The organism is Novosphingobium sp. KCTC 2891, from assembly GCF_025938155.1.
GTDB lineage: Bacteria > Pseudomonadota > Alphaproteobacteria > Sphingomonadales > Sphingomonadaceae > Novosphingobium.
Genome location: NZ_JAPCZG010000010.1, coordinates 1 through 55472, shown reverse-complemented (window position 1 = coordinate 55472; position 55472 = coordinate 1). Strand labels below are relative to the sequence as shown.

Genomic DNA, 55472 nt, shown 5'->3' with positions numbered 1-55472 from the left:
ACTGCGGCTTGGCCTTGGAAAAGGAAGAAGGCGGACACTGGCGCCGCCGCCACATCGGCCCCGCCGACGCCATGGCCTGACCACGCCGGCGCCGGATGGCGCCTGGCGTGGGCAGTGCCTCCCAAGTGAGCGGGAAGGGTGGTTCAGCCGCGCGCCCGGATCATGTCAGCCACATCGACGAACTTTTCACGCGGGGCGCCTTCGCGGGCGCGCGCCGCTTCGGCTTCCTCGATCTTCTTCCAGTCGCGGAACGTGACGACGTCCAGCCCGCGTGCGGTTGCCAGCGCGTCGAAGCCTTCGCGACCCTGCTTGCCGCCGGTGGCCGTCGCCAGGTCGCCCGCGATCTTCTCGATCACGCCGAAACCGTCGGGCCGGTTGGTGCCGATCGTGCCCGATGGCCCACGCCGCGCCCAGCCAACGCAATAGAGGCCGGGCAGGATGCGCCCTTCATCGTTGGCAAAGCGGCCCGCCCGCTCATCGAACGGCACGCCGGGGATGGGCGATGTGCGATATCCGATGCACGCGACCACAAGCGCCGCGGGGATCTCGTAGAACTCGCCGGTGCCCACCGCGCGGCCACCCTCGATCCGGGTGCGCTCCACCTCGATCGCTTCCACCTGTCCTTCGCCCAGGAAGGCGCGGGGCGAAGCGAAGAAGTCGAACTCCACATCTATGTCCGCGCCAGGGCGGGCACCTTCGGGAGCGGCGGCAAAGCTGCGCAAGTGGTTGACCGACTTGCGCAAACCGGGTTCCAGCAGCGCGTCCTCATCCACGTCGGGCAGGTCCGCCGGATCGACGCGCGGCACCGCGCGTGTCAGGTGGCCCAACTCGCCCAGTTCCTTGGGCGTCATCATGATCTGGTGCGGCCCGCGCCGCCCCAGCACCACAATGCGGCGGATGCCCGAACTGGTCAGCGAGTCTAGCGCGTGGCCCACGATGTCGCTGCCGCCGAATTCCTCACGCGTCTTGGACAGGATACGCGCCACGTCGAGCGCCACGTTGCCCATGCCGATGACCACGGCGGTGTCGCCCGAAAGATCGGGGGCCAGCCCCGCAAACTCGGGGTGGCCGTTGTACCAGCCGACGAAGGCCGCACTGCCGAACACGTTGCGAAGGTGATCGCCCGGCAGGTCCAGCGCGCGGTCGCGCGGGGCACCCGTCGCCAGCACCACCGCGTCGTAGAGGCCCATCAGTTCCTCGACAGAGACGTCCTCGCCCAGTGTCACGTTGCCCACAAACCGGACATTGTCTGAAAGAGCGGTCTGCTCGTAGCGGCGCGAGACACCCTTGATCGACTGGTGATCGGGCGCGACGCCCGTGCGGATCAGGCCATAAGGCACGGGCAACCGATCGAAGATGTCGACCCTGACCTCGTCCCCCCACTGCTTCTGTGCCGCTTCCGCGGTGTAGTATCCGGCCGGTCCCGAACCGATGATCGCGATATGCCTCATGCGCTCTCCCGCGCTTGTTGATGCGCTTTATGTGATTCTGGGGGAGATGCTAATGAACGGGGGGGAAAAGGAAAGCGCGGGTTGCTTCAGGCCGCGACGCGGCCCTCGTCAAGGAAGCCGGTCAGCTTTTCGGCGAACTCGCCCGGTTTTGACAGCATGAACAGGTGCCCGCCGCCCTCGAACATCTCGATACGGCTGCCCCGGATGGCATTGTGCAGGAAATGCGCGTTGGCGGGGGGGATCAACTGGTCCTCCTCGTCGGCCATGACCACCGTCGGCACCGACAGCAGCGGCAGGAAGGGCACACTCGTCCAGGTGGAGAACGCGGCCATCTGGCAGGCCCAGCCGAGCGGCGAGGGGGCCTTGGCCGCGTTGAGCGAGACCCGCGCGGAACCGCCGCCGTTGTAGAGCATGGCCAGGTTGCGGCGCAGCGTCTTCTCGACCGTGTATTCCCGCGGATCGGCGATCTTGCTCAGCAGGGAGAAATTGCCCGGCACCATCGCCGCGCCCGCTGCGGTGGCGGCCAGCACCAGCCCGCCCAGCCGCGCGCGGTGCTGGAACGCGAACTGCTGCGCCACCGCGCCGCCCCAGCTGATGCCCACCAGATCGATCTGATCGATATGCATCCGGTCCAGCAGCGCGGCCAGCGTCAGCGCCATGCAGGGGATGGTATAGGGAAACACCGGGTCGGGCGATCCGCCGATGCCCGGTATGTCGAAACTGATGATGCGGCGGTCGGTCACGGCGCGCGCCACCGGCTCCAGCATTTCGACGTTCATGCCGATGCCGTTAAGGATGACGAGCGGCCTGTGCGCAGGTGCGGCATCGGTGTGCCACTGGCCCACCCGCAGGCGCCGTCCGGCCACACCGATCATTGAAAAACTCGCCGTCGTTGCCACGCTTGTCCTCGTGCAGAACCCCTGTCTGCCCGCGCGCCTAGCATCTTCCGGGCACCCGCAAAAGCGTGGGGGCGCAAACGTTGATCTCGCCGGCCCTTAACCCTTTCTAAAAGCAAATCCGGCAATCGAAGAACCATGTCCGAAAAACCGGCTCTTCAGGTCGTCGAAACCCGTGATGCACCCCGTGTGGGGCGTGATTTCGCGCGCACCCAGCGTCGGCGGGAGCGCGCTCCGGCGGGCACACCGACGGAAGCGGGCGCCGCGTTCCTCTTCGGCGAGGCCGGCCACCGCCGCCTCATCGCTCCGGAATGGCCGCAGATGGTCGTGCCCATGGCGGGCGGCATTATCGGCATCCTCGTCGCCAACGCGGCCTTCACGTCGTGGACCGCGCCTGCGCTCGCGCTCGTGGCCGCGCTGCTGGTCTATGCCACCCGTTTCGCGGTGCGCGCCGAATCGACCACACCGCTTTCCACCGGCCAGCGCATGAGCCTGATGGGCACCGCCGTCGCGCTGCCGATGTTCGTTTTCGGCTGCGCTGTCGGGCTGTGGGCGCAGGGCGGGCACGTGCCGTGGCTGCAGTGCCTCGCGCTGCTGGTAACCATATCCCTGCTGGCCACGGTCACCCAGTCGGGCCGTCTGGCCGGCGTGCTCGCGGCGCAAGTCGCGCTGTGGTCGGGCGTAAGCTGCGTGGTCAGCACGGTCGGCGGCGCGCTGTCGCTGTTGATCGGATCGGTCATCGCCGCCGCCGCCTTCCTCCGCCAGCGCGAGATCGACCTGAAAGCGTGCGAAAAGGTGCAGGAAGACGTCCGCGTCCAGACCCGCGCGCAGGAAATCCTCGCCGACTACGAAGAGACCGGGCAGGGCTGGTTCTGGGAAACCGACCGCCGCGGCCTCATCACCTATCTGTCCACCCCGGTCGCCGAAGCGCTGGGTCGCGAGGTCGAGGAAATGCTCGGCCGCCCCTTCGCCGAACTGTTCAACCTTGCCGAGCAATCGGGCGAGGGCGAGCGTACGCTCGCGTTCCACCTCTCCGCACGGTCCAGCTTTTCCGAACTGGCGGTGCGCGCCGCCACGCACGAGGAAGAGCGCTGGTGGTCGGTCACCGGCCGCCCGACGTATGACACGTTCAACAATTTCCAGGGCTTCCGCGGCTCGGGCACGGACCTGACCGAGAAGCGTCGCTCGCAGGAGCACGCCAGCCGGCTGGCCCATTTCGATTCGCTCACCGGGCTCTCCAACCGCTTCCGCATGTCGCAGTCGCTGGAGAAGATCCTCAACGCGCCGCAGCTCACGCACCGTGCCTGCGCGGTTCTCCTGCTCGATCTCGACCGCTTCAAGCAGGTCAACGATACGCTGGGACATCCTGCCGGCGATGCTCTGCTCAAGCAGGTGGCGCAGCGGCTGGAGCGCGTGGTGGGCAAGGTCGGCCGCGTCGGCCGGCTTGGCGGCGACGAATTCCAGGTGCTGCTTCCCGGCAAGATCGAGCGCGAAGCGCTCGGCCAGCTGGCCGGCCAGGTCATCGAGAGCCTGTCGCAGCCCTATTCGATCGAGGGCAGCCGCGTGATGATCGGCGCATCGGTGGGCATCGCGCTCGCACCCGACGATGGCGTGACCAGCGAAGCGCTGATCCGCAACGCCGACCTCGCGCTCTATGCGGCCAAGGACGGCGGACGCGGCCGCTTCCACTTCTACGCGCCCGACCTCCACAGCGATGCGGAAGAACGCCGCCAGCTTGAGGAAGAGCTGCGCGATGCCGTCGCCAACGGGGGGCTGGAACTGTATTACCAGCCGGTGGTGCAGACCGCGACCGAGAAGATCACCGGGTTCGAGGCGTTGCTGCGCTGGCACCACCCCGAGCAGGGCTTCATCTCGCCCACCAAGTTCATTCCCATCGCCGAGGATGCAGGCCTGATCGCCACGATCGGCGAATGGGCGCTGCGCACCGCGTGCCAGGATCTCGCCAAGTGGCCGAGCAACGTGCGCGTGGCGGTGAACGTCTCGCCGCTGCAGTTCTCGAACCCGTCGCTTCCGTTGATCGTCACCAATGCGCTGGCCCACGCGCAGGTCGATCCGCAGCGGCTGGAACTGGAAATCACCGAGAGCGTGTTCCTCAACGACGATTCCGACACCGAGGCCATGTTCCGTTCGCTGAAGTCGGTCGGCGTGCGGCTCGCGCTCGACGATTTCGGCACGGGCTACTCGTCGCTCGGCTATCTGAAGAAGGCGCCGTTCGACAAGATCAAGATCGACCAGTCGTTCGTGCGCGGCGCGACCCAGCCGGGCAGCCGCAACGGCGCGATCATCGCCTCGATCGTCAGCCTTGCCGAAGCGCTGGGCATGGAAACCACCGCCGAAGGCGTCGAGACGCTCGACGAGCTCGATCTGGTGCGGATGCTCGGGTGCAGCCACGTCCAGGGCTATATCTACGAACGCCCGCTGTCGGCGCAGGCTGCCGGCGCACGCCTTTCGACCGGGCTGGTGGCGATTGCGCAAGGCCCGCGCTCGGCCCGCGCCAGCCGTCAGTCGATGCTGCGCAAGGTCGTGCTCGACCATGCCGGTCACCGATACCACGGCACCATCCGTAACATCAGCCGCACCGGCGCGCTGATCGAAGGGCTTTGGAACGTGCCGCCGGGCACGATCTTCCGGGTGCTGCTGTCGGAAAGCTATCCGGTCACCGCCACCTGCCGCTGGTCGAACGACGACCGGCTCGGCGTCGAATTCTCGATGCCGCTGGAACTCGACGAGGAAGGCCGCATCGCCGCGGTCGCAGTGCGGCCGCTGATGGCGGTGGTCCACCCTGAACCGCCGGTTGCCCAGCGCAAGGTCAGCTGATCAGGAGCGCGGCTCCAGCCCCGCATCGGCCAGTCGGCCGCGCGCCCGCAGCGCCAGGAACAGCCGGTTGACGACCGGGTTGGACCACCCGCAGTTGGTCGCGAAATCCCGCTTCAGCGTATCGTGGTGCACCTGGTGCGCCGCCGGCGTCATCAGCAGTCCCGCCCGGCGCAGAGCACGGATCACCCACGGATTCTCGCGCCGGTGCAGCGTGCCGTGGAAGTATTGTGCGAAGCCGCCACCCAGCAGCAGCGCGGCATAGCCCGCCATGATCCAGCCCGGCACCGGCCACAGCCATACCGCGACGTTGCCCGCCAGCGACAATGGCAGCGCACCCGCGATCACGGTGGAGCCGATCAGCCGCCACACGGAGCGCCGCCCCAGTGCATCGGGCCGCGGGTGGTGGTTCTTGAAATCATACGAAATGCGCTCGAAGGCATTGATCCCCTGCATCTTCTCCCGGAACAGCGCCTGGTATTCGGGCGATCCGCGCTTGCCGGGATAGAAGAACAGCTGGTCCAGCCCCTTGCCTGGCGGGCAGGGGCGATAGTCCATCATCATGTGAATCAGGCCCGACAGCAGGTCCGCGACATACCATCCCGCCAGCGCGGCCGGGATCGCCCACAGCTGCGGATCGCGCACGGCGCCCCACAGGTTCACCCCCACAGACAGCAGGAACACCGCGAGCACCAGTCGCTGCCAGATCATCGCTTGCCCCGATCCTTGTGCATTCGGCGATCCTTAGGCCCGGCGCGCCGCCGGTTCAACGCGCGAAGCGGCCGGTTCCGGCGCTACCCGTCCTTGTTCGCCATGTGCCACGCCAGCGACACCACGCGTTCCATCACCTGATCGGCCACCGGCGAGGGCGGCACGATCTCGTCCCACGCCTGCCGGAAGCACAGCAGCCAGCCTTCGATCTCCGGGCTACCGATCTCGGCGACAAAATGGCGCATCCGCAGGCGGGGGTGGCCATACTGGTCCGTGTAGAGCGGCGGGCCGCCGAGCCAGCCGGTCAGGTATTCGAACAGCTTTTCCTCCGCGCGCGCCAGCGACGGTGGATGCGCCGCGCGCACAGCCTTCGCTTCGGGCAGCGTGTCCATCAATGCATAGAACCGGGCACAAAGCGCGCGCACCGCCGGCTCGCCGCCAAACAGCTCGTAGGGAGTTTCGGTCATGGCCGCGCCTTGCACCGGGCACGGCCGCTCCGGCAAGCCCGCTCATCCGCAACCCTGACGCAAAAGGGGCGCCACAAGGGCGCCCCTTCCGAACTCGCTTGCGCTCAGTGCGGTCAGCCGGCGGCGACCTTCTTGCGTCCGCTGGTCGGGATGTCCTTGAACGCCACATCCTTGTCGACGCGGATATCACCGGGCAGGCCAAGCACGCGCTCGCCGATGATGTTGCGCAGGATCTCGTCCGAGCCGCCCTCGATACGGGTGGCGGGCGAGCGCATCAGGATCGCCTGGAAGCGGCCGTCATGCGGGCCGTCCTTTTCCCAGATCACCCCCGACTGGCCCTGCAGGTCGAGCGCGAACATCGCGAGGTCCTGCATCGTTGCGCCGGCGACCAGCTTGCCGATCGAGTTCTCCGGCCCCGGCGTTTCGCCCTTCGACAGCGCGGTGATGGCGCGCATCCCGGTGTACTTCAGGCCCATCTCGCGCACAGCGAACTGCGCCAGCTTGGAGCGGACATTGGCGTCCTCGACGGCCGGCTTGCCGTCGATCTCCACGTCCATGCACAGCGACAGCAGCGACGGGAAGCCGGTCGACATGCCCGAGCCGATCGACAGGCGCTCGTTCATCAGCGTGGTGAGCGAGACTTCCCAGCCCTGACCCACCGCGCCAAGGCGCTGCGCGTCGGGAATGCGGACGTCGGTGAAGTAGACTTCGTTGAAAGAAGACTGACCGTTCGCCTGCTTGATCGGACGCACTTCTACGCCTGGGGTGTGCATCGAAAGGTAGAACATGGTCAGGCCCTTGTGCTTGGGCACATCGGGGTCGGTGCGGGCAATCAGCAGGCCCCAGTCGGAGTTCTGCGCGCCGCTGGTCCAGATCTTCTGGCCGTTGATGATCCAGTCGCCCGAACCGTCATCGGCCTTCACCGCGCGGGTGCGCAGGCCGGCAAGGTCCGATCCGCTGGCGGGTTCGGAGAACAGCTGGCACCATACTTCCTCGCCAGAAGAAAGCGGCGGCAGCAGGCGGCGCTTGGCCCCCTCGTCGGCCCAGGCCATCACCGTCGGGCCGCACATGCCCTGTCCGATGGTGAACAGGCCGCCGAGCGCGCGGTAGAGCCCTTCTTCCTGGTTCCAGATCACGCGTTCCATCGGCGTGCGGTTGCCGCCGCCGTATTCCTTCGGCCAGTGCAGGCATGCCCAGCCGGCTTCGGCCTTCTTCTTCTGCCATGATTTGCAGGCCTGGATCGGGTCTTCGCTGGTGATGCCGATGTCGCCGAAATTGGCGCGCTTCAGCTGGTCTTCCAGATGCTTGGGGGCATTGGCTTCGATCCACGCGCGCACTTCACTGCGGAACGCGGCTTCTTCTGGGGTATCTTCGAAGTCCATGATGGTTCTCCGTAAATCTTGGGATCAGGCCGCAGCGGCGGCGTTGCCGGCGGTCATGCGCTCGACCAGCAGGTCTTCCCAGGTCGAAACCGACCCGAGCGCGAGTGCGAGTGCGTTGGCGCGGCGATAGAACAGGTGGCAGTCGTACTCGAACGTGAAGCCCATGCCGCCGTGCACCTGGATGTTGTTCTTGGCGCAGTGCTGGAAGGCCTGCGTGGCCGAGACGCGAGCCGTGGCGGCGGCGACGGGCAGCTCCGATGCGCCCGAGGCGAGTGCCCACGCGCCGTAATAGCAGTTCGAACGGGCGAGCGTGGCCGAGACATACATATCGGCCAGCATGTGCTTGATCGCCTGGAACGAGCCGATCTGCCGGCCGAAGGCCATGCGCTCCAGCGCATAGTCGCGCGCCATTTCCAGCGCGCGGTCGGCACCGCCCAGCTGTTCGTAGGCGATCAGGATCGCGGCGCGGTCCATGACCTGCGTGGCGATGTGCCAGCCATCGCCTTCGCCGCCCAGAAGCTCTGCCGGGGCGCCAGAGAAGGTGAGGCGGGCCTGGCCTCGGCTGGGGTCGATGGAGTTGAGCGTCGTGCGCTCCACGCCGGGACCGCTGAGGTCGACGAGGTAGAGCGAGACTGCGCCGCTTTCCGACTTCGCCGCGACGACAGCGACATCGGCGCAATCACCGTCTGCCACCGGAACCTTGGTGCCGGTCAGCTTGCCGCCGGAAACGGTGGCCTTGATCTTCTCCGGCGCCATGCGGCCTTCGCCTTCCACCAGCGCGAAGGCGCCGATGGCCTCGCCGGCGGCCAGCTTGGGCAGCCACGCCTGCTTCTGCGCCTGCGATCCGGCCTGCAGCAGGAACTCGGCGACAAGGTAGATGCTCGATGCCACCGGCACCGGCGCGATCACGCGGCCCAGTTCCTCTGCCACCACGCACAGGTCGAGGTGCGACAGGCCGACGCCGCCGAATTCCTCGGGGATCGCCGCGCCGAGCACGCCCAGATCGGCAAGGCCTTGGTACAGTTCCTTGTCGTAGGAGGCATCGCTGGTCAGCACGCCGCGCATCCGCGCCGCGCCGCCCCGGTCCTCAAGGAACCGCCGCACCTGTTCCTTGAGCGCTTTCTGCTCGTCGGAGAAATCCAGATTCATCCACCACTCCCATGGGTCGTCGTTTTCGGCGCACCCGGATTCGGCCGCCGTTGTCCCAAGGCTGCGATGTTTCGGTTAATTGATCAATTAAAAAATGTGCGACGCATTTTCCTGCACCGCGCCGAACTGTTGGGGCGTCGCCGTTCGTTGATGTCGCGGGCGGGGGATTTGGGCGCGTAATTCGGGGGCTGGCGCTTTCGGCTGAGGAGAGTGTGCGCTGTGTCAAGCTGCGGGCTGCAAGGGGTGGATGACAGTTTGCGCGGTCGCTGCTAACGGCGCTGGCATGACTGACCTTTCGCAGATCCGCAATTTTTCGATTATCGCGCATATCGACCATGGCAAGTCGACGCTGGCTGACCGGCTGATCCAGTTCACCGGGGGGCTGACCGACCGCGAGATGAGCGCGCAAGTCCTTGATAACATGGATATCGAGAAAGAGCGCGGGATCACCATCAAGGCGCAGACCGTCCGCCTGAACTACAAGGCCAAGGACGGGCTGACCTATGAGCTGAACCTGATGGACACGCCGGGCCACGTCGACTTCGCCTATGAAGTCAGCCGCAGCCTGGCCGCGTGCGAGGGCGCGCTGCTGGTGGTGGACGCGGCGCAGGGCGTGGAAGCGCAGACGCTGGCGAACGTGTACCAGTCGATCGAGCACGACCACGAGATCGTGCCGGTGATCAACAAGATCGACCTGCCCGCGGCCGAGCCGGAGAAGGTCAAGGCCGAGATCGAGGAAGTGATCGGCCTGGACGCGAGCCAGGCGGTGCTGACCAGCGCCAAGAGCGGCATCGGCATCGAGGACGTGCTCGACGCAGTCGTCGCGCGCATCCCGCCGCCCAAGGGCGACCGCGACGCGCCGCTGAAGGCCATGCTGGTCGACAGCTGGTACGACCCCTACCTGGGCGTGGTGATCCTTGTCCGCGTGGTGGACGGGGTGATCAAGAAGGGCCTGAACGTGAAGTTCATGCAGGGCGGCACCGAACACCTGATCGACCGGGTGGGCTGCTTCACGCCCAAGCGCGAGGAACTGCCCGAACTGGGGCCGGGCGAGATCGGCTTCATCACCGCGCAGATCAAGGAAGTGGAACAGGCCAAGGTCGGCGACACGATCACCACGGTGAAGGGCGGCGCGACGCAGGCCCTGCCGGGGTACAAGGAAGTGCAACCGGTGGTGTTCTGCGGGCTGTTCCCGGTGGACGCGGCGGACTTCGAGAAGCTGCGCGAAAGCATCGGCAAGCTGCGCCTGAACGACGCCAGCTTCAGCTTCGAGATGGAAAGCAGCGCCGCGCTGGGCTTCGGCTTCCGCGCCGGTTTCCTGGGGCTGCTGCACCTGGAAATCATCCAGGAGCGGCTGACGCGCGAATACGACCTGGACCTGATCACCACCGCGCCGTCGGTGGTCTATCGCATCCAGCTGCGCAAATCGAAGACCGACGACGCGCGCGAGATCCTGCTGCACAACCCGGCCGACTATCCCGATCCCAGCCGGATCGAGCAGATCGACGAGCCGTGGATCAAGGCGACGATCTATACCCCCGACGAATACCTGGGCAGCATCCTGAAGCTGTGCCAGGACCGGCGCGGCATCCAGACCGGCCTGACTTACGTGGGCGGGCGCGCGCAGGTGAATTACGAACTGCCGCTCAACGAAGTGGTGTTCGACTTCTATGACCGGCTGAAGTCGATCAGCCGCGGCTATGCCAGCTTCGACTACGAGCAGATCGGCCTGCGCGAGGGCGATCTTGTGAAGATGAGCATCCTTGTCAACAACGAGCCGGTCGACGCGCTGAGCATGATCGTGCACCGGGGCGTGGCCGAGGAACGCGGCCGCCACATGTGCGAGCGGCTGAAGGACCTGATCCCGCGCCACCTGTTCAAGATCCCGATCCAGGCGGCCATCGGCGGCAAGGTGATCGCGCGCGAGACGATCGCCGCGATGCGCAAGGACGTGACCGCCAAGTGTTATGGCGGCGACATCACCCGCAAGAAGAAGCTTCTGGAAAAGCAGAAGAAGGGCAAGGCCAAGATGCGGGAATACGGCAACGTGCAAATCCCGCAGGAAGCCTTCATCGCCGCACTGCGGATGGGCGAGGAGTGAAGGCGCCCAAGCGACGTTTGCGCAGCAAACGGTAGCCTGGAAGCCGGTGCGCCATGCCATGGCGCATCACCCGACCCGGCCGACCTCGCCGCGCCAGCAGCGAGGATCGACGGCGTGGGCCAGCGGAGCATTTGCCGTCAGGCGAATGCGGAGCCGGGCCATGACGGCGAAGGCTGCGCGCGACGACTGGGTGAACCGCCGCAAAAGCCGACGTCGGGCCGATCGTTCGTCCGCTTCGGAACCTGACATCCGCTCGCAATTGCCCGAATTTAGCCAAGCCAGACCCCGCCGGTTTGACGCTGGAGGTGCGGTTCCCTATTTCGGGGCTGATAGTCCGGGCGCCAGAGTTTGCCGCAACAATAGGGATTGCCGGTGTTACACAAAAATCCGCAAACGTGGGCTCGGGTAACTCGTTTCGATCTGATCCATTTGAGCAATCAAATTGGTAATGCGGCGATGGCTACATTGAAGCACTGGCCGCAGACTGGTGAAGGGCGACAAGTTAAGGCGTTGACCGAGCAGATCACGCGGCTGATGGACAGCACGTTTGACCGGCGAGATATACATCACACGTTTGACAACCTCGAACACGCCATCGAGCTATTCAAACAGGTGCGGGATAATACCTTTTTCGAGGGGTTTATCTCGCAAGTTCGATATAAGGATCGGCACGGGCGCGAAGAGATATTCTCCAATGCGCTGGACTCCACGATCAACAAGTCGCGCAACTACATCGCGGCCAATCGCCCTCCGAAGGTTGCACCCTCGCGGGCTTCGGAAACGGTGCAATCCTTCGGTTCGGCATCTCTTCCGGCGACGAATGATGATCCGTGGCAGCGGCTCGACGAGATTACGCCCGCGCAGCAAAGCGGGCCACTTCAATTCGAGTTCCGCTCGGGCGTCCTCTACGTCAAACCTCAGACATCGCAGGCTCGACAGCTAGACCTCGACAGCATCTTGAAAGCCAGGGCTTCGTTAGGCCGTGATGCAAGTGAACTTGTCGCCACGTTGCAGGAAACTAATGTGGATCGACGCCTTATCGAAGTTGTTTCCGAGGTCGAACAAGTGATCACTTCGGGGGCTGATGTCATTCGACTGGGCCTGATAAACTTCACCTGCGAACAACTCTTTTCGAAGTTCGCTGATCAGTTGCCGGACGTTGCAGCCGCGCGGTTCCTCGGGTTCAGTACGGGCATCGGTTTGTACGTCGGACAGTTTCCGGAATGGCATCGTTTCATCGAGAACGCGGCTAGCGCCAATTTCGAGAAGTCCGATATGGAAGTTGCGTATGACGTCGGGAGATCGCTTTTGCCCGCATTGCGCGATGCCAAAGGGCTGGTCGATCCTGAGGTTCCGAAATCTATCGAGCTGATCCTAGAGGCACTTAGGAATCCGAAACTGTCTGCGAAGCGCGTTCTGTATGGAGCGGTGAAGACCCTAGAGAACCTGCTGGCAACCGTGTTCAAGGAAGTCTCCGGCCTGCTGCGAGCAACGTCGGATGGCGTGCAGGGAGGCATTAAGAAGGCAGCGACTGCCCTCGTAGCGACCGGCCTGCTGTATGCAGCTGCACACACCGCTGTTCAGCTATCTCCCACAGCCGAACGGGTCGCGAATGCAAATTGGCTAAAAATGGCAGGCGACATTGTGAAAAGCGCCCTGAGCGAATGAGCTTCACGGAGACGCCCCACCTTCCGCCGGGCTTTTCTTGTCTTTGATTGCCGATCCTACCAAGCCACGATCTTCATGACTTTCACCACTTTGGTCGGCTGATCCGACCGGGGATGTGCATCCAGGTCTTCAAGGCCAGATTGGCATCGACGAAAGGGTGGTTCCACAGCAGCTGTACCCAGCTTCGCGCCGAAGTTACCCTTCTCTGACGCCGCATTGACCGCAGGGCTCCTCGACGTGATGCTCGCTTCCTCGCTGACGGGCCCTGAACGAAGGTCGGCTTCAACTAGTTACCTTGGGCTTCCGGACAGTCCTCTTCGTCCGCCGTAAACGTCAGCCTGCGCGGCTGGCAGGAAACTCGCTCTCGGATCAAGTCCGGATTGACGCTGTAGTGGCGGGACCGCGCGCATCGGTCACTTCCTGCCGCTGCGCCTAGGCTGTGCGCCATTCCCACCCCATACCCCGCACCATCGCCGGAAGACGTCATGGGAGCGCGAGGGGCTGTGCCCCTCGCACCTTTCCTTCCCTTCAAACCAACCGGAGTCCTCAGCCCTCCGCCGCCGGGTCGGGCGCGGGCAGGGCGGGGCGACTGTCCTCCTCCTCCTCCGCGGCCTTTTGCGCTTTTTGCGCTTCGAGGCGGGCGCGGAAGGCGGCGAGTTTGCGGTCTATGCCGGCGCGGATTTCGGCGGGGTCGGTGAAGCGCATCTCGGCTTCCCATTCGGCGCGCCATTGCTTCTTGAGGCGGGCGAGTTCGGCCTTGGTGACGGCATCGTGGCGGCCGTCTGCGCGGAAGCGTTTGCCGGCGCGATTGCGCAGGAGGAACATCAGCAGGCGATCGTTGTAGATGCGCCGCGCGCCGACGACGGCGCCGTAGTGATAGACGGGCACTTCGACGCCGTGGAGCGCGCGTTCCATGGCCACATCCTCCAGCCGCTGCACGCCGAGGGCGAGGGCGGCTTCCCAGGCCTTGCGGAATTCTTCGGCCTGGGGGTGGCGGCGCAGGAGGTAGGCGCCTTCGGGAGTCATGTTCACGGCGTGAGCGGCGCGCTTGACGCTGCCGGTATCGGCCAGCGCCTCGATGAAGCCGCGCTGGCGGTCTGGCGTCCAGCCATCGTGGCGCTCGCACTGGCGGGGGACGGGGGTGAACGCGGGGAGGGTGCCCCTGGCGCGGCGGGGGGCGCGCTTGCCGGTGGCTTTCGGGGGGCGGGACTTGTCGATCATGGGGGCGCCTTTCGGGGGAAAAGGGCGCGCGGCATGGCATGGAACGGGGTTTGTAGGACAGAACGAAATGAGAACCCGGGCGCGGGGGGGCGCCGGGGCCTTTGGCGGGGCGACGGGCGGATCGTCTCGACTCGCTTGACCTGCGGCGCGAACGGGTTTCTTGTTTGACCAACTAAAAGCAAATGGGAGAGAGCGATGGCCGCGCAGTTCGATTGCGTGATCCGGGGCGGGACGCTGGCGGATGGAACGGGTGCACCGCTGCGCGAGGCGGACGTGGGCATCGCCGGCGGCAGAATTGCGGCGGTGGGCACGGGGCTGGGCGCGGGCGCGGAGGAGATCGACGCGCGCGGGCTGCTGGTGACGCCGGGCTTCGTGGACATCCACACCCATTATGACGGGCAGGCGACGTGGGACAGCCGGCTCCAGCCTTCGAGCTGGCACGGCGTGACGACCGCGGTGATGGGCAATTGCGGCGTGGGCTTCGCGCCGGTGAAAGTGCAGGACCGCGACCGCCTGATCGAGCTGATGGAAGGGGTGGAGGACATCCCCGGCACCGCGCTGCACGAAGGGCTTTCGTGGAACTGGGAGAGCTTTGGCGGCTATCTCGATGCGCTGGAGGCGCGGCCGCGCGACATGGACCTGTGCGCGCAGATCCCGCACGGATCGCTGCGGCTTTACGTGATGGGCGAGCGCGGCGCGCGGCTGGAGCCGGCGACCGACGAGGATATCGCGCAGATGCGGCGGCTGGCGGCGGAAGCGGTGCGCGCGGGGGCGATCGGGTTCTCCACTTCGCGCACGCTCAACCACCGCACAGTGAAGGGCGATCCCACGCCTTCGCTGCGCGCGAGCGAGGCGGAGCTGATGGCGATCGCCATGGGGCTGGCCGATGCGGGCGCGGGGGTGCTGGAGCTGATCTCGGACTTCGACACGCCCGATCCGGTGAGCGAGTTCGAGATGGTGAAGCGGATCGTGCGCGCGAGCGGGCGGCCGCTGACGCTGTCGCTGGGGCAGCGGCACAGCGATCCCGATGGATGGCGCGCGCTGCTCGCCATGATCGATGACGCCAATGCCGAGGCGCTGGACATTTCGGCGCAGGTGGCGCCGCGCGCCATCGGGATGCTGCTGGGCCTGCAGGCGAGCGCCTGTCCGTTCAGCCACCTGCCGGCGTGGAAGGCGATTGCCGGGCTGCCCTTTGCCGAGCGGCTGGCGGCGGCGCGCGATCCGCAGGTGCGCGCGGCGGTGCTGGCCGAGGCAGACGCGATCCCGGCGCAGGGGCCGGCGCGGCTCACCACCAATTACCGGATGATGTTCCCGCTCGGCAGCCCGCCGAACTATGAGCCGGACGAGCAGGATTCGCTGTTCCACCGCGCGGGGCGGGCAGGGATCAGCCCGCACGAGCTGGCCTATGACCTGATGGTGGCGGGCGACGGGACGGAGTTCTTCCTCACCCCGTTCTCGAACTATGGCCGCTTCAACCTGGACGATTGCGGCGACATGATCGCGGGCGAGAACACGCTGATGGGGCTGGGCGACGGTGGCGCGCACGTGGGGCTGATCAGCGACGGATCGTACCCCACTTACCTGCTGTCGCACTGGGGGCGCGACCGCAAGGCGCGGCGCTTCGACGTGGAATGGCTGGTGAAGCGGCAGAGCGCGGACAATGCGCGCGCGATGGGGCTGCTGGACCGGGGCGTGATCGCGCCGGGGATGCGCGCGGACATCAACGTGATCGACTTTGCCAAGCTGCGCTGCGAGCGGCCCGAGATGCATTACGACCTGCCCGGCGGCGGCAAGCGGCTGCTCCAGCGTGCGAGCGGCTACGTGGCGACGATGGTGGCGGGCGAGGTGACCTATCGCAACGGCGAGCCGACGGCGGCGCTGCCGGGCCGGCTGGTGCGCGGGCACCGCGCGGCGCCGGCGGAGGTGCTGGCGGAGGCGGTGTGATGCAGCCGCAGCCGCTCGACACGCACGTGAACTGGCGCGCGGCCGACGTCGCCGATCCGGAGGCGTGGACCGTCCGCCTGACGCAGCAGGATCACGACGAACTGGACGCGGCGCTGCGCCATGCCCGGCGCAAGTCGCGCAACCTGATGGAGATCGGGCGCGACGACTTTCCGCTGGAGGGGCTGGCGCGCAAGATCGGGGGCATCGAGCGCGAACTGATCGCGGGGCGCGGTTTCGTGCGGATCAGCGCGCTCGACACCACGCGCTACGACGACGAGGAACTGACGATGCTCTATTGGGGCATCGGCACGCACCTTGGCCATCCGTGGCCGCAGAACAAGCATGGCCACGTGATGGGCGACGTGACCGACCAGGGGCGGCGGATCGACGATCCGACCACGCGCGGCAACGAACTGGGGCGTATCGCGCTGTCCTGGCACACCGACGGGTCGGATCTCGTCGGGCTGATGTGCCTGCGCCCGGCGCTGAGCGGCGGGCTTTCGTGCGTGGCCAACGTGGTGGCGATCTACAACGAGCTGGTGGCAACGCGGCCCGATCTGGTTGCGGCGCTTTACGACGACCTGCCGTGGGATTTCCGGGGCGAGGAAGCGCCGGGCACGCAGCCGTGGTATATGCGGCCGGTGTTCACCGCGCACGCCGGGCGGCTGTTCTGCCGCTATGTGCCGCACTACATCATGACCTCGCAGCGCCATGAAGGTGCGCCGCGCCTGTCACCGCTGGTGGTCGAAGCGCTCGACACGGTGATGGAGATGGCGAACCGGCCCGAATTCCACGTGGCGATGGAACTGGCGCCGGGCGAGATGCAGTTCATCAACAACTACCACGTGCTGCACGGCCGCACCGCGTACGAGGACGATATCGACAACGGGGTGAAGCGGCACCTCAAGCGGCTGTGGCTTTCGACCCGCACACTGACCGACCGGCCGCGCGGGTTCGAGGCGCGGGTCCATGCCCACTGGGAACAGAACCGTTCGGTGAGCGCCATCGCCGCGCTGTAGGGGAGGCCCTGCCGCATTCTCGTCATTCCTGCGTGCGCGGAAGTGCCGGAGGTGCGTTGTGGATGAGGGGGCATCGGGTGACGGGGCATCGGGTGACGGTGCATCGCGTGACGGGGCATCGGGTGACGGGGCCGGTGTCAGCCTGAACCGGCAAGAGCCTTCAAGCCCCTTTGATGTCGCTGACGGTCCCCGACCTATGCGTCGCAACCGCGCTCCGGTGAGATTTTCTCAATGTCCGCACGGCCATTCCGCAGCTAGGCGCCGGGCGCCCTCCTTCCATATCGGGAAAAAGGGCGCGCCGGTGCCTTGCGCGCGATGCACCGGCGGCGGCAGAGGGTGTTGCCGCGGGCGCTCGAATCGTCGAAGGGCGGCATCCCGCTGAGTTGGAAGGCAAAGGAAGGCATGATCGATCCGCAACAGTTCCGCGCCGTGCTGGGCTGCTACCCCACGGGCGTGAGCGTGATCACCGCTGCGGATGCCGATGGCACGCGGCACGGCCTTGTCGTCGGCTCGTTCACGTCGATCTCGCTCGATCCGCCGCTGGTGGGCTTCTTTCCCGACAAGCGATCGGGAACCTGGCCCCGGATCCAGGCGACGGGCCGGTTCTGCGTCAACGTGCTCGGCGCGGACCAGCTTGAACTGTGCCAGCGTTTCGCGGCGCGCGGCGACGACAAGTTTGCGCAACTGGCGCACGGCCAGACGCCGTCGGGCCAGCCGCTGTTCGACGACGCGGTGGCGTGGATCGACTGCGCGATCGAGCGCGTGGTCGAAGTGGGCGATCACTTCCTGGTGGTGGGGGCGGTGGAATCGCTCGGCAGCAAGGCGCACGGTACCCCGCTGATGTTCTTCCGCGGCCAGTATCACGACCTGACCTGCCTCGCGGACTGAAACCAGCCGCCTAAAAAGCGGGTAGGCCGGGCAAAACGAGCCGTTTGCACCATACTGGTGCAATTTTTCCGGGTCCGCGAAACCGATTTGACCTTGGTCAAGGCTGAACGCCGCCAGTTGGGCGAAAGAGGTCTTGTCGAAGGGAAGTCTGACGGCCTGTCATCTTCCCTTCGCCGATTTCTCCCCAACTCGGGCGGTCATTCGCATGGCCGCCCGATTTTTTGCCTGAAATCAGGACGGGATACGATTGTTACCGCGTTCCGTTTTTGGTAGGCGATTTCTCATGTCCTCCTGCGATACCTGCGTCGTCCGTAATAGGGCCATCTGTGCCGGCCTGGATAATCAGGAAATAGCGGCCCTGAACGTGATGGGGCGCCGCCGTGCGGTGGCCGCGGGCGAGCCGCTGATCTGGGAAGATGACGATTCGCTGCTGGTCGCCAACGTGATCGACGGCGTGCTCAAGCTGGTCACTTCCACCGAGGACGGGCGCGAGCAGATCGTCGGCGTGGCCTATCCTTCCGATTTCATCGGTCGCCCTTTCGGCCAGACCAGCCGCGCCAGCGTGGTCGCGCTGACCGACGCGCGCGTCTGCGTGTTCGCGCGCAACGATTTCGACCGCTTCGCGCGCGAGCATCCCGAGCTGGAGCACAAGCTGCTGGAACGCACGCTGGCCGAACTGGACCGCACGCGTTCGTGGATGATGCTGCTGGGCCGCAAGACTGCGCCCGAGAAGATCGCCACCTTCCTGCTCGAAATGTCCGAGCGCCTCGACGACACCGGCTGCACGCCCAAGGTCGGCGCGGCGCGCCGGTTCTCTCTGCCGTTCTCGCGCCAGCAGGTGGCGGACGTGCTCGGCCTGACGATCGAGACGGTCAGCCGCCAGTTCACCAAGCTGAAGAACGACGGCGTGATCGAACTGCCTTCGCGCCGCGAGGTCGAGATCATCGACCGGGGCGCGCTGGTTTCCATCGCAGGCTGAAACGGCCCAAGTTGAAACGGCCGATGCCGGTTCCCCTCCCGAGGCGGGAGGGGCCGGGTTTTCATGACATCAGGTGTTGGCGTTGCCGCCATCGACATGCAGCGCGGCCGCGTGGCTGTAGCGCGCTGCGCGCGAAGCGAGGAACACCACCCCGTCCGCAACTTCGTCGGGCTTGACCAGACGGCCCATCGGGTGACCCTTGAGCATGGCGGCGTAGAGATCGTCGGCGGTGCTGCCGGTCAACTGCACGTAGCGTTCCACGATCGCGCCGAGCATGTCGGATTCGACCGCGCCGGGGTGCACCGAGTTGACGCGAATGGGGAAGCCGAGCGCCGAGAATTCCACCGCGGTCGCCCGCGTGAACATCCGCACGGCAGCCTTGGTGGCGCAGTAGCAGGCGTTGAATGCGGCCGGCTTGTCCGCCGCGCCCGATGCGATGTTGATGATGGCCGCGCCGCCTTCGCGCAGCGCACCGCTCTTCGCCATCAACTCGGAGGCGGCCTGCGTGCCGAGGAATACACCGGCCACGTTGATGTCGAACGCGCGGCGGAATTGCGACAGCGGCATGGCGTCGATGCGGTCGGTGGGCGCCACGCCGGCATTGTTGACGAGAATGTCCAGTCGGCCGTGCCTGGTCTCGATCCCGGCGATCACGCGCGCCCAGTCGTCCTCGCTGGTGACGTCGAGCGCGCGCCATTCCAGCCCATCGTCGGTGGCGGCGGCTTCATCGACGCCCACATCGCTGGCGATCACGTGGACGCCCTCGCGCTTGAGTGCCGCGCAAGTGGCCACGCCGATGTTGCCGCGCGCGCCGGTTACCAGCGCGACCGTGCCTTCCAGTCCCAGTTCCATCAGTTCATCTCTCCATTTGAAGAGCAGACTGTGCGGGGAGGCATGGCCCCCACGCCACTGGCTGTTCGGCTAGCGGCGCGGGGGGAAGGGCGGGGTCAGGCGGCGGCGAGCGCAGCCGTCAGGTCGGCCAGGATGTCGTCGATGTGCTCGATGCCGATCGACAGGCGGACGTAGCCGGGGCTGACGCCGGTCGCGGTCTGCTCCTCGGCGGAAAGCTGCGAATGCGTGGTCGAGGCGGGGTGGATCGCCAGGCTGCGCGCGTCGCCGATGTTGGCGACGTGATAGAACAACTGGAGCGCGTCGATGAAGCGCTTGCCGCCGTCCGCGCCGCTCGCCAGTTCGAAGCCGACCAGACCGCCCTTGCCGCCGGCGAGATACTTGTCCGCCAGTGCCTTCGCGCGGCCTTCGGCCAGCGAGGGATGGATCACGCGCGTGACCTTGGCGTGGCCGGCGAGGAAGGCGGCGACCTTGGCCGCGTTCTCGCTGTGGCGCTCGATCCGCAGGGGCAGCGTTTCCAGCCCCTGGATCAGCTGGAAGGCGTTGAAGGGAGACAGCGCCGCGCCGATGTCGCGCAGCAGGATCACGCGCGCGCGGATGGCGTAGGCGATGGGGCCGAGCGGCTTGATATCGCGCGCCCAGACCGCGCCGTGGTAGCTGGGATCGGGCGTGTTGAGCAGCGGCTGCCGCTCGGGAATGGCGTCCCATTCGAAATTGCCGCCATCGACGATCACGCCGCCAATCGAGGTGCCGTGGCCGCCGATATACTTGGTGGAGGAATAGACCACGATCGCGGCGCCATGTTCGAGCGGACGGATCAGCAGCGGCGCGGCGGTGTTGTCGACGATCAGCGGAATGCCGAATTCGCGGCCGATCGCGGCGACTTCGGCGATGGGGAAGGCGACCAGCTTGGGATTGGGCAGGCTTTCCGCGTAATAGGCGCGGGTGCGTTCGTCGGTGGCGCGGCGGAAGCCTTCGGGATCGGCCGGATCGACGAAGCGGACTTCGATGCCGAGGTTCTTCAGCGTGTTGGCGAAGAGATTCCAGGTGCCACCGTAGAGATCGGTGGAGCTGACGATGTTGTCGCCCGCGCGGGCGAGGTTCAGCACCGCATAAGTCGATGCGGCCTGGCCCGAGGCGACTGCCAGCGCGGCTGCGCCGCCTTCGAGCGCGGCGATGCGCTGTTCGAGCACGTCAGTCGTCGGGTTGCCCAGCCGGGTGTAGATGTTGCCCAGTTCCTTGAGCGAGAACAGGTTGGCCGCGTGTTCGGTCGAATGGAACTGGTAGGACGTGGTCTGGTGGATCGGCACCGCGACCGAGCCGGTGGTGGGATCGGCGCGCCAGCCGGCGTGGAGGGCCAGCGTTTCGGCGCGGGCCTTGGAAAGATCGGTCATCGGGGGCAGTCCTCTCGTTGGCGGCGGGATCGCGTTATTGTCTATCGTTTTGGTTGATAATGGCAAGCGGCAACCGCCGTTGCCGGACGGGCGCCTCCTTACAATCGTCGAGGTGCGTTCCCATATCAAGAACAGGTCCGGGCGCAGCGATCCGCACCCATAAGGAACCTGAAAATGGCCAAGTCGCAGAAGAAATCGAACCGCGAAGAGCGCAAGCCCAAGGCACCCAAGGTCAAGACCAACGCGTCGAAGCCCAGCGAGAAGACCGGCGTGGTGCGCGGGCTGGAGAACATGAAGAACCACTGACGCCGTCGGTCCTGACCTGCACCCCGCGCGGCCAGCTTTCCCTTGCGCTAGCCGGCCGGAATCGCGAAAGGGCGCAGGTTATGACCGATGATCTCACCACCGCCGCCCAGACCTCGAAGGCATGGCCGTTCGAGGAAGCCCGCAAGCTCGTCAAGCGCTTCCCCGGCGGGAAGAAAGACGCGGGCGGCAATCTGGTGCCCGTGCTGTTCGAGACGGGCTATGGCCCATCGGGCCTGCCGCATATCGGCACCTTCCAGGAAGTTCTGCGCACCACGCTGGTCCGCCGCGCCTATGAAACGCTGACGGGCGGCCATCCGACCCGGCTGGTGGCGTTCTCGGACGACATGGACGGGCTGCGCAAGGTGCCCGACAACGTGCCGAACAAGGAAGTGCTGGCCGCCAACCTCGGCAAGCCGCTCAGCCGCATTCCCGATCCCTTCGGCACGCACGAAAGCTTTGCGCACCACAACAATGCGATGTTGCGCGCGTTCCTTGATCGCTTCGGCTTCGACTACGAATTCGTCTCCGCATCGGACCGCTACAACAGCGGGGAATTCGACGACGCGCTGAAGAACGTGCTGCGCCACTTCGACGCCATCATGGGCATCATGTTGCCGACGCTGCGCGAGGAACGCCGCAAGACCTATTCGCCGGTGCTGCCGGTTTCTCCCACCACGGGCGAAGTGTTGCAGGTGCCGATCGAGGTACTGGACGCCGAGGCCGGCCTCGTGCGGTTTACCGACGTGGATGGCACGAGCGTGGAACAATCGATCCTGGGCGGCCGGTCCAAGCTGCAGTGGAAGGTCGACTGGGCGATGCGCTGGGTCGCGCTGGGCGTCGATTACGAGATGTGCGGCAAGGACCTGACCGACAGCGTCACCCAGTCTGGCAAGATCGCGCAGGTTCTGGGCGGGCGCCGTCCCGAAGGGCTGATCTACGAGCTGTTCCTCGACGAGAAGGGCGAGAAGATCTCGAAGTCCAAGGGCAACGGGCTGACCATCGAGCAGTGGCTCGATTATGGCAGCGAGGAAAGCCTGGGCTTCTACCTGTTCCGCGAACCCAAGAGCGCCAAGTCGCTCCACGTCGGGATCATCCCGCGCGCGGTCGATGAATACTGGCAGTTCCGCGAGAAGATCCCCGGCCAGCCGATCGAGCAGCGGATGGGGAATCCGGTGTGGCACCTGCTGCGCGCCAATGGCGAGGCGAGCGGCGCGGGCGAGGGTGAAACCCTGCCGGTCACCTATGGCCTGCTGCTCAACCTTGTGGGCGTGCTGGGCGCCAAGGCAACGCGCGAGCAGGTGTGGTCCTATCTCGGCAATTATGTCGAGAATGCCGATCCGGCGGCACACCCCGCGCTCGACGGGCTGGTGACGCGCGCGCTGGCCTACAACCGCGATTTCATCGCGCCGACCCTCCACCGCCGCAAGCCCGAGCCGAACGAGGCGCTGGCGCTGGCCGCGCTGGACGAGGAACTGGCCGCGACCAGCGACGACGCCACTGCCGAACTGCTGCAGAACATCGTCTACGAGATCGGCAAGGACCCGCACTATGGCTTCGAAAGCCTGCGCGACTGGTTCAAGGCGCTTTACGAGACGCTGCTGGGATCGGCGCAGGGGCCGCGCATGGGCAGCTTCATCGCGCTGTACGGCATCGGCAACACCCGCGCGCTGATCGCGGAGGCGTTGGAAGGGGTGGCGGTTCCCGAATGACGCGGCGTGCCATGCGGCTTCTTGCCGCCGCAGTGCTGGGGTCCGGGCTCTTGCTCGCGGCCCCGGCCGCGGCGGCGGCGAAGACGATCCTGTTCGTCGGCAACAGCTTTACCTACGGCGAACGCTCGCCGGTGCGGCGCTATCACCCCGAGCGGGTGACCGACCTGAACGGCGAACGGATCGGCGGCGTGCCCGCGCTGTTCAAGACCTTTGCCGAGGAAGCGGGGCTGGACTGGACGGTCAGCCTTGAAACCGCCGGGGGCAGGGACCTGGCGTTCCATCTCGACACCCGGTTGCGGCTGATCGACAAGCCGTGGGACGTGGTCGTGTTGCAGGGCTATTCCACGCTCGATGCGCAGCGGCCGGGCGATCCGGCGCGCCATGTCGCCGCCGCGAAAGCGCTGGCCGGTGCCTTCGCCCGCGCCAATCCCGGCGTCTCGGTGCGGCTGGTGTCCACGTGGTCGCGCGCGGACCTGGCCTATCGCCCCGGCAGCGTCTGGTCGGGCAAGCCCATCGCGCTGCTGGCCGAGGACGTGGCGGCGGGCAACCGGCTGGCGGCGGCGACCTCGCCCCGTTTCGGCACGCCGATCCCGGTGGGTGCGGCGTGGACGCGGGCGATGCGCGCAGGGATCGCGGATGCCGATCCCTATGACGGGGTGGCGTTCGGGCAGGTCGATCTGTGGACCTGGGACCATTACCACGCCAGCACCGCGGGCTATTACCTGTCGGCGCTGGTGCAGTTTGGCGCGATCACCGGGTTCGACCCGCGCAAGCTGGGCGCGACCGAACGCGCAGCGGACGATCTGGGCATGGAGCCGGCGCTCGCCGTCCGGCTGCAACAGGTCGCGGCCGAGGAACTGGGCTTTTCCACCGCGCGCTGATTGGCGGGAAACAAATTGCCGCGCGGCCGGTTCACGCCCTGATGGCCTCGAAATCACCCACGCCCGAGAATCTTGCCGAGGAACTGCTCGGCCGCAATTACACCGACCTCGGGGCCGAGGAGCAGCGCGTGTTGCAGCGCGTTGCCTCGGGCGAGATCGAGGACTGTGACGCGGACGAACTGGCCACCGTCAACATGACCTTCGGCGACCGGCTGGCCGACCGGGTGGCTGCGATCGGCGGATCGTGGGGGTTCATCATCGCGTTCGGCGTAGTTCTGCTGGGCTGGATGCTGGTGAACAGCAAATGGGCGGCCGGGCTGGGCATTACGTGGGACGAATATCCCTACATCTTCCTCAACCTGATGCTCTCGACGCTGGCCGCGTTGCAGGCGCCTGTGATCATGATGAGCCAGAACCGGCAATCGCAGAAGGACCGCCTGACCGCGCATCACGACTATGAGGTGAACCTGCGCACCCAGCTCGAAATCCTGCGGCTGCACCGCAAGATGGACAAGATTTTCAACAAGATGGGCCAGTTGCAGGGGCAGGTCGATGACGTTGCCACCAACACCGAGGCGGTGGTCAGCGAAGTGACCGGGGTGCCCACGGCGTGCGCCGAGCCGAAGGGGTCATGATTTCGGGAGGGGACGGGGCGGTCAATTCCCCGCCTCTCACTCGGTCTGCGACGCCTGTTCGCGTGCGATCCAGCGGTCGATCTTGGCTTCGAGGACGGGCAGCGGCAGGGCGCCGCTCATCAGCACCTGATCGTGGAAGCGGCGGATGTCGAAGCGGGGACCGAGCGCGTCCTCGGCCTTGCGTCGCAGTCGCTGGATGGTGAGCGCGCCGATCTTGTAGGCAAGCGCCTGTCCCGGGTTGGCGATGTAGCGTTCGACTTCGGCGGTGGCGTCGCTGCGGCCCATGCCCGAATTGGCGAGCATGTAATCGATCGCCTGCTCGCGGGTCCAACCCTGCGTGTGCAGGCCGGTATCGACCACCAGTCGCATCGCGCGCAGCATCTCGTCATCGAGCGTGCCCCAGTGCTGCATCGGGTCCTTGTAGAACCCCATCTCGTAGCCGAGCGTTTCGGCATAGAGCGCCCAGCCTTCGACATAGGCGGTGTTGCCGCCAAACCGCTGGAAATCGGGCAGCGCGGTGTTTTCCTGCGCAAGGCTGATCTGGAAGTGATGCCCCGGCGCACCTTCGTGCAGATAGAGCGTGGTCACGCCCGAAAGGAACCGGCTCTTGAGATCGTAGGTGTTGAAATAGAACACGCCGGGCCTGCTGCCGTCCGCCGCGCCCTGGCTGTAGCTGCCACCGGCTTCGTAGCGCGCGCGGTATTCGGGATAGGCCTGCACCAGCAGCGGCGTGCGCGGCAGGTGCAGGAAATAGCGCGGCGCCAGCGCATCGACCTTGTGCCCCACCGCTTCGAACCCGCGCGCGAGTTCCTCGGCCGTTTTGGGATGAAAGCGCGGATCGACGCGGATGTGGTCGAAGAACGCGCGCAGCGGGCCGGTGAAGCCAAGCTGCGTCTTCACCCCTTCCATCTCGTGCTGGATGCGCGCGACTTCGCCGATGCCGATGCGGTGCACCGCGGCCGGATCGAGATCGAGCGTGGTGTGCTGGCGCACCAGCATCCGGTAGAGCCGATCGCCGCCGGGCATCGTCGCCAGCCCCACGTGCTCGCGCGCGGCGGGCAGATATTCGGTGAGCAGAAATGCGCGCAGGCGGCGATAGGCGGGATAGACCGATCCGCTCGCGGCCTCGGTAAAGGCTTGCGCCAGCCGCCGGCGCTCGGCCAGCGGAATGGTGCGGGGGAAGGCGCGCACGGGCGACAGGAAGGGCGAACGCGCGACCGGCTGGGCGAGGATGCCGTCGATCTGCGCGATCATGTTGCGCACGGTGAGGCGCGGCTCGGTCACGCCGCTGGCCATGCCTTCGCGGAAGCGGGCGATCGCGGTGTCGAACACGAAGGGCAGCGCGCGGTCGAGTGCGAGGCGCGTCTCGTAATCGGCCAGCCCTTCCAGCGGCATCGCGCTTTCGGCGGAAACGAGGCCGGGAAACTCGACGTGGAAGCCGCCGAAGTGATTGAAGGGACGCGGGCCGGTCAGCGCTTCCATCGCGGGCGAAAGCTGCGCCTTTTCGTCGAGCTTGCCGGCGCGGAACACGTCGTAGGAAATGCGGTGCGGCTCATCCAGCCGGGCGCGGTCGATGCGGTCCAGCCGGGCGAGCGTGGCGGCATTGGCATCGCGCAGGCGGTCGGTCAGCTCGGACGTGAACAGCAGGCGGAACTGTTCGGCGGACAGCCGCTCGCCGCGCTCGAGCGCGCCTTGCGGATCGAGCGCCTGCTCGGCGCGGGCGTCGTCGAGGAACAGGCGGTCGAGCGTGCGCGCCATGTCCTCGGCGGGCGGTGCGATCGGCGCCTCGGTGACGGGCGCGGCGGGACGGACGGGCGCGAGCGCGGCCTGCGGGGCGCACGAGGCGAGCGCCAACACCAGCGCGACGGGCGGCAGCCAGCCCCATGCGCGGCGCGCGTTGTCGCGGCGGGTCAGGCCCATGGGCGGGCCCGGTACCACTTGGTCAGGACATATTTGACGCCGCGCACCACCGGGGTGCCGGCGTGGAGGGCTTGCGGATTGGGCGTGCCATCGCGCTTCATGTTGTTCCACACCAGCAGCGCGCCGGCCTGCGGCGGGATGTTCAGCGGGACTTTCGGAAAGTCGGTCGCGCCGCCTTCCTCCACCGCGTTCAGATAGCCCATCGCGGTCCAGCTGCGTTGCCCGCCGCGCGCCTGCTCCTGATCCCAGAAGCGCTGCGACGGGTTGAAATGATCGAAATGCGCGCGGAATTCCTGCCCCGGGGCATAGCGCTGGCCCTGGAGAGTCTCGCCCAGCGTCGGTTCCATGCCGAGCAGGTCGTCGATGCGGCGCTGGAGCATCCGGATGAAGGGATCGGCCGGATCGACATCGCCGGTGTAGCTGGTGCGTCCGCTGCTTTCACCCTCGCCGTACGTGGGCGAGGGGCGCGCGACGCTGTCGACAATGGCGATCAGGCGCTGGCATTCGGCTTCGGTGAAGAAGCCGGAGACCCCGTAGATCTCCAGCCCGTCGACCGGAATGCGGAAGGCGGCGGGATCGCCGTCCAGCCGCGCGCGCACGGCATCGCCGATGCGTTTGAGGGCAGGGGTATCGGGGTCACGCCCGGCGGCGCGGCGGAAGGGCAGCATAATCGTTCCGGTCATGGCCCATGCGTACCGGAACGACAAGCCCGCTATCCCGGCGTTTACCATGCAAGGACTGCGCCTTTGCGCAATCGAATGCCTTCGAGAGCCATTTTGGGACGCTTTGGTCCGTTCCGGACAGGAACGATTGAAAAACGGTGAGAAATTAGGTGAAAAAGGTGTTAAAGTCGTTTGCGGCGGAGCGCTATAAGGTAGGTAGCTATCGGCTACTACTTAATGGTCGGGTCGCGGAAGAAAAACGGTAGCGGGCTATGCCGAATGGTATTCGCCAAGCGCTGCGTATGTGTGGTTGCAATCCAGCCTTTCGAGGGGGTCGTTCTTTTTGGAAGCACTGGTTGATACAGAGGCCGAGGCGTTCCGCCTTGCAAAGGCCCTCTATGATCTTCGCCGTCGTCGCGATTCCGCCAGTTCGGTCAAGGGGCTGTTCGGCGAACCCGGCTGGGATATCCTGCTCGACCTGTTCATCGCCCATCGGCGCGGGACGGAACTGCAGGTGTCGAGCGTGTGCATCGAGGCGGGGGTGCCCTCCACGACGATCCTGCGCTGGATCTCGCGCCTGGAACGTGACGGGCTGGTCTATCGCGCCGCCGACAAGGGCGATGCGCGCCGCCGCTATGTGCGCCTGACGCCCGATGGCCATGCGTTGATGCGGCAGGTGCTGGGGTCTATCGGCGGACTTTGATCACCGCCTTGCCGAATGCGAGAGGGCCTCGCCGGAGATGATCCGGCGAGGCCCTCTGCGTTTTGGATTGCGCCTTCGCGCTTACCAGAAGAAGTCGTAGATCACGTCGACCACTTCGCCGCTGTAGGTATCGACCAGCAGCACGTCGTCATAGTAGCGGACCCAGCGATAGGGGCCGTAGACGTCCGGCAGGCGATAGGCCCACGGATCGGAAATCCAGTAGCGCTCCGAATAGAACGGAGAGCCGATGCGGATGCCGATGCTCAGGCGGCTGTACGAATAATCGCGATAGGGCGCGTAGTAGTATCCGCCACGGAACGTGTTGCGGTTATGGTTGCGCCACGCGGACCAGTTGTAGCGGTTGTCACGGCGCCAATCGTTGTTCCACCGGCGGTAGTCGCCGCCGCGATTGCCGTCACGCCAGCGATCGCCATCCCGCCAGCGGTTGTTATTGTTGTTGTTGCGCCAGCTGTCGCCATCGCGCCAGCGGTCACGGTTCCACTGGCCATCGCGGTTGCCGTCGCGGTCGCGGTTCCAGTTGCCGCCCCGGTCGTTGTCGCGGCGCCCGTCACGGTCGCCGTTCCAGGCACGGCCATCGTTGCCCCGGCCATCGTTGCGGCCATCGTTGCGCCACGAGGGTTGCTGCGGCTGCACGCGCTGGCCGTTCCAGCGCTGGCCGTCCCAGCCTTGCTGCACCGGGCCGCGATTGCCCACCTGTCCGCGATCCGCACCCCGGTCAGGCCCGCGATCGGGGGTGGCCGGGGTCTGGCCGCGCCACGCCTGCGGCGGACGGTTCACGGCGCCGCCGTTGTTCCAGTCCCGGCCAAAGGTCTGGCCTTCGGCGCGGCGCTGCGGTTCGGCGCGCTGCATCTGCGGGCGCTGCATTTCGGCGCGGGGCATTTCGGCACGGGGCATTTCGGCGCGCGGAGCCGGGGCTTCGATCCGCTCCATGCGGCCGCCGCCGCCACCACCACGGCGCTCGCCGCGATCCTCGCGCTGCTGCATGTTGCGTCCGTTGCCGTCGCGGTCGAACACCTGCGCCGATGCGGGGACCGCGGTAGCGAGAATGGCAAGGGCCAGAGTGGTGCCGATGCCGGACTTCAAGAATGACTTGGCAGCCATGGCCATGTCTCCGGTACGTGGCGCCGCGATTCATTCGCGGCGTTGTGTGAGACCCGACTACGCGCCCCGCGCTGTCGGCGTCCTGAACCGGTGCGCGACCGATTGTTCATAAATTTAACACAATGGTAACAAGGGAATGAACGCAAGGCGAGGTCTTGCGCCCATCCATTCGTCCCGAAAAGGACAGCGCCCCGGAAGAAGGATCTTCCGGGGCGCTGCGTTGTTCGTGGATTTGCCGGGCGATTTTTGCCTCAGCGGGTCAGCTTCTTGTAGGCCAGCGCGGTCGGGCGATCAGCGGCGTCGCCGAGGCGGCGGCGCTTGTCTTCCTCGTAGGCGGCGAAGTTGCCTTCGAACCATTCGACGTGGCTGTTGCCCTCGAACGCGAGGATGTGCGTGGCGAGACGATCGAGGAAGAAGCGATCGTGCGAGATGACCACGGCGCAGCCCGCGAAATTCTCGATCGCGTCTTCCAGCGCGCTCAGCGTTTCGACGTCGAGGTCGTTGGTCGGTTCGTCGAGCAGGAGGACGTTGCCGCCCTGCTTGAGCATCTTGGCCATGTGGACGCGGTTGCGTTCACCGCCCGAGAGCTTGCCGACGTTCTTCTGCTGGTCTGCGCCCTTGAAGTTGAACGCGCCGACATAGGCACGCGTCGACATGTCCTGCTTGTTGACCACCATGTAGTCCAACCCGTCGGAAATCTCTTCCCACACGTTGTTCTTGGGGTTCAGCGCGTCGCGGCTCTGGTCGACATAGCCGAGGTGGACGGTGCTGCCGATCTCGATCGTGCCGGTGTCGGGCGTTTCCTTGCCGGTGATGATCTTGAACAGCGTGGACTTGCCCGCGCCGTTCGGCCCGATCACGCCGACGATGCCGCCCGGCGGCAGGGTGAACGACAGGTCCTCGAACAGCAGCTTGTCGCCATAAGCCTTCGAGATGTTCTTCACCTCGATGACCTTGCCGCCAAGGCGCTCTGGCACCTGGATGACGATCTGCGCCTTGCCGACCGGACGGTTGTCCTGCGCATTCTGCAGGTCCTCGAACTTGCGGATACGCGCCTTGCTCTTGGTCTGGCGGGCGGCAGGGGTCTGGCGAATCCACTCAAGCTCGCGGCTGAGGGCCTTCTTCTTGCCGCTTTCCTCGCGGTCTTCCTGTTCGAGGCGCTTGGCCTTCTTTTCCAGGTAGGTCGAGTAGTTGCCTTCGTAGGGGAAGTACTTGCCCCGGTCGAGTTCGAGGATCCAGCCCACCACGTTGTCGAGGAAGTAGCGGTCGTGGGTGATCATCAGCACCGCGCCGGCATATTCCTTGAGGTGGTTTTCCAGCCATTCGACGGATTCGGCGTCGAGGTGGTTGGTCGGTTCGTCGAGCAGCAGGATCGACGGCTTCTGGATCAGCAGGCGGGTCAGCGCGATGCGGCGCTTTTCACCGCCCGAAAGGCTGTCCACCGGCCAGTCTCTCGGCGGGCAGCGCAGCGCTTCCATCGCGATTTCGAGCTGGTTGTCGAGCGTCCAGCCGTCGACGGCGTCGATCTTGCCCTGAAGGTCGCCCATCTCGTCCATCAGCGCGTCGAAATCGACGTCCTCCGGCGGATCGGCCATGATGTTCGAGATCTCGTTGAAGCGGTCGACGAGGTCGGCGGTATCGCGCGCGCCGTCCTTGACGTTCTCCAGCACGGTCTTGGTCGGGTCGAGCTGGGGTTCCTGCTCCAGATAGCCGACGGTGATGTTTTCGCCCGGCCAAGCTTCGCCGGTGAAATCCTTGTCGATCCCCGCCATGATCTTGATCAGGGTGGACTTGCCCGCGCCGTTCGGACCGACGATGCCGATCTTGGCGCCCTGGTAGAACTGCAGGTTGATGTCCTTCAGCACGGGCTTGGGAGCACCGGGGAAGGTCTTCGTCATGTTCTTCATGACGTAGGCGTATTGCGCGGCCATTGTTGGTCCTTCGGGGAATGGCAAGAGGTTTGCGCCGCGCTCTACAGGTGCGCGGGCACCGCCGCAAGCATCGCGCGCGAGAGCGGGCGCTGCGGCGTGCAAGGCGGCCGCCGATGTGCAGGGGCGTGGCCGGTCTCAGGCGCCGGTGCGTGATCGGAAGAACGCGATCACTTCGGCTTCCACTTCGCGCGTGCGGGTGCCGGGCTGGTCGATCACGTGCCAGGTCAGCACCGAATGGGGCGGGATCGGCGCGGCGGGGTTGGCGTGTTCGTCCGGGAGTTCGATCGCCTTGAAGCGGTCGCCGAAGGTGTCCTTGAGCATGGCGAAGCGCGCATCGGGCACGAAGCCGTCGCTGGGGAAGCGCAGGCCGAGCATCGTCAGGTCCTCGTCCTCCAGCCGCCGCCTGGCGCAGGCGATCTCCTCCGGGCTGGCGTCGATCATGCCCGCGCCTTTCCTGCCCAGCGGCAGTGATGGCTGCGACAGGACCGGTGCGACCACCGCCGGCTCGGTCATCATCGCCAGCGCAAATCCGCCCGTGAAGCACATGCCGACCGCACCCACGCCCTTGCCGCCGCATTCGCCGTGGGCATGGCGGGCGAGCGCGCGCAGCCAGTCGACGATCGGGCTGGACCGGCCGTTGGCCCAGGCGTTGAATTCGCGCCGCACGCACAGCGAATAGAGCATCTGGCCCATGGTATAGGCGCGCCCCGGCACGCGCCCGTCCTCGCCGAACAGGCTGGGGCAGAATACCGTCATCCCCTGCGCGGCGACACGGTCGGCAAAGCGCAGCACCAGCGGGTGGAGGTTGGGCATTTCGTGCATCACGATCACCGCCGGCCCGCTGCCCTTGCGCCACACGCGCCGGGTCCACGGGCCGTCGGTGAATTCGAAGGGCTCGTAGCCAGCGAAAGCCTCTGCATTCTTCATGCCCCGTTCCCCCAACATGCTTGTGCTTTTCGGCGGGCAGAGTGCCGGGGAAGGGGCGTGCTGGCAACCTTGGCGCCGTGTTCATCGAAGGCGTTGGCAGGATGGGACTTTGTCGTTACGCACCGGTTTCATGCGAAACATCCTCCGTCCGGTCCTGACCGCGCTCGTCGCCGCGCCGCTGGCGCTTCCCGTTCCTGCTCTGGCCGAATCGTCGGCCAATGCGCCTGCCGGCGACGTGGCGTGGGACATTGTTTCGGGCCTGACGACGGACGTCGGCCAGCGCCTTGCCGGGAGCGAGGCCGAAGCCCGGGCGCGGGCGTGGGGCGCGGAAAAGCTCAAGGCGCTGGGCTTCCAGAATGTCGCGGTCGAGCCGTTCACCATCCGCGGCTACGTGCGCGGGGTGGACAAGGCGCGGCTGATCGCGCCGGTGCCCCAAGTGCTGGCGGTGACCGCGCTGGGCTATAGCGGGGCGACGCCCGACAAGGGGATCGAGGGTGACATCGCCTATTTCCCGACGCTCGCCGCGCTGAAGGCGGCGCCGGACGGGTCGCTTGGCGGCAAGATCGCCTTCATCGACCATGCCATGCGCCGTGCGCAGGACGGCGCGGGCTATGGCCCCTATGGCCAGGTGCGACGCGAAGGGCCGGGCGTCGCCTCGCGCAAGGGCGCGGCGGCGGTGGTCATCCGCTCGGTCGGCACCGACAGCCACCGCAACCCGCACACCGGGGTCACTTCGTTCCCGCAAGGGGTGAAGCCGATCCCGGCGGGGGCCGTGTCGAACCCCGACGCGGACCTGATCGCGCGGCTGGCCGCTTCGGGCCGCACGCTGCGGCTGGCGCTGACGCTGACCGGCAAGACCACCGAGGGGATGCCTTCGGGCAACGTGGTGGGCGAACTGCCGGGACGCGACCCTTCGCTGCCGCCGATCCTGGTCGGCTGCCATCTCGACAGCTGGGACCTGGGCACCGGGGCGATCGACGATGCCTCGGGCTGCGCCATCGTGACCGCCGCGGCGCTGAAGGCGCAGGATGGCGGCCGCGCGCTGCGCACGATCCGCGTGCTGTGGGCGGGCAGCGAGGAACTGGGCGGCTATGGCGGCGATGCCTATGCCAAGGCGCACGCCGAGCCCCACGCCCTGGCGATGGAAAGCGACTTTGGCGCCGACCGGGTGTGGCGCGTCCAGACCAGGTTCGCGCCCGCCGACAAGGCGCTGGCCGAGCGGATCGTGGCCGCGCTCAATCCGCTGGGCGTGGTGCCGGGCAAGGGTGAGGCCGGTGGCGGCACCGACGTGGAGCCGGTGATCGAGAAGCAGAAGCTGGCGGTGGTCGATCTGGGCCAGGACGGCACGCATTACTTCGACCTCCACCACACCCCGGACGATACGCTGGACAAGGTCGATCCCGCTGCGCTGGCGCAGAACGTGGCTGCGTGGACCGAAGTGCTGAAGATCGTGGCCAACGTGGCGGAGCCGGTCGCGCCGGCGGGCTGACGCCCGTGCGGTTCAGCCCTCGGCGAATTCGACCATGGTGGTCACGCCGGGGGCTCCGCAGACCTTGATGCTGCCGCCAAGCTGGGCGACGAAGCCCTTGATGATCGTGGTGCCAAGGCCGCGCGGTGCCGCGGCGGCCCGGTCATGTGATGCCGGATCCTGGGAAGGCAGACCGCGCCCGTTGTCGGCCACGGTGAGCCGCAGCTGCCCGGGCTGCCCGCGCTCCAGCGAGACGCGCACCGTCGGCGCTTCCGCGTGCGGATCGAAGGCGTGCTTGAAGCTGTTGCCCAGCAGTTCGGTGATGAGCAGGACCAGCGTCATCAGGCGGTTGATCTCGAGCACGACGTCGTCCGCATGGACTTCCACCCGCACGTGGCCGGCGGCGCTCACGTCCTGCGCCTGTTCCGCCGCGCGGCGGATCTGCTCGGCCACCGACAGGCCGAGCGCCTGCGGATCGTAAAGCTGGCGGTGGACCCGGCCCATCAGTTCGATGCGTTCGTCCGCGCGGTCGATCACGTCGAGTGCGCTGGCCGGATCGGCCACGATGCGCCGGCGCTGGAGGCGAAGCATCGAGGCGACCGAGGCGAGGTTGTTGGCGACGCGGTGCTGCAATTCCTTGAACAGCAGCGTCTGCATATCGGCCATGCGCGTGAGGCGCGCTTCGTTTTCGACCAGTTGCCGGTGCCGGCGCACCAGCCCGTCGATCAGCATCACGTCCACCACCACCACGAGGCCGAAAAAGACGAGCGCGGTGAACCTGCCGGCATCGAGCTGCAGCGAATGGAACGGCGGGACGAAGAAATAGAGCGCGGCGAACCCGCTGAGCGCCCCGCAGAGAAAGCCGGGGCCGCGTCCCGCGAGAAACGTGGCGAGGATCACCGCGGGAAAGAACGTCAGGAACGGGAAGCCCGGCGGGAAGAGGTGATCGGCGGCGACGCGAATGCCGAAGCTGGCGAAAAACAACGCCACGCCGGTCGCATAGCGAGGGACTAGGCCGCGGATCGGCTGGGACAGGCTGCGCGGCAGGGAAGGCATTCGAGCCTTCATGTGCCCGCAGGTCGTTACCAATGCAACAGGAGTCTTGCCCGGAACGGCTGGTCTGAGCCAACCGCTCCGGGCAAGGTATCACATTATCAGATGCGTTCGATGATGATGGCCGGGGCCATGCCGCCGGCCGCGCACATCGTGACGAGGCCATAACGGCCGCCCGTGCGCTCCAGTTCGTCTAGCGTGGTGCCGATCAGCATCGAGCCGGTCGCGCCGATCGGGTGGCCCAGCGCCATCGCGCCGCCGTTCGGATTGACCTTGGTACGGTCGAGGTCGAGATCGCGGATGAACTTTTCCGCGACGACGGCGAAGGCTTCGTTGATTTCCCAGTGGTCGATGTCCTCGACCTTGAGGCCGGCCTTTTCGAGCACCTTCTTCGCCGCCGGAACCGGGGCGTTGAGCATCAGCGTGGGATCATCGCCCTGGTTGGCATAGGCAACGATGCGGCCGCGCGGCTTGAGGCCGTGCTTTTCCGCATATTCGGGCGAGGTGATGAGCAGCGCGGCGGCGCCATCGACCACGCCCGAGCTGTTGCCGGCGTGGTGCACGCCCTTGAACTCGAGATCGGGATAGCGGCGCAGGATCTGCTTGCGGAAAGTGCTGCCGTTGCCGAGGTCGAAATCGGCGACGCCGTCGAAGCTGGCCTTGAGCGAGGCGAGGCCTTCGGCAGTGGTCTCCGGACGCGGGAACTCTTCATGGTCGAGCGCCACGGTGCCGTCTTCGTTGTAGACAGTGACCAGCGACTTGTCGAAGCGGCCTTCGCGGATGGCGCGGTCGGCGCGTTCCTGGCTGACGAGCGCCAGCGCGTCGAGTTCGTGGCGGGTGATGCCTTCCAGCGCGGCAATCGCGTCACCGCACACGCCCTGGTGCGACTGCGGGTGGATCGCGTCGAGAGCGGGGTTGCCCGAACCCATGCCCAGCGGCTTGATGCCGGCATTGGCCTGTTCGGCGCCGTAAGCCGAGGTGAAGCTCATCATCTCGGTGCCGCCAGCGATGACGCAATCTTCCATGCCCGACATCACCGTCGCGGCCGCGAGGTTCACCGAGGTGATGCCGCCGCCGCAGAAACGATCGAGCGTGGTGCCCGAAGCCGTGATGTCATAGCCGGCGGCAAGCGCCGACATGCGGCCAAGGTCGCCGCCCTGCTTGCCCACCTGCGACGATGTCGACCAGATGATGTCGTCCACGGTCGAGGTATCGAGGTTGTTGCGGTCCTTGATCGCCTTCAGCACGGTGGCGGCGAGATGCTGCGGGTGAAGGTGCGAAAGCGCGCCCTTGCCCGGCTTGCCAACGCCGCGCGGCGTGCGGACAGCATCGATGATATAGGCTTCTGCCATGGTTCTCTCCTCAACAGACCGGCAGGACCCACAACGAGTCCCGTGATTGTTTAAGTGACCGATTAAACGGTGGCGGCCCGCTGCGCAAGCCTGATCGGATGTTCGGGTGGAACTCTCGACAGCGGCGCCATGCTGTCATTATGCAGGGGCCTGCACCTGCCGGAGGATCCCCGATGTCCCAGCCTGCGCTTCTTGATGGCGCCACCGCGCTGTCCGACCGTATCGTCTCGCTGCGGCGGGCGATCCATGCGGAACCCGAACTGGGCCTGCACACGCCCAAGACCCGTGACAAGGTGCGGGCCGCGCTGGCCCACCTGCCGCTCGAATGGCGCGAGGGACCATCGACCACGGGCCTTGTCGCCACGCTGAAGGGCGGGAAGGGGGAAGGCCGCACCGTGCTGCTGCGCGGCGACATGGACGCGCTGCCCATGCCCGAGGAAACCGGCCTGTCTTTCGCTTCGACCATTGCCGGGCGGATGCACGCCTGCGGGCACGATACCCACACCGCGATGCTGGCGGGTGCGGCCGAACTGCTGTGTTCGATGCGCGATACGCTGACGGGCACCGTGCAGTTCATGTTCCAGCCGGGCGAGGAAGGCTTTCACGGCGCGCGCTTCATGCTGGACGACGGGTTGATCGACCCGCTGCCCGACGCCGCCTTTGCGCTGCACATCATGCCCGACAGCCCGCGCGGGCTGGTCGCCGGGCGCGCGGGGCCGCTGATGGCCTCTGCCGATCAGTTCGAGATCGTGGTCGAGGGGCGCGGCGGCCATGCCTCGATGCCGCACCAGACGCTCGATCCGGTGCCCGTCGCCTGCGAGATCGTCACCGCGCTCCAGGCCATGGTGACGCGCAAGTTTTCGGTTGCCGATCCGGTGGTCGCCACCGTTGCGAAGATCGAAGCCGGCACTGCGCACAATGTCATCGCCGACCGCGCATTGCTGAAAGGCACGCTGCGCACGCTTTCCGCCGCGAGCCGCGCGAAGCTCCACGCCGAAGTGGAACGCGTGGCCACGCACGTGGCCGCCGCGCACGACATGACGGCCGCGATCACCATCACGCCGGGCTTTCCGGTGACCGTCTGCGACGAGCGCGCGGTGGCGCTGGGTGCGGCGGTCACGGCTGAGCTTGCGGGAGGGGGCGGCTTCGTGCGCCTGTCGCACCCGATCATGGGAGCGGAGGACTTCTCCTACCTGCTGGAAAAGGTGCCCGGCGCGATGTTCTTCCTGGGCGTGAGCCACGAAGGCGCCGACTGGCGCTCGTGCTGCGGCATCCATTCCACGCGCATGGTCGTCGATGAAAGCGTGCTGCCGCTGGGCACCGCGCTGCTCGCCGGCTGCGCCATCCGTTTTCTCGAGAAAGGCTTTGCATGATCTGGTGCGGCGGCACGCTTCCCAGCGCTGAATATCTGAAGGACAGCTTCGCGCGCGGAATGTCCGGCTGGCTCGACATCGAATTCGTCGGCTGCGACGCGGAATCGCTGACCGTGCGGATGCCGGTGACCGACCGCGTCCACCAGCCGTTCGGGCGGCTTCACGGAGGGGCATCGGTGGTGCTGGCGGAAACCGCAGGCTCGGTCGCGGCGGCGTTCTGTGTCGATCCGGCGACGTCGGCGTGCGTGGGCATGGAGATCAACGCCAACCACATCCGCCCGGTCCGCGACGGCTTCGTCTATGCCACGGCCAAGGCGGAGGCGCTGGGTCGCACTTCGCAAGTGTGGTCGATCCACATCCGCGACGAAGCCGAAAAGCTGGTGTGCGTTTCACGGCTGACCGTGGCGGTGATCCCGATCGACCGCAAGTAGGGCCTGCCCTTTGGTGCAGGTTTGTAAAAAAGCGCGGGGGGCAGGGAACCGGTTCGTCCCCTAGGGCATTGACGCGCAAGGGGAACGAAGCGCGCAACAAGACCACACCGGGAAACAATTCATTGTCATCACATCGGGAAGATCAAGCGCATCGGGCGTATGACGATAGCCCCGACCGCTTTCGCGCCCGGCATCCGGAGGATGCCTTCGCCGGCGCTTCGGGAGTCCTGTTCGAGCAGGCGATGGCCCAGACTCGCATGGCGATCTGCCTTTGCGATCCGCACCAGCCCGACGCGCCCATCATTTTCGCCAATCGCGCCTTCCGTACCCTGACGGGGTATGACGAAGACGAAATCATCGGCCGGAACTGCCGCTTTCTGCAAGGCCCCGGCACCGATCCCGCCGCCATCGCGCGCATCCGCGCCGCGATCGACCAGGAAGACGTGGTCGTCGTGGAAATCCTCAATTACCGGCGCGATGGCAACGCTTTCTGGAACGCGCTCCACCTTGGCCCGATCTATGACGCGGAGGGGCGACTGCTCTATTTCTTTGGCAGCCAGTGGGACGTGTCCGACGTGCGCGCGGCCCGCACGGACGAGCGCCACGCGCGCGATCTGGCGCGCGAACTGTCGCACCGGATGAAGAACATGTTCGCGGTGATCGGCGGGATCGTCAATTTCACCGGCCGCGCGCGCGGGATCGAGAACGAGGCGCGCGAGATCAACGAGCGCATCCAGGCACTGGGCCGCGCCTATGAAACCACGCTGGATGAAGCGTCCAGCGGCTCGATCGAGGTGGGACAGGCAATCCGTTCGGTGCTGGGGCCTTACGATCCCGACGGACGCCGCATCGAATTTCGCGGCAACGGGCTGCGCAGCGATTTCTCGGCGGTGTCGGTGCTGGGCCTGTCGCTGCACGAACTTGCGGCCAACGCGGTCAAGCATGGCGCGCTCAGCCGCCCCGACGGCCGGGTCACGATCAGCTGGAAGCGCAACGGCGCGGCCAATGCGCCCACCATCGTGATCGACTGGATCGAAGAGGGCGGCCCGCCGCTGGAACCGGAGGCCGTCCCCGCAGCGCCGGCGTCGAGCAGCATAGTGGACAAGATGATGGGCATGGCGCGCGGCAACATCAAACGCGAATGGCGTCGGGAGGGGCTGAAGGCCACCCTGCGCCTGCCGTTGCGGGAGGAGGCGGCATGACCGACGCCCCCTGGTGCGTTCTCGTCCTCGATGACGAACCGCTGATCCTTCTCGATCTGGAATTCGCGGTGGAGGACGCGGGCTGTGTCCCGCTGACCGCGCTGGAACTGGGCGAGGCGCTGGAAATCGTCGAGCGCGGCCACCTCGCTGCCGCGATCCTGGACGTGTCGCTGGGGCAGGGGCAGACCTGCGAGCCGGTCGCGCGCGCGCTGGCGGCGATGGGCGTGCCCTATGTGCTGCACACGGGCGATCTGGACCGCATGGACGAGGCGGTGCGCCGCCTTGGCGGGGTGCTGGTGCCCAAGCCCACCCCCGCCTCGGTCGTTGTCGCGCGCGCGCTGGAAGCGGTCCCGCCGATTTCGCAGCAGCGGACGGCCTGACCCAGGCCCGATCGCCGCTCAATCGCGGGCAGGCGCGCCCAGCATCCGCGCAATGGCGCCCATCATGTCGCGGCTGAATGCCTTGGCGATGGCGGCATCGGGCACCACGTTGAACGCGTGGATCGCGCCGGGGTAGCTGTGCAGTTCCACCGGCACGCCCGCATCGACCAGCCGCCGCGCGTAATCGAGGTTCTCGTCGAAGAACAGATCGAGGCTTCCCGTGCCGATCCACGTTGGCGGCAGGCCTGCAAGGTCGTCCGCCAGGCTGGGCGAGAACCAGCCCTTGCGCGCGTCGTCGGCGGGATAGTCGCCGCGCAGCGCTTCCCAGCCGAAGCGGTTGGACGCGCGGGTCCAGATGAATTCGCCGGTGTGGCGGTTGCCATAAGGGCAGGCCTCGCTGCCGGTGCGGTGATCGAGCATGGGGTAGACGAGGATCTGCGCGGCGAGCGTCGGCCCGCCCGTATCGCGGGCCATCTGCGCGGTCGCCGCCGCGAGACCGCCGCCCGCGCTTTCGCCGATCACGCCGATCCGCGCCGCGTCCACGCCCAGCCGGTCCGCATTGTCCGCCAGCCAGCGCAGCCCCGCCAGGCAATCCTCCTGCGGGCCGGGGAACGGGGTTTCGGGGGCGAGCCGGTATTCGACCGAGGCCACCGGGATGCCCAGCGCGCGTGCCATGTTGGACGGTCCGGCGGTCATCCCCCGCGCCGATCCCACGATCATCCCGCCGCCGTGGATGTGCAGCAGCGCGGGCCGGTTCTTCTCACCCGGCGCGGGATCATACCACAGGATCTCGACCTCGCCGCCGGTACCCGCCGTGCGCTCCACCACCGGTTCGAGCACGGGGGTGCCGAAGGTGGCATATTGCGCGGCGCTCACCTCCCGGATGGCGGGCAGCGTTTCCGCGCTGAACGCCACGCGCGGACCGAGCATTTCCAGCAGCGGCAGGATCTCGGGATCGACCAGGTGAAGGGTGGAATTCGGTTCTGTCATGCATCGTCTCCACAATGTTCATTGTTCTTTTCTTGTCGCTTTGTGCTTGCCCCGCGGCGGGTTGTCGAGCCAAGGGACTGTGCGAAATATCAGTTGCGAACAGAAACCGGCGAAGGACGCAGGGATGCAGGACAGGGTGCTCAACCTCCAGGGAATCCACAATTTCCGCGATTATGGTGGCTATGCGGCGCGGGCCGGGCAGCTTCGCAAGGGCGCGCTGTGGCGCTCGGGCCAGCACGTCGGCGCGACGCAGCAGGATCTGGACGTGGTCCACGGCCTTGGCATCGGCACGGTGATCGACCTGCGCGGCGACAGCGAGCGCGTGGCCTATCCCTGCCTGCGCCATCCCGAATTCGACGGGGAAGTGATGTTCGAGCCGGGCGAAACCGCCAGCGCCAAGGGCGTGGCCGTGCACGAGGAAATGGCCCGCCAAGTGGTGACCGAGCAGGACGCGGTGAACGCGATGGTCACGCTTTACGGCAAGCTGCCGTTCCGCCCCGTGCTCGCGGGCACCTATCGCCTCTATTTCGATGCGCTGGCCGGACGCGACCACCCCACGCTGCTGCACTGCCTTGCCGGCAAGGATCGCACCGGGGTTGCCGCCGCGCTCGTGCACACGCTGCTGGGCGTGCACCATGACGACGTGCTGGCCGACTATGTCCTCACCAACACCGCCGGCAATGCCGAAGCACGGATCGCGGCGGGGGCAACCGCGGTGCGCAGCGGTTTCGGCGCGCGCATGGAGGACAACGCGGTGCGCGTGCTGATGGGCGTGCGGCCCGAGTTCCTCGAAACAGCCTTCGCCGCGATCCGCGACCAGTACGGTTCGGTCGAGAACTATGCCGAGCAGCTGCTCGGGGTGGACGCGGCCAAGATCAGCGCCATGGAAGAAAAGCTGGTCGCGTGACGAGCGGGGCGGGGGCAAGGCCCCCGCGATCCGCCTAGCCTTCGAGCAGCGCCCTGGTGGCGGCGGTGACGTCCTGCTGCCGCATCAGGCTTTCGCCGACGAGGAACGTGCGCGCGCCGCACTTTTCCAGGCGGACGAGGTCGGCATGGCTGTTGATGCCGCTTTCGGCGACCAGCAGCGTGCCTTCCGGGGCGAGCGGGGCGAGGCGCTCCGTCACGGCGAGGTCGGTCACGAAACGCTTCAGGTCGCGGTTGTTCACGCCGATCAGGCGCGAGCGCAGGCGTGCGGCGCGCTCCATTTCGGCTTCGTTGTGGACTTCGACGAGCACGTCCATGCCCGACTCGCGCGCGGCGGCCTCGATCTCGACCATCTGCGCGTCTTCTAGCGCGGCGACGATGATCAGGATGGCATCCGCGCCGATGGCGCGCGCTTCGGCGCATTGCCACGGATCGACCATGAAGTCCTTGCGGATCACCGGCAGATCGCAGGCGGCGCGGGCCTGCACGAGGTAGTCCTCGTGGCCCTGGAAATAGGGTGCGTCGGTGAGGACCGACAGGCACGCGGCGCCGCCGGCCTGGTAGGCGCGGGCGTGGTCGGCGGGGGCAAAATCGGGGCGGATCAGACCCTTGGACGGGCTGGCCTTCTTGATCTCGGCGATCAGGGCATAGCCCGTGGCGGCACGCCGGCGCAGCGCGGCCTCGAACCCGCGCGGCGGGGTCTGTTCGCTGGCGCGCGCGGCGAGATCCGCGAGCGTGGCGGATGTCTTGCGGGCGGCGACTTCGTCGCGCTTGGTGTCGCAGATCTCGGTGAGCTTGTCGGTCATCTTGAGGCTCGCCTTAGCGCCGCGATACGTCCTTCGACAAGCTCAGGACAAGCGGGCGTTGGGGATGGGCGCAGGATCAGCGCAGGGCGGCGATCCAGCAGTTCAGCAGCGCGTTGGCGAGGCCCTTGTCGATGGCTTCGGCGGCTTCCTCGACGCCATCGTGCCAATCGCGGGCCTCTCCCGCCACGATCAGCGCGGCGGCAGCGTTGAACAGCACGGCATCGCGGTAGGGGCCGTGCTCGCCGTGGAGCAGGCGGCGCAGCGCAGCGGCGTTGTGGGCGGCGTCTCCGCCGCGGATCGCCTCGATCGGGTGGACCGGCAGGCCCGCATCCTGCGGCGTCACGCGGCGCATCGAAAGCTGGCCGTCCTTCACTTCGGCCAGTTCGTTGCCGCCGGCGAGGCTCAGTTCGTCCAGCCCTTCGTCGCCAGAGACGACAAGGCTGTGGTCCGAGCCGAGCCGCAGCAGCGCTTCGGCATAGATCGGCACATAGGCCGGGCGGGCGATGCCGACGAGCTGGCGGCGCACGCCCGCCGGGTTGGCCAGCGGTCCCATCAGGTTGAAGATGGTACGGCGGCCGATGGCCTTGCGGATCGGCATGATCCGGCCCATCGCGGGGTGGTGCTTGCCGGCAAAGAGGAAGCCGATGTTGAGGTCCGCGAGCGTTTCCTCGGCGGTTTCGGCGGCGCGATCAAGATTGAGGCCGAGCGCTTCGAGCGTGTCGGCCGCGCCTGCCTTGCTGCTGGCGGCGCGGTTGCCGTGCTTGGCCACGGGCACGTCGCAGGCCGCGACGACGATGGCGACGGCGGTGGAGACGTTGAGCGTATGGTGCCCGTCGCCGCCGGTGCCGCAGACGTCGATGGCGTTGGCGGGCGCCTTGATCGGGATCATCCGCGCACGCATGGCACGGGCGGCGCCGGCGATCTCGCTCGCCGTCTCGCCGCGTTCGGACAGCGCGACGAGGAAGGCGGCGACGTCGTCGTCGGCCACCTGGCCGTCAAGGATCGCGCCGAACGCGGCCTCGGCCTCCGCTTCCTCCAGCGGGACCGGCGTGACTTCGGGCAGCGCGGTCATGCTGCGACGGGGGCAGGCATACGGGCGTCGATGCCGCAGATCCTGAGGAAATTGGCGATCATGGCGTGGCCGTGTTCGGTGGCGATGCTTTCCGGGTGGAACTGCACGCCGTGGATCGGCAGCGAGACGTGGCGGAAGCCCATCACGTGGGTATCGTCGGACCGGGCGTTGACCACGAGGCAATCGGGCACGTCCTCGACCACCAGCGAGTGATAGCGCGTGGCGATGAACGGCGAGGGGATGCCCGCGAACACGCCGGTGCCGTCGTGGGTGACAGGGCTGGTCTTGCCGTGCATCAGCCCGCCGCGCACGACCCTGCCGCCGAAATACTGGCCGATGGACTGGTGGCCGAGGCACACGCCGAGCAGCGGCAGCTTCGCATCCGCCGCCGCGCCGACGAGATCGAGGCTGATGCCCGCCTCGTTCGGGGTGCAGGGACCGGGCGAAAGCAGGAAGCCTTGCGCGCCGGTGGCGATGGCCTGCGCCGCGGTGAGCGCATCATTGCGGACGACTTCGACCTTGGCGCCCATCTCCATCAGGTAATGGACGAGGTTCCAGGTGAAGCTGTCGTAGTTGTCGATGACGAGAATCATGGGGCGGGCGCCTTACTGTCCGAACCGGGGTTCGCTGGCGACGCGGATCGCTTCGCGGGCGGCGGCGAAAAGCGCGCCGGACTTGGCCTCGCATTCGCGCTGTTCGTATTCGGGAATGCTGTCGGCCACGATGCCGGCGCCGGCCTGGACGTGGAGCACGCCGTCCTTGAGGATGCCGGTGCGCAGGATGATGCACGAATCGACCGAGCCATCGGGCGCGAAATAACCGACGCCGCCGGCATAGGCACCGCGCGTTTCCGGCTCCAGCTCGGCGATGATCTCGCACGCGCGGACCTTGGGGGCGCCGCTGACGGTGCCGGCGGGAAAGCCGGCGAACAGCGCATCGACGCTGTCGGCGCGCGACGTATCGAGCTGGCCGATCACGTTCGACACGATGTGCATCACGTGGCTGTAGCGTTCGATGGTGTAGCTTTCGGTGACTTTCACCGTACCCGCCTGCGCGACGCGGCCGACGTCGTTGCGGCCAAGGTCGAGCAGCATCAGGTGCTCCGCGCGTTCCTTGGGATCGGCGAGCAGGCTGGCTTCGTTGGCGCGGTCTTCCTCGGGCGTGGCGCCGCGCGGGCGGGTGCCGGCGATGGGCCGGATGGTCACTTCGCCGTCGCGGATGCGCACGAGGATTTCCGGGCTGGAGCCGATCAGCGCGAAGCCGGGCAGGTCGAGGAAATAGAGGAAGGGCGAAGGATTGATCCGGCGCAGCGAGCGGTAGAGCGATACCGGCGGCAGCGGGAACGGCGCGGTGAAGCGCTGGGCGAGCACGACCTGGAAGATGTCGCCCGCCTCGATGTAGTCCTTGGCGCGGCCGACCATGGCGGCATAGTCGTCCGCAGCCATGACCGGGGTGCGCTCGATCTCGATCGGCGCGGGCAGCGACGGTTCGGCCGGGGCGGCATCGCCCAGCCGGCGCAGCGCTTCGTCGATGCGTTCGGCCGCGGCTTCGAGGCGGTGCGCGGGATCGCCTGTGCCGGCCCAGACCGGAGCGACGGCGACGAGTTCGTCGCTGAGCCGGTCGAACACGAGCAGCACCGTGGGGCGCACGAACAGCATGTCCGGCAGGACCAGATCGCTGTCGGGCGCGCGGGGGAGCTTTTCGACGAGGCCGATGGTCTCGTAGCCGAAGTAGCCGACGAGGCAGGCGAGCACCGGGGGCAGCCCTTCGGGCACGTCGATGCGGCAGGCTTCGACCAGCGCGCGCAGTTCGGCCAGCGCATCGCCGGGGAGCGGGGCAAATGCGGCGCGGTCATGCCGCCAGATGCTGTTGACTTCGCAGGCGTGGCCGGTGGCGCGGAACACCAGGTCCGGGTCCAGCCCGAGCAGGCTGTAGCGGCCGCGCACTTCGCCGCCCTGCACGGATTCGAGCAGGAAGTCGCCGCGCCCGGCCTCGATCAGCTTGAGCGCCGCGCCGACCGGGGTCTCGGTGTCCGCGATCAGCTTGCGCCAGATCAGCGCGGGCTTGCCATCGGCGAGCGCGCGCGTGGCGGCGTCCCAGTTCTCGGGACGGGCCGTGGCTTCGGGGCGGACGTCGAGCGCGGTGGTCATCGGCTTACTGCCCGCCGACCAGCTGGGTGCGGACCGCGCGCAGGCCGGCTTCGTTGCGCTTCACGCCGATGTCGTTGCGGATCGCGGCGCGCAGCGCCTCGGCATATTCGCGGCCGAGCGCGGTGCCCAGCTCGCGGGCGGCGGCGGGAACGATGGGATCGTTCGGCTGGACCACGCCGGGGATGACCTTGGCGAGGCTGACGACGATCCAGCCCGACTTGTCCGGCGCCTGGAGACGCTTGGCGGTGCCCTGCGCCATCGCGAACATGAGGCCCAGCGCTTCGGGAATGCGGGGCTGCATTCCGTTGAGCTGCTCGCGGCTCATCGCGATGGGATTGGGGGCGGGCAGCGCGGCGCCGGTGGCCTTGAGCGCGTCCGCCAGCGACGTGTCCTTCTTCAGCGCGGCGAGGATGCCGTCGGAGGCTGCCTTGGCCTTGGCGGTGCCGGCGTCGATCGCCCAGTCGCGCTGCACGCGCTCGCGGATCTGCGCGAGCGGGGCGGGCGCGGCGGGTTCGATCCGCGCGACGTCGAAGATCACGAACCGCGTGCCCTGCTGCGCTTCGGCAAGCTGGGGCTGGCCTTCGCGTTCCATCGCGAAGGCGGTCTGGACGAGGCCGGCGACTTCGGGGATGGGCTTCACGCCCGGCTTGCCGAAGATGGTGCCGTCAGCCTGGAGCGGCTCGCTGGTCTGGACCGCGAGGCCGAGCGACTTGACCGCATCGGCAAGGCCGGTGCCGCTCTCGAACTGCTGTTCGATCTTGGCCGAGACATCGCCGAGCGCGGTCTTGCGCTTTTCGGCGGTGAGCGCGGCGACGAGTTCGGGGCGGGCCTGGTCGAGCGTCTTGCCGGGCTTCCTGGTGATCGCGTCGACGCGGATCACGTGCCAGCCGATGCCGCTGCGCGCGGGCGCGGCGACCTTGCCCTGCGCGGTGGCGAACACGGCGTCGGCCACGGCCTTCGATGCCTGCGAAGCAAGCGTCGCGGGGGTGAGGCCGGGGAGCTTGCTGGTGGAAAGCCCGCGCGCCCTGGCGGCGGCGTCGATCGGCTTTCCGGCGGCGACTTCGGCGGCGAGCGCCTTGGCCGAGGCTTCGTCGGTGAGGATCACCTGCGTGACGTCGCGCGTTTCGCTGGGCGCATAGACCGCGGCATTGAGCTTGTAGCGCTGCTGGATCTCGGCCTCGGTCGGCGCGGGCACGTCCTTGATCGCGGTTTCGTCGAACACGGCGTAACGGATCGTGCGGCGTTCGGGCACCATGTAGCGCGCACCGTTCGCCTTGTAGAAGGCGCCCAGCTGCTGGTCGCTGGCCGGTTCCTTGGGCGCGAAGGCCAGCGCGGGGATATAGGCGAGCGCGCCTTCGCGGCGCTCCTTGAGCAGCGAGGCGTAACGCACGGCGGCGCTCTGCGGGAAGGTGGCGCCAAAGCTGGCAGGCACCAGCAGCTGGCGCGCCATCAGACCCTGCGCGATGTCGCTGCGGACCATCTTGTCGGTCAGGCTCTTCTGCGCGAGCAGCTGCTTGTAGGCGTTTTCGTTGAACTTGCCGTCCGGCCCCTGGAACGCCGGAATCTTGACGATCTCGCTGTCGACCAGCCGGTCGCTGACCGCCATGCCGTGCGTCTGGCCCCATTCCATCATCGCGGTGCGGTCGACGAGGCCGGTCAGCACTTCGTCGAGAGCACCGGCGGCGACGAAGTCCTTCATCGTCAGCTGCGGGTTCTGCTGGCGCTCGCCTTCGAAGGCGTTGGTCATCGCCTTGCCGAGATCGGCCGTGCCGATGCGTGCGCCGCCGATGGTGGCAACCCGGTCACCCCCGGCCACGCCGCCGAAGCGCGAACCGGTGATGTCGGCCCCGGCGAAGGCGAGGGCGATCAGGCCGAGGAACACCAGCGCGATCAGTGCGCCGATACGGGAATGGATGATGGAGCGGAGGGAGCCGAGCATCTGGACCAATCATCTTGCTGGGAATGTACGAAGGCGCTGCCTTAGGAGGCAAACGCGCTTCCCGCAATGCTCGACGGCGGGCTTCGTCCAGGCAAAAGAGGCCGATGGGGCGGGGATCGCAAGCGTGCCGTGGGGGGAAAAGCGTTCAAGCGTTTTGCAATCGGGCGGCGCTTTTGATAGCCGCGCCCCAGACTTACCGGAATCATCAAAAAGGGGGCAGTCGAAGCCAATGTCGCATCGACCCTATATTGTCGGCAACTGGAAGATGAACGGGACGCGCGCGATGCTCGCCGAAGCGCGTGCGATCGACCGCGCGGCCCTGCGTTATCCCGACGTCGATATCGCCCTGGCGCCGCCGTTCACGCTGATCGGTGCGCTGCGCGAGGCGGTGACGGCGATCGGAGTCGGCGGGCAGGATTGCCATGTCGAGGTGAAGGGCGCGCATACCGGCGACGTTTCGGCCGCGATCCTGGCCGACATCGGCGCGGACTTCGTGATCCTGGGCCACAGCGAGCGCCGCAAGGACCACGGCGAAAGCGATGCACTGGTGCGCGCGAAGGCCGAAGCGGCGCTGGCCGCCGGGCTGGGCGTGATCGTCTGCGTGGGCGAAACGCTGGACGAACGCGATGCGGGCAAGGCCGAGGCGGTGGTCTCGGGCCAGGTCGACGGTTCTCTGCCGACCGGCGAATCGGCCGCGGACGCGGTGGCGGGCGGCAAGCTTGCCGTGGCCTATGAACCCGTCTGGGCGATCGGCACCGGGCGCGTGGCCGCAGTCGAGGACGTGGTCGCGATGCACGCGGCGGTACGCGCGCGGCTGGTCGCTGCCTATGGCGAGGCGGGCCAGAAGGTCCGCATCCTCTATGGCGGCTCGGTCAATGCCGGGAATGCGGCGGACCTGCTGGCAGCCGAAGGCGTCGGCGGGGCGCTGGTTGGCGGCGCAAGCCTGACGGCGGACGCGTTCCTGCCCATCGTGGCGGCGGCCGGATCGGGCGAGGCCTGAGCCGGCTTTTCCGTGCCGGGGCCGTCGGTTTTCACGGCGGCCCGGGCAGGGATGCGGGTTTGCCGGGTTGCGCTTGCGGCCATGCGGGCCTAGATGCGCCGCAACAGTTTCAGGCGGAACACGATGTCGTTTTTCATTTTTCTTACCGTCGTCCAGGCGCTGGTCGCGGCCGCGCTGGTTGGCGTGATCCTGATCCAGAAGTCCGAAGGCGGCGGTCTTGGCGTTGGCGGCAGCCCTTCGGGCTTCATGTCGGCGCGCGGCGCGGCGGACTTCCTGACCCGCGCGACCACCGTGCTGGCGACGGCCTTCGTCGCGCTGAGCATCGCGCTGGCCGCGCTTGCGGTGGGCACCACCTCGGGCCGCAAGATCGATACCTCGCTTGATCGCACCGTGCCCGCCGCACCGGCTGATCCGCTGGCGCCGGCGCAGGGCGGCCCTGCCGTCGGCCCGGCCCAGACCGCCCCGGCCGCAAGCCCGGCGGCTCCGGCTGCTGCGCCCGCTTCCGATCCGCTTTCGGGCGCCGCGAAGCAGTAACCATCGCACGGCAGAAGCGCCTCCGCATGGGGGTGCCTTCCGCCGCCAAGACCTGACCATCGGCCAATCGGGCTTCCCGCGACCCCTGCGGGAGGCACGGTGGCTGTTTTCGTGTTTCGCCTGTGGATTGCCGCGAAGTTTCGGCGGCAACCGCTTGCGTGTGTGCAACCTCTGACGCTAAGGCTCGAATCCCATGGCGCGGTACATTTTCATCACCGGCGGCGTGGTTTCCTCGCTCGGCAAGGGACTCATGGCGGCGAGCCTCGCGGCTCTGTTGCAAGCACGCGGATATCGCGTGCGAATCCGCAAGTTCGACCCCTATCTGAATGTCGATCCCGGCACGATGAGCCCGTATCAGCACGGCGAGGTCTATGTGACCGACGACGGGGCGGAGACGGATCTCGACCTGGGGCACTACGAACGCTTCACCGGCGTTTCGGCGCGGCAGGCGGACAACATCACTTCGGGCCGGATATACCGGGACATCATCGCCAAGGAGCGCCGCGGCGATTACCTGGGCGCGACGGTGCAGGTGATCCCGCACGTGACCGACGCGATCAAGGATTTCGCGCAGGACGAGACCGACGACCTCGACTTCGTGCTGTGCGAGATCGGCGGCACCGTGGGCGACATCGAGGGCCTGCCTTTCATCGAGGCGCTGCGCCAGCTGCACAACGAGCTGGACCGCGAGGAGACCTGCTTCGTTCACGTGACGCTGGTGCCCTACATCGCGGCGGCGGGCGAACTGAAGACCAAGCCGACGCAGCATTCGGTGCGCGAACTGACCGGGCTGGGCATCCAGCCCGACATCCTGCTGTGCCGCTGCGAAAAGCCGCTGCCCGACGGTGAGCGCGCCAAGATCGCGCAGTTCTGCAACGTGCGCAAATCGGCCGTCATTCCCGCGCTGGACGCCGCGAGCATCTATTCGGTGCCGCTGCAGTATCACGCCGAGGGGCTGGACAGCGAAGTGCTGCGCCACTTCGGCCTGACCGCACCGATGCCCGACCTTTCGCGCTGGGAAGACATCGTCGACCGGTACCAGAACCCCGAAGGCGAAGTGACCATCGGCGTGGTCGGCAAGTATGTCGGCCTGCAGGATGCCTACAAGTCGCTGAACGAGGCGCTGGCCCATGGCGGCATGGCCAACCGGGTCAAGGTCAACGTCAAGTGGCTCGATGCCGAACTGTTCGAGAAGGAGGACGCGGAGATCGCGGCCCAGCTCGAACCGATGCACGGCATTCTGGTGCCCGGCGGCTTCGGCGAGCGCGGTTCGGAAGGCAAGATCGCCAGTGTGCGCTTCGCCCGCGAACGCGGCGTGCCGTTCTTCGGCATCTGCCTGGGGATGCAGATGGCCTGCATCGAGGGCGCGCGGAATACCGCGGGCATCGCCAAGGCCAGCTCGACCGAGTTCGGCCCGACCGAGGAGCCGGTGGTGGGCATCATCACCGAGTGGATGACACCCGAAGGTCTTGAACAGCGCCAGTCCGGCGGCGACCTGGGTGGCACGATGCGGCTGGGCGCCTACGAGGCGAAGCTGGACGGCAACAGCCACGTCGCGCAGCTTTATGGCGCAACCACGATCAGCGAGCGCCATCGCCACCGCTACGAAGTCAACGGCGCCTATCGCGCGCCGCTGGAAAAGGGCGGGCTGGTGTTCTCGGGAATGTCGCCCGACGGGCTGCTGCCCGAAATCGTCGAGCGGCCGGACCATCCGTGGTTCATCGGCGTGCAGTTCCATCCCGAACTGAAGAGCCGCCCGTTCGATCCGCACCCGCTGTTCAAGGGCTTCATCGCCGCTGCGGTGAAGCAGGCGCGGCTGGTTTAAAAGACTCGCCAAGCCGCGTTAGGGACGGTTATCTTCCGGCAGACAGGGGGATTTCCGTCATGGACGCGGCGACGCTTGCCGAAACGCTGACTTCGCAAAGCCTGTTCGCGGATTGCGAGCGGGACGAACTGGCCGACATCATCGCGCGGGCGCAAGTGCGCGCCTTCAAGGCCGGGCAGCCGCTGATCGCGCAGGGCGACAAGGGCGACACGCTCTACATCGTGCTCAAGGGCCTGGCCCGCGTGAGCATGGTGGCAGCGAACGGGCGCGAGATCGTGCTCGATTATGCCGAGCCGGGCCACGTGCTGGGCGAGATCGCGTTCCTCGATGGCGGCGAGCGGACCGCGAGTGTCGATGCGATCGATCCGGTCGAGGCGCTGTGCCTGAGCCGCGCGGCCTTTGCCGACATCATCGAGCGCCACAAGGGCCTGTCGCTGCGCCTGCTGAAGGCGATGGCGCGCCGGCTGCGCCAGAACAACGCGGTGATCGAGGCCGACCGCGCCTATACCTCCGGCCCGCGACTGGCGCGGTTCCTGCTGCGCCTGATCATGGGCGGCGAGGGCGCGGATGCGGGCAGCGAGGCGCGGCTGAAGATCGCGTTGAGCCAGGGCGAACTGGGCAACTTCGCGGGAATGTCGCGCGAGCAGATCAACCGCCAGCTTTCCGCCTGGGCCGACAGCGGCATCGTTGCGCTGAAGACCGGGCGCGTGACGATCCTCGACCGCGAGGCGCTGGTGGACATCGCCGAGGCGTGGTGAGCGGCGGCGTCACGGCTGACGCGCACTGTATACGAATGCCGACTTTGCAGCTTTCGCGAACCGGCTAGGGTGCGCGCCAAGCTGACGGCGTTTCCTGCCGATCAGAACAAAAGCTGACGGGGGAGAATGTCGTGCACGCCATGAAATCGCTGGGCACCGCGCTGGCTGCGGCAATGGTTTGCCTTGCGCCCGCTCATGCAACGCCGGTCTTGCCGGTCACCGAGGGCGTCAGCCAGGTGGTGCATCCGGCCTGGTCGAAATCGGCCAACATCTATGAGGTCAACATCCGGCAATATACGCCGGAAGGCACCTTCCGCGCGTTCGAGAAGCACTTGCCGCGGCTGCGCAAGATGGGCGTGGACGTGCTGTGGATCATGCCGATCAATCCGATCAGCAAGAAGGAGCGCAAAGGCTCGCTCGGCAGCTACTATGCGGTGAGCGACTACAAGGCGATCAACCCGGAATACGGCGATCTCGCCGATTTCAGGCACCTTGTGGATGCGGCGCACCGGCAGGGCTTCAAGGTCATCGTCGACTGGGTGGCCAACCACACCGGCTGGGACCACGTGTGGGTCGAGCAGCACCCCGACTGGTACAAGCGCAACGCCAAGGGCGAGCTGGAAGGCTATCACTACACCGACCTGAGCGATCACCACGAGGAGACGTGGGCGGACGTGATCGGGCTGGATTACGGCAAGCCCGAAGTGCGCGAAGGCATGATCGACGCGATGGGCTATTGGCTCAAGGCGGCGGACATCGACGGCTTCCGCTGCGACGTGGCGTGGACGCTGCCGGTGGCCTTCTGGGACGAGGCGCGGACCAAGCTGGACCGGATCAAGCCGGTGTTCATGCTCGCCGAGGCGGATACGCCCGAGATGCAGGTCCATGCCTTCGACATGACCTATGACTGGAAGCTCTACCACTTGCTGATCGACGTGGCGCGCGGCAAGGCGGGGGCGGCCGATCTTGCCAGGCTCTACACCGATCCGCCGCGCCGCTATCCGGCGGGCGCCTATCGCATGACGTTCACCAGCAACCACGACGAGAATTCGTGGAACGGCACCGATCGCGAGCTTTACGGCGACGGGGCGGATGCGATGGCGGTTCTGGCCGCGACGCTGCCGGGGATGCCGCTGGTCTACAGCGGGCAGGAGGACGGGCTGAACAAGCGGCTAAAGTTCTTCGACAAGGACACGATCGCGTGGGGCAGGTTCGGCCGCGCGGCGTTCTATCGCTCGCTGCTGAAGCTGAAGCACCATCATCCCGCGCTGGCGAGCGGCATGGAGCCGGGCAACATGGAACTGGTCGACGCGGGCAATCCGGGCGTCTTCGCGTTCCGCCGGGTGAAGGGCGGGGACCGCGTGACCGTGGCGGTCAACCTGACCGCGAAGCCAGCGGCGGTGACGCTGCCCGGCCGCAAGGCGAAAACGCTGGCAGGATGGGGCTGGACGATCGCTGCCGGCCGATAGGCCAGACGTGAAAGGGGCGGACCTTGCGGTCCGCCCCCGGTCTTTGCGCTATCGTGCGATCACGCGGCGTTGGCGCTCGCGTCGCCTTCGATCACGGTGAGCGGCTTTTGCGCGCCGATCAGCACCTTCTTGGGCTTCATCGCCTCGGGCACTTCGCGCACGAGGTCGATGGTCAGCAACCCGTCGGAAAGGTCGGCCGCTTCCACCCGGACAAAATCGGCCAGCTCGAAGCGGCGCTCGAAGCCGCGATTGGCAATCCCCACGTGGAGGAACTGCTTGTCGTCGGCATCGGTCTTGTTGCCCCGGATCACCAGCAGGTTCTGCTGCGCGGTGATGTCGAGGTCTTCCGGCTTGAAGCCCGCCACCGCGAGCGTGATGCAGTAGCTTTCGTCACCGCGCCGCTCGATGTTGAAGGGGGGGTAGTTGTCGCCGGCATTGGCGCGGGCCTGGCGTTCGAGCAGGTCGAACAGGCGGTCGAAGCCCACGGTGGTCCGGCGATAGGGGGTGAAATCAAAACGGTTCATGGCAATATCCTCGTGATGAGCAATCTGCACTTTCCCGCCCCGGACCCATCTGGCATCCGTGCGGTTCATGTGTCGGCCCCGCATTCGCGGCGACCGGCACACGGCATGATGTGTGCGCGCCCTGACCATTTTCAAGAGGCATGAAATGAGCGATCCCCAAACCACCCCGAAGGTCGAAATCTACACCAAGTGGGGCTGCCCCTATTGCGTGCGGGCGAAGGCGCTGCTCGACGGTAAGGGCGTGGCTTACGAGGAATACGACGTGACCATGGGCGGGCCGAAAAAGGCCGAGATGCTGGACCGCGCGCCCGGCCACACCACGGTGCCCTCGATCTTCATCGACGGGATGCACGTGGGCGGATCGGACAACCTTGCCGCGCTGAACGCGCAGGGCAAGCTCGACATGATGCTCGGGAAGGCATGAGCGGGGCGGCGGAGCGCGATCCGGTGCGGATCGCGCTGCTCCAGATGACCAGCGGCATCGATCCCGCCGCCAATGCCGCCACGATGGTGGACGCGGTGGCGCGGGCGGCGGGCGAGGGCGCGGCGATGCTGTTCACGCCCGAAATGTCCGGCCTGATCGACCGCGACCGCAAGCGCGCGGCGCCGCATATCGTGGCGGAGGATGACAGTCCGGTGCTGGCCGCAGTGCGTGATGCGGCGGTGAAGGCAGGGCTTTGGGTCCATGTCGGTTCGCTGGCGGTGAAAGTCGACGGCCAGCGGTGGGCCAACCGCGCTTTCGTGATCGACCCCGCCGGGGCCATCGCCGCGCGTTATGACAAGATCCACATGTTCGACGTGGATCTGGCCAACGGCGAAAGCTGGCGCGAGTCCGCAGCCTATCGTCCCGGTGAGCAGGTGGTGACGGTGGAGTGCCCGGTGGGGCGGCTGGGTCTGGCGATCTGCTATGACATCCGCTTTCCCGCGCTGTTCGAGGAACTTGAGCGGCAACGCTGTGACGCCATTGCCATTCCCGCCGCGTTCACCGTGCCCACGGGCCGCGCGCACTGGCACCTGATGCAGCGGGCGCGGGCGGTGGAGGCAAGCGCCTATGTGATAGCGGCGGCGCAGGCCGGCACGCACGCGGACGGGCGCGAGACTTACGGGCACAGCCTGGTGGTCGACCCGTGGGGCGATGTCGTGCTCGACATGGGCGAGGCGGCCGGACTGGCCTTTGCCGCGCTCGATCCGGCGCGGATCGCCGAGGTGCGGCGGCAATTGCCCAGTCTTGCCAACAAGCGTGAAATCCCTAGATCGCGCCAGGCATGATTGTCTTCGATCTTGAATGCCGCGCGGGCGGGCACCGCTTCGAGGGCTGGTTCGGTTCCTCGGACGATTTCGCGCGCCAGCAGGAACGCGGGCTGGTGACGTGCCCGGCGTGTGGCTCGCCTGATGTGGGCAAGGCGGTGATGGCGCCGCGGCTTGCCCGGAAGGGCAACCAGATGCCCGCCTTGGCTTCGCCTGCACCTGCACCGGCGGCCGCTGTGGCGGCCCCCGTGCCCGCAGCTGCCGCCAAGGAGCAGCCGGTGGCCCATGCCCTGCCGCCCGAAGCGGTGGCGGCGCTCAAGGCGATGGCCGCGGTTCAGGCAGAGGTGCTGAAGACGTCGACGTGGGTGGGCGGCGACTTTGCCGAGAACGCCCGGGCGATGCACTATGGTGAGAAAGACGTGGTGCCGATCCACGGCCAGACCACGCTCGATGAGGCGCGCGAACTGGTCGAGGAAGGGATCGAGGTCGCTCCCATCCTGTTCCCGATCGTGCCTCCGAGCGAGGCGAACTGACCGGACGCACCATGCCGCCGTTCGCAAAGGCGGCGTTCAAAATAGCGGCAAAGGCCGTTGCCCCGGCAGGGCTTGCCCCCTAAAGCGAAGGGGTGCGCCCGTAGCTCAGCCGGATAGAGCACCAGATTCCTAATCTGGGGGCCGTGGGTTCGAATCCCGCCGGGCGCACCATATTTCTCTTTATTTATCAGTCTTTTGGGGGCTGGCCTTTCGCTGAGGCCCGCCTAAATTGCGTTGCATTGTGTGGCACGCAATTTCGCCGTTTTCCTCGGTTTTCCGCCCGATTCCGGCAGGTCCGTGCAACATGGATGCAACATGGCTCGCCTCATGGCGCTCGGTCATACTGATCGAGGCGCTCCAGTTCCTTCCCCCACTTAGTCGCTTTTAACTCTTCCAAGATTTCCGCGTGATCATCGAGTTTGATAACCCGGTACTTGGGATCTTTCGGAATTCTGTGTGTCACCTGCTTGCCAGGAAACAGGTCCTTTCCGAGCAGATTCTGCATCTCGACGCTGAAGTCCTCCATGACAGCCATTACATCAGCCAGAATCTCGTTGAGCTGCTGGCCTGTTGATTGCCGCTGAGAAGTGACCCGGGAGGGGCACAAATTTCCACTGAGAAGTGACCCATGTTGAACTCGCCCCTTGCTTTGATGAGCGAGGGGTCATGGAGTGTTGGACATGGCGTTATT

The 55472-nt window shown here is 66.9% G+C and carries 51 protein-coding genes and 1 tRNA gene (1 of these 52 running past the window's edge); 28 read left to right on the top strand and 24 right to left on the bottom strand.

Features of this window, described 5'->3' with window-relative positions; translation table 11 throughout:
• Positions 1–80, top strand: partial view of a hypothetical protein gene (locus OLX02_RS16515; RefSeq protein WP_264424640.1) — the 3' portion only. 100 nt of this gene lie to the left of the window's left edge; 80 of the gene's 180 nt are visible here — the last part of the coding sequence; its start codon lies off the left edge, out of view; it ends in the stop codon at positions 78–80.
• 63 nt (positions 81–143) lie between these two features.
• Here OLX02_RS16515 and OLX02_RS16510 read toward each other — a convergent pair whose 3' ends face one another.
• Both OLX02_RS16510 and OLX02_RS16505 read right to left on the bottom strand, forming a co-directional pair.
• Positions 144–1451: an FAD-dependent oxidoreductase gene (locus tag OLX02_RS16510; RefSeq protein ID WP_264424638.1), complete on the bottom strand. Its 1308-nt coding sequence runs from the start codon at positions 1449–1451 to the stop codon at positions 144–146.
• Positions 1452–1537: 86 nt separating this feature from the next.
• Positions 1538–2350, bottom strand: a complete 813-nt coding sequence (locus OLX02_RS16505; protein ID WP_264424636.1) for an alpha/beta fold hydrolase — start codon at positions 2348–2350, stop codon at positions 1538–1540.
• A gap of 135 nt (positions 2351–2485) precedes the next feature.
• Here OLX02_RS16505 and OLX02_RS16500 point away from each other — a divergent pair, with 135 nt between their 5' ends.
• A complete protein-coding gene (locus tag OLX02_RS16500; RefSeq protein WP_264424635.1) occupies positions 2486–5185 on the top strand; it encodes an EAL domain-containing protein in 2700 nt (899 codons plus the stop codon).
• Here OLX02_RS16500 and OLX02_RS16495 read toward each other — a convergent pair whose 3' ends face one another.
• The 4 genes from OLX02_RS16495 to OLX02_RS16480 all read right to left on the bottom strand — a co-directional run bounded on the left by OLX02_RS16495 (position 5186) and on the right by OLX02_RS16480 (position 8891).
• A complete protein-coding gene (locus OLX02_RS16495; protein ID WP_264424633.1) occupies positions 5186–5893 on the bottom strand; it encodes a fatty acid desaturase family protein in 708 nt (235 codons plus the stop codon).
• Between the two features lie 83 nt (positions 5894–5976).
• Entirely contained in the window at positions 5977–6360 is a 384-nt protein-coding gene (locus tag OLX02_RS16490; RefSeq protein WP_264424630.1) for a group II truncated hemoglobin, read from the bottom strand.
• Between the two features lie 113 nt (positions 6361–6473).
• Complete coding sequence (locus OLX02_RS16485; RefSeq protein ID WP_264424628.1) at positions 6474–7742, bottom strand: acyl-CoA dehydrogenase family protein; 1269 nt, start codon at positions 7740–7742, stop codon at positions 6474–6476.
• A 24-nt stretch (positions 7743–7766) separates the two neighbouring features.
• Positions 7767–8891 (bottom strand): acyl-CoA dehydrogenase family protein, encoded by a 1125-nt coding sequence (locus OLX02_RS16480; protein WP_264424626.1) that lies wholly within the window; start codon positions 8889–8891, stop codon positions 7767–7769.
• A 283-nt stretch (positions 8892–9174) separates the two neighbouring features.
• Here OLX02_RS16480 and lepA point away from each other — a divergent pair, with 283 nt between their 5' ends.
• Together lepA and OLX02_RS16470 are read left to right on the top strand one after the other, a co-directional pair.
• The gene (gene lepA / locus OLX02_RS16475) at positions 9175–10992 is read left to right on the top strand and encodes a translation elongation factor 4 (RefSeq protein ID WP_264424624.1); all 1818 of its coding nucleotides are present in this window, start codon (positions 9175–9177) and stop codon (positions 10990–10992) included.
• 372 nt (positions 10993–11364) lie between these two features.
• Positions 11365–12660, top strand: coding sequence for a hypothetical protein (locus tag OLX02_RS16470; protein ID WP_264424622.1), 1296 nt, complete (start codon positions 11365–11367; stop codon positions 12658–12660).
• A 546-nt stretch (positions 12661–13206) separates the two neighbouring features.
• On the opposite strand, the gene OLX02_RS16465 is transcribed toward OLX02_RS16470, so the two are convergent.
• On the bottom strand, positions 13207–13881 hold the full coding sequence (locus OLX02_RS16465) for a hypothetical protein (RefSeq protein ID WP_264424620.1): 675 nt from the start codon (positions 13879–13881) through the stop codon (positions 13207–13209).
• Positions 13882–14076: 195 nt separating this feature from the next.
• Here OLX02_RS16465 and OLX02_RS16460 point away from each other — a divergent pair, with 195 nt between their 5' ends.
• The 4 genes from OLX02_RS16460 to OLX02_RS16445 all read left to right on the top strand — a co-directional run bounded on the left by OLX02_RS16460 (position 14077) and on the right by OLX02_RS16445 (position 18711).
• A complete protein-coding gene (locus tag OLX02_RS16460; RefSeq protein WP_264424618.1) occupies positions 14077–15825 on the top strand; it encodes an N-acyl-D-amino-acid deacylase family protein in 1749 nt (582 codons plus the stop codon).
• The gene (locus OLX02_RS16455; protein WP_264424616.1) at positions 15825–16844 is read left to right on the top strand and encodes a TauD/TfdA family dioxygenase; all 1020 of its coding nucleotides are present in this window, start codon (positions 15825–15827) and stop codon (positions 16842–16844) included. Before OLX02_RS16460 ends, OLX02_RS16455 begins: the two co-directional genes overlap by 1 nt.
• Before the next feature lie 402 nt (positions 16845–17246).
• Complete coding sequence (locus tag OLX02_RS16450) at positions 17247–17732, top strand: flavin reductase family protein (RefSeq protein ID WP_264424615.1); 486 nt, start codon at positions 17247–17249, stop codon at positions 17730–17732.
• A gap of 283 nt (positions 17733–18015) precedes the next feature.
• The gene (locus tag OLX02_RS16445; protein ID WP_264424613.1) at positions 18016–18711 is read left to right on the top strand and encodes a Crp/Fnr family transcriptional regulator; all 696 of its coding nucleotides are present in this window, start codon (positions 18016–18018) and stop codon (positions 18709–18711) included.
• A 69-nt stretch (positions 18712–18780) separates the two neighbouring features.
• Here OLX02_RS16445 and OLX02_RS16440 read toward each other — a convergent pair whose 3' ends face one another.
• Together OLX02_RS16440 and OLX02_RS16435 are read right to left on the bottom strand one after the other, a co-directional pair.
• Complete coding sequence (locus OLX02_RS16440) at positions 18781–19563, bottom strand: SDR family NAD(P)-dependent oxidoreductase (protein WP_264424612.1); 783 nt, start codon at positions 19561–19563, stop codon at positions 18781–18783.
• A gap of 95 nt (positions 19564–19658) precedes the next feature.
• Complete coding sequence (locus OLX02_RS16435; RefSeq protein ID WP_264424611.1) at positions 19659–20954, bottom strand: O-acetylhomoserine aminocarboxypropyltransferase/cysteine synthase family protein; 1296 nt, start codon at positions 20952–20954, stop codon at positions 19659–19661.
• A 174-nt stretch (positions 20955–21128) separates the two neighbouring features.
• Here OLX02_RS16435 and OLX02_RS16430 point away from each other — a divergent pair, with 174 nt between their 5' ends.
• The 4 genes from OLX02_RS16430 (at position 21129) to OLX02_RS16415 (ending at position 24485) form a co-directional block, all read left to right on the top strand.
• A complete protein-coding gene (locus OLX02_RS16430) occupies positions 21129–21260 on the top strand; it encodes a hypothetical protein (protein ID WP_264424610.1) in 132 nt (43 codons plus the stop codon).
• 80 nt (positions 21261–21340) lie between these two features.
• Positions 21341–22969, top strand: coding sequence for a lysine--tRNA ligase (locus OLX02_RS16425; RefSeq protein ID WP_264424609.1), 1629 nt, complete (start codon positions 21341–21343; stop codon positions 22967–22969).
• On the top strand, positions 22966–23850 hold the full coding sequence (locus OLX02_RS16420; RefSeq protein WP_264424608.1) for a PEP-CTERM sorting domain-containing protein: 885 nt from the start codon (positions 22966–22968) through the stop codon (positions 23848–23850). The genes OLX02_RS16425 and OLX02_RS16420 overlap by 4 nt, the downstream gene beginning before the upstream one ends.
• Before the next feature lie 41 nt (positions 23851–23891).
• Entirely contained in the window at positions 23892–24485 is a 594-nt protein-coding gene (locus OLX02_RS16415; RefSeq protein ID WP_264424607.1) for a DUF1003 domain-containing protein, read from the top strand.
• 36 nt (positions 24486–24521) lie between these two features.
• Here the strand turns inward: OLX02_RS16415 and OLX02_RS16410 are convergent, their stop codons facing one another.
• Together OLX02_RS16410 and OLX02_RS16405 are read right to left on the bottom strand one after the other, a co-directional pair.
• Positions 24522–26405, bottom strand: a complete 1884-nt coding sequence (locus OLX02_RS16410) for a DUF885 domain-containing protein (RefSeq protein ID WP_264424606.1) — start codon at positions 26403–26405, stop codon at positions 24522–24524.
• Positions 26396–27088 carry a prolyl hydroxylase family protein gene (locus OLX02_RS16405; RefSeq protein ID WP_264424605.1) on the bottom strand — a complete coding sequence of 231 codons (693 nt, stop codon included), beginning with the start codon at positions 27086–27088 and terminating at the stop codon, positions 26396–26398. Before OLX02_RS16405 ends, OLX02_RS16410 begins: the two co-directional genes overlap by 10 nt.
• Positions 27089–27410: 322 nt before the next feature.
• Between OLX02_RS16405 and OLX02_RS16400 the strand changes: the two genes are divergently transcribed.
• Positions 27411–27770, top strand: coding sequence for a MarR family winged helix-turn-helix transcriptional regulator (locus OLX02_RS16400; protein WP_264424604.1), 360 nt, complete (start codon positions 27411–27413; stop codon positions 27768–27770).
• An 81-nt stretch (positions 27771–27851) separates the two neighbouring features.
• On the opposite strand, the gene OLX02_RS16395 is transcribed toward OLX02_RS16400, so the two are convergent.
• The 3 genes from OLX02_RS16395 to OLX02_RS16385 form a co-directional block, all read right to left on the bottom strand.
• A complete protein-coding gene (locus tag OLX02_RS16395) occupies positions 27852–28892 on the bottom strand; it encodes an RcnB family protein (protein WP_264424603.1) in 1041 nt (346 codons plus the stop codon).
• Positions 28893–29143: 251 nt separating this feature from the next.
• On the bottom strand, positions 29144–30823 hold the full coding sequence (ettA, locus tag OLX02_RS16390; RefSeq protein ID WP_264424602.1) for an energy-dependent translational throttle protein EttA: 1680 nt from the start codon (positions 30821–30823) through the stop codon (positions 29144–29146).
• 135 nt (positions 30824–30958) lie between these two features.
• On the bottom strand, positions 30959–31750 hold the full coding sequence (locus OLX02_RS16385; RefSeq protein ID WP_264424601.1) for a dienelactone hydrolase family protein: 792 nt from the start codon (positions 31748–31750) through the stop codon (positions 30959–30961).
• Between the two features lie 130 nt (positions 31751–31880).
• Here OLX02_RS16385 and OLX02_RS16380 point away from each other — a divergent pair, with 130 nt between their 5' ends.
• Complete coding sequence (locus OLX02_RS16380) at positions 31881–33239, top strand: M28 family peptidase (protein ID WP_264424600.1); 1359 nt, start codon at positions 31881–31883, stop codon at positions 33237–33239.
• A gap of 12 nt (positions 33240–33251) precedes the next feature.
• Here OLX02_RS16380 and OLX02_RS16375 read toward each other — a convergent pair whose 3' ends face one another.
• Entirely contained in the window at positions 33252–34274 is a 1023-nt protein-coding gene (locus tag OLX02_RS16375; protein WP_264424599.1) for a sensor histidine kinase, read from the bottom strand.
• Positions 34275–34372: 98 nt separating this feature from the next.
• Complete coding sequence (locus tag OLX02_RS16370) at positions 34373–35623, bottom strand: acetyl-CoA C-acetyltransferase (protein WP_264424598.1); 1251 nt, start codon at positions 35621–35623, stop codon at positions 34373–34375.
• 173 nt (positions 35624–35796) lie between these two features.
• Here OLX02_RS16370 and OLX02_RS16365 point away from each other — a divergent pair, with 173 nt between their 5' ends.
• The 4 genes from OLX02_RS16365 (at position 35797) to OLX02_RS16350 (ending at position 39009) form a co-directional block, all read left to right on the top strand.
• Positions 35797–36996 carry a M20 metallopeptidase family protein gene (locus OLX02_RS16365; RefSeq protein ID WP_264424597.1) on the top strand — a complete coding sequence of 400 codons (1200 nt, stop codon included), beginning with the start codon at positions 35797–35799 and terminating at the stop codon, positions 36994–36996.
• Positions 36993–37427, top strand: a complete 435-nt coding sequence (locus OLX02_RS16360) for a hotdog fold thioesterase (protein ID WP_319641261.1) — start codon at positions 36993–36995, stop codon at positions 37425–37427. Before OLX02_RS16365 ends, OLX02_RS16360 begins: the two co-directional genes overlap by 4 nt.
• 68 nt (positions 37428–37495) lie before the next feature.
• Entirely contained in the window at positions 37496–38629 is a 1134-nt protein-coding gene (locus tag OLX02_RS16355) for a PAS domain-containing protein (protein ID WP_413630345.1), read from the top strand.
• Positions 38626–39009, top strand: coding sequence for a response regulator (locus tag OLX02_RS16350; RefSeq protein ID WP_264424595.1), 384 nt, complete (start codon positions 38626–38628; stop codon positions 39007–39009). The genes OLX02_RS16355 and OLX02_RS16350 overlap by 4 nt, the downstream gene beginning before the upstream one ends.
• 18 nt (positions 39010–39027) lie before the next feature.
• Here the strand turns inward: OLX02_RS16350 and OLX02_RS16345 are convergent, their stop codons facing one another.
• Positions 39028–39999: an alpha/beta hydrolase gene (locus OLX02_RS16345; RefSeq protein ID WP_264424594.1), complete on the bottom strand. Its 972-nt coding sequence runs from the start codon at positions 39997–39999 to the stop codon at positions 39028–39030.
• 124 nt (positions 40000–40123) lie between these two features.
• Here OLX02_RS16345 and OLX02_RS16340 point away from each other — a divergent pair, with 124 nt between their 5' ends.
• A complete protein-coding gene (locus OLX02_RS16340) occupies positions 40124–40906 on the top strand; it encodes a tyrosine-protein phosphatase (protein WP_264424593.1) in 783 nt (260 codons plus the stop codon).
• A gap of 34 nt (positions 40907–40940) precedes the next feature.
• Here OLX02_RS16340 and trpC read toward each other — a convergent pair whose 3' ends face one another.
• From trpC to OLX02_RS16315, 5 genes are all read right to left on the bottom strand, one after another.
• Positions 40941–41729, bottom strand: coding sequence for an indole-3-glycerol phosphate synthase TrpC (gene trpC, locus OLX02_RS16335; protein WP_264424592.1), 789 nt, complete (start codon positions 41727–41729; stop codon positions 40941–40943).
• A gap of 76 nt (positions 41730–41805) precedes the next feature.
• Complete coding sequence (trpD, locus tag OLX02_RS16330; RefSeq protein WP_264424591.1) at positions 41806–42801, bottom strand: anthranilate phosphoribosyltransferase; 996 nt, start codon at positions 42799–42801, stop codon at positions 41806–41808.
• Entirely contained in the window at positions 42798–43394 is a 597-nt protein-coding gene (locus tag OLX02_RS16325; RefSeq protein WP_264424590.1) for an anthranilate synthase component II, read from the bottom strand. The genes trpD and OLX02_RS16325 overlap by 4 nt, the downstream gene beginning before the upstream one ends.
• 12 nt (positions 43395–43406) lie before the next feature.
• Positions 43407–44951, bottom strand: a complete 1545-nt coding sequence (trpE, locus tag OLX02_RS16320) for an anthranilate synthase component I (protein WP_264424588.1) — start codon at positions 44949–44951, stop codon at positions 43407–43409.
• A 4-nt stretch (positions 44952–44955) separates the two neighbouring features.
• On the bottom strand, positions 44956–46890 hold the full coding sequence (locus OLX02_RS16315) for a peptidylprolyl isomerase (RefSeq protein WP_264424586.1): 1935 nt from the start codon (positions 46888–46890) through the stop codon (positions 44956–44958).
• A 229-nt stretch (positions 46891–47119) separates the two neighbouring features.
• Between OLX02_RS16315 and tpiA the strand changes: the two genes are divergently transcribed.
• The 5 genes from tpiA to OLX02_RS16290 all read left to right on the top strand — a co-directional run bounded on the left by tpiA (position 47120) and on the right by OLX02_RS16290 (position 52476).
• A complete protein-coding gene (gene tpiA / locus OLX02_RS16310) occupies positions 47120–47890 on the top strand; it encodes a triose-phosphate isomerase (RefSeq protein ID WP_264424584.1) in 771 nt (256 codons plus the stop codon).
• A gap of 123 nt (positions 47891–48013) precedes the next feature.
• Positions 48014–48424: a preprotein translocase subunit SecG gene (gene secG / locus OLX02_RS16305; RefSeq protein ID WP_264424582.1), complete on the top strand. Its 411-nt coding sequence runs from the start codon at positions 48014–48016 to the stop codon at positions 48422–48424.
• Positions 48425–48617: 193 nt separating this feature from the next.
• Positions 48618–50249 carry a CTP synthase gene (locus tag OLX02_RS16300; RefSeq protein ID WP_264424581.1) on the top strand — a complete coding sequence of 544 codons (1632 nt, stop codon included), beginning with the start codon at positions 48618–48620 and terminating at the stop codon, positions 50247–50249.
• Between the two features lie 59 nt (positions 50250–50308).
• Positions 50309–51007, top strand: coding sequence for a Crp/Fnr family transcriptional regulator (locus tag OLX02_RS16295; RefSeq protein WP_264424579.1), 699 nt, complete (start codon positions 50309–50311; stop codon positions 51005–51007).
• Between the two features lie 140 nt (positions 51008–51147).
• The gene (locus tag OLX02_RS16290) at positions 51148–52476 is read left to right on the top strand and encodes an alpha-amylase family glycosyl hydrolase (RefSeq protein ID WP_264424746.1); all 1329 of its coding nucleotides are present in this window, start codon (positions 51148–51150) and stop codon (positions 52474–52476) included.
• A 59-nt stretch (positions 52477–52535) separates the two neighbouring features.
• Here the strand turns inward: OLX02_RS16290 and OLX02_RS16285 are convergent, their stop codons facing one another.
• Positions 52536–53000, bottom strand: coding sequence for an Hsp20 family protein (locus OLX02_RS16285; protein ID WP_264424577.1), 465 nt, complete (start codon positions 52998–53000; stop codon positions 52536–52538).
• 145 nt (positions 53001–53145) lie between these two features.
• Here OLX02_RS16285 and grxC point away from each other — a divergent pair, with 145 nt between their 5' ends.
• The 4 genes from grxC (at position 53146) to OLX02_RS16265 (ending at position 54952) form a co-directional block, all read left to right on the top strand.
• Positions 53146–53424, top strand: a complete 279-nt coding sequence (grxC, locus tag OLX02_RS16280; RefSeq protein WP_264424575.1) for a glutaredoxin 3 — start codon at positions 53146–53148, stop codon at positions 53422–53424.
• Positions 53421–54269: a carbon-nitrogen hydrolase family protein gene (locus tag OLX02_RS16275; protein WP_264424574.1), complete on the top strand. Its 849-nt coding sequence runs from the start codon at positions 53421–53423 to the stop codon at positions 54267–54269. The genes grxC and OLX02_RS16275 overlap by 4 nt, the downstream gene beginning before the upstream one ends.
• Positions 54266–54781 carry a DUF1178 family protein gene (locus tag OLX02_RS16270; RefSeq protein ID WP_264424572.1) on the top strand — a complete coding sequence of 172 codons (516 nt, stop codon included), beginning with the start codon at positions 54266–54268 and terminating at the stop codon, positions 54779–54781. The genes OLX02_RS16275 and OLX02_RS16270 overlap by 4 nt, the downstream gene beginning before the upstream one ends.
• Positions 54782–54875: 94 nt before the next feature.
• Positions 54876–54952, top strand: a tRNA-Arg gene (locus tag OLX02_RS16265).
• Between the two features lie 154 nt (positions 54953–55106).
• Here OLX02_RS16265 and OLX02_RS16260 read toward each other — a convergent pair.
• Positions 55107–55316 carry a hypothetical protein gene (locus OLX02_RS16260; protein WP_264424571.1) on the bottom strand — a complete coding sequence of 70 codons (210 nt, stop codon included), beginning with the start codon at positions 55314–55316 and terminating at the stop codon, positions 55107–55109.
• Positions 55317–55472 lie beyond the last annotated feature (156 nt).

Excerpts from the sequence above, each read along its gene's own strand:
- OLX02_RS16510 (WP_264424638.1), bottom strand. The coding sequence starts at position 1,451 with ATGAGGCATATCGCGATCATCGGTTCGGGACCGGCCGGATACTACACC.
- OLX02_RS16500 (WP_264424635.1), top strand. The coding sequence starts at position 2,486 with ATGTCCGAAAAACCGGCTCTTCAGGTCGTCGAAACCCGTGATGCACCC.
- OLX02_RS16495 (WP_264424633.1), bottom strand. The coding sequence starts at position 5,893 with ATGATCTGGCAGCGACTGGTGCTCGCGGTGTTCCTGCTGTCTGTGGGG.
- OLX02_RS16490 (WP_264424630.1), bottom strand. The coding sequence starts at position 6,360 with ATGACCGAAACTCCCTACGAGCTGTTTGGCGGCGAGCCGGCGGTGCGC.
- OLX02_RS16485 (WP_264424628.1), bottom strand. The coding sequence starts at position 7,742 with ATGGACTTCGAAGATACCCCAGAAGAAGCCGCGTTCCGCAGTGAAGTG.
- OLX02_RS16480 (WP_264424626.1), bottom strand. The coding sequence starts at position 8,891 with ATGAATCTGGATTTCTCCGACGAGCAGAAAGCGCTCAAGGAACAGGTG.
- lepA (WP_264424624.1), top strand. The coding sequence starts at position 9,175 with ATGACTGACCTTTCGCAGATCCGCAATTTTTCGATTATCGCGCATATC.
- OLX02_RS16465 (WP_264424620.1), bottom strand. The coding sequence starts at position 13,881 with ATGATCGACAAGTCCCGCCCCCCGAAAGCCACCGGCAAGCGCGCCCCC.
- OLX02_RS16460 (WP_264424618.1), top strand. The coding sequence starts at position 14,077 with ATGGCCGCGCAGTTCGATTGCGTGATCCGGGGCGGGACGCTGGCGGAT.
- OLX02_RS16455 (WP_264424616.1), top strand. The coding sequence starts at position 15,825 with ATGCAGCCGCAGCCGCTCGACACGCACGTGAACTGGCGCGCGGCCGAC.
- OLX02_RS16450 (WP_264424615.1), top strand. The coding sequence starts at position 17,247 with ATGATCGATCCGCAACAGTTCCGCGCCGTGCTGGGCTGCTACCCCACG.
- OLX02_RS16445 (WP_264424613.1), top strand. The coding sequence starts at position 18,016 with ATGTCCTCCTGCGATACCTGCGTCGTCCGTAATAGGGCCATCTGTGCC.
- OLX02_RS16440 (WP_264424612.1), bottom strand. The coding sequence starts at position 19,563 with ATGGAACTGGGACTGGAAGGCACGGTCGCGCTGGTAACCGGCGCGCGC.
- OLX02_RS16435 (WP_264424611.1), bottom strand. The coding sequence starts at position 20,954 with ATGACCGATCTTTCCAAGGCCCGCGCCGAAACGCTGGCCCTCCACGCC.
- OLX02_RS16430 (WP_264424610.1), top strand. The coding sequence starts at position 21,129 with ATGGCCAAGTCGCAGAAGAAATCGAACCGCGAAGAGCGCAAGCCCAAG.
- OLX02_RS16425 (WP_264424609.1), top strand. The coding sequence starts at position 21,341 with ATGACCGATGATCTCACCACCGCCGCCCAGACCTCGAAGGCATGGCCG.
- OLX02_RS16420 (WP_264424608.1), top strand. The coding sequence starts at position 22,966 with ATGACGCGGCGTGCCATGCGGCTTCTTGCCGCCGCAGTGCTGGGGTCC.
- OLX02_RS16415 (WP_264424607.1), top strand. The coding sequence starts at position 23,892 with ATGGCCTCGAAATCACCCACGCCCGAGAATCTTGCCGAGGAACTGCTC.
- OLX02_RS16410 (WP_264424606.1), bottom strand. The coding sequence starts at position 26,405 with ATGGGCCTGACCCGCCGCGACAACGCGCGCCGCGCATGGGGCTGGCTG.
- OLX02_RS16405 (WP_264424605.1), bottom strand. The coding sequence starts at position 27,088 with ATGACCGGAACGATTATGCTGCCCTTCCGCCGCGCCGCCGGGCGTGAC.
- OLX02_RS16395 (WP_264424603.1), bottom strand. The coding sequence starts at position 28,892 with ATGGCTGCCAAGTCATTCTTGAAGTCCGGCATCGGCACCACTCTGGCC.
- ettA (WP_264424602.1), bottom strand. The coding sequence starts at position 30,823 with ATGGCCGCGCAATACGCCTACGTCATGAAGAACATGACGAAGACCTTC.
- OLX02_RS16385 (WP_264424601.1), bottom strand. The coding sequence starts at position 31,750 with ATGAAGAATGCAGAGGCTTTCGCTGGCTACGAGCCCTTCGAATTCACC.
- OLX02_RS16380 (WP_264424600.1), top strand. The coding sequence starts at position 31,881 with ATGCGAAACATCCTCCGTCCGGTCCTGACCGCGCTCGTCGCCGCGCCG.
- OLX02_RS16375 (WP_264424599.1), bottom strand. The coding sequence starts at position 34,274 with ATGCCTTCCCTGCCGCGCAGCCTGTCCCAGCCGATCCGCGGCCTAGTC.
- OLX02_RS16370 (WP_264424598.1), bottom strand. The coding sequence starts at position 35,623 with ATGGCAGAAGCCTATATCATCGATGCTGTCCGCACGCCGCGCGGCGTT.
- OLX02_RS16365 (WP_264424597.1), top strand. The coding sequence starts at position 35,797 with ATGTCCCAGCCTGCGCTTCTTGATGGCGCCACCGCGCTGTCCGACCGT.
- OLX02_RS16360 (WP_319641261.1), top strand. The coding sequence starts at position 36,993 with ATGATCTGGTGCGGCGGCACGCTTCCCAGCGCTGAATATCTGAAGGAC.
- OLX02_RS16350 (WP_264424595.1), top strand. The coding sequence starts at position 38,626 with ATGACCGACGCCCCCTGGTGCGTTCTCGTCCTCGATGACGAACCGCTG.
- OLX02_RS16345 (WP_264424594.1), bottom strand. The coding sequence starts at position 39,999 with ATGACAGAACCGAATTCCACCCTTCACCTGGTCGATCCCGAGATCCTG.
- OLX02_RS16340 (WP_264424593.1), top strand. The coding sequence starts at position 40,124 with ATGCAGGACAGGGTGCTCAACCTCCAGGGAATCCACAATTTCCGCGAT.
- trpC (WP_264424592.1), bottom strand. The coding sequence starts at position 41,729 with ATGACCGACAAGCTCACCGAGATCTGCGACACCAAGCGCGACGAAGTC.
- trpD (WP_264424591.1), bottom strand. The coding sequence starts at position 42,801 with ATGACCGCGCTGCCCGAAGTCACGCCGGTCCCGCTGGAGGAAGCGGAG.
- OLX02_RS16325 (WP_264424590.1), bottom strand. The coding sequence starts at position 43,394 with ATGATTCTCGTCATCGACAACTACGACAGCTTCACCTGGAACCTCGTC.
- trpE (WP_264424588.1), bottom strand. The coding sequence starts at position 44,951 with ATGACCACCGCGCTCGACGTCCGCCCCGAAGCCACGGCCCGTCCCGAG.
- OLX02_RS16315 (WP_264424586.1), bottom strand. The coding sequence starts at position 46,890 with ATGCTCGGCTCCCTCCGCTCCATCATCCATTCCCGTATCGGCGCACTG.
- tpiA (WP_264424584.1), top strand. The coding sequence starts at position 47,120 with ATGTCGCATCGACCCTATATTGTCGGCAACTGGAAGATGAACGGGACG.
- secG (WP_264424582.1), top strand. The coding sequence starts at position 48,014 with ATGTCGTTTTTCATTTTTCTTACCGTCGTCCAGGCGCTGGTCGCGGCC.
- OLX02_RS16300 (WP_264424581.1), top strand. The coding sequence starts at position 48,618 with ATGGCGCGGTACATTTTCATCACCGGCGGCGTGGTTTCCTCGCTCGGC.
- OLX02_RS16295 (WP_264424579.1), top strand. The coding sequence starts at position 50,309 with ATGGACGCGGCGACGCTTGCCGAAACGCTGACTTCGCAAAGCCTGTTC.
- OLX02_RS16290 (WP_264424746.1), top strand. The coding sequence starts at position 51,148 with ATGAAATCGCTGGGCACCGCGCTGGCTGCGGCAATGGTTTGCCTTGCG.
- OLX02_RS16285 (WP_264424577.1), bottom strand. The coding sequence starts at position 53,000 with ATGAACCGTTTTGATTTCACCCCCTATCGCCGGACCACCGTGGGCTTC.
- grxC (WP_264424575.1), top strand. The coding sequence starts at position 53,146 with ATGAGCGATCCCCAAACCACCCCGAAGGTCGAAATCTACACCAAGTGG.
- OLX02_RS16275 (WP_264424574.1), top strand. The coding sequence starts at position 53,421 with ATGAGCGGGGCGGCGGAGCGCGATCCGGTGCGGATCGCGCTGCTCCAG.
- OLX02_RS16270 (WP_264424572.1), top strand. The coding sequence starts at position 54,266 with ATGATTGTCTTCGATCTTGAATGCCGCGCGGGCGGGCACCGCTTCGAG.
- OLX02_RS16260 (WP_264424571.1), bottom strand. The coding sequence starts at position 55,316 with ATGGCTGTCATGGAGGACTTCAGCGTCGAGATGCAGAATCTGCTCGGA.